This window comes from Streptomyces sp. NPDC020192, assembly GCF_044388685.1.
Classification (GTDB): domain Bacteria; phylum Actinomycetota; class Actinomycetes; order Streptomycetales; family Streptomycetaceae; genus Streptomyces.
This window is the reverse complement of the sequence record NZ_JBIRXG010000017.1, coordinates 1-56541: the sequence shown is the minus strand read 5'-3', so window position 1 is coordinate 56541 and position 56541 is coordinate 1. Positions and strand designations below refer to the sequence as shown.

54 protein-coding genes and 3 pseudogenes (1 of these 57 only partly in view) are annotated in these 56541 nt (G+C 70.5%); 30 read left to right on the top strand and 27 right to left on the bottom strand.

Annotated elements, in window-relative coordinates; translation table 11 throughout:
* From ACH47Z_RS29470 to ACH47Z_RS29460, 3 genes are all read left to right on the top strand, one after another.
* Positions 1–1808 carry the 3' portion of an ABC transporter ATP-binding protein gene (locus ACH47Z_RS29470; protein WP_399078939.1) on the top strand. The gene continues 10 nt to the left of window position 1, outside the view, so the window shows 1808 of its 1818 coding nt (coding positions 11–1818); its start codon lies beyond the left edge, outside the window; its stop codon occupies positions 1806–1808.
* A gap of 540 nt (positions 1809–2348) precedes the next feature.
* Positions 2349–2822 (top strand): DUF5709 domain-containing protein, encoded by a 474-nt coding sequence (locus ACH47Z_RS29465; RefSeq protein ID WP_399078937.1) that lies wholly within the window; start codon positions 2349–2351, stop codon positions 2820–2822.
* Between the two features lie 42 nt (positions 2823–2864).
* A complete protein-coding gene (locus tag ACH47Z_RS29460; RefSeq protein ID WP_399078935.1) occupies positions 2865–3128 on the top strand; it encodes a type B 50S ribosomal protein L31 in 264 nt (87 codons plus the stop codon).
* Between the two features lie 80 nt (positions 3129–3208).
* Here the strand turns inward: ACH47Z_RS29460 and ACH47Z_RS29455 are convergent, their stop codons facing one another.
* Entirely contained in the window at positions 3209–4003 is a 795-nt protein-coding gene (locus tag ACH47Z_RS29455; RefSeq protein WP_399078933.1) for a metal-dependent hydrolase, read from the bottom strand.
* Between the two features lie 145 nt (positions 4004–4148).
* Between ACH47Z_RS29455 and ACH47Z_RS29450 the strand changes: the two genes are divergently transcribed.
* Together ACH47Z_RS29450 and ACH47Z_RS29445 are read left to right on the top strand one after the other, a co-directional pair.
* Positions 4149–6662 carry a DEAD/DEAH box helicase gene (locus ACH47Z_RS29450; RefSeq protein ID WP_399078931.1) on the top strand — a complete coding sequence of 838 codons (2514 nt, stop codon included), beginning with the start codon at positions 4149–4151 and terminating at the stop codon, positions 6660–6662.
* A gap of 40 nt (positions 6663–6702) precedes the next feature.
* Positions 6703–7572: an acyl-CoA thioesterase gene (locus ACH47Z_RS29445; protein ID WP_399078928.1), complete on the top strand. Its 870-nt coding sequence runs from the start codon at positions 6703–6705 to the stop codon at positions 7570–7572.
* Positions 7573–8128: 556 nt separating this feature from the next.
* Here ACH47Z_RS29445 and ACH47Z_RS29440 read toward each other — a convergent pair.
* From ACH47Z_RS29440 to ACH47Z_RS29410, 7 genes and pseudogenes are all read right to left on the bottom strand, one after another.
* A pseudogene (locus ACH47Z_RS29440) lies at positions 8129–8965 on the bottom strand (DUF6397 family protein); the annotation flags it as partial.
* A 126-nt stretch (positions 8966–9091) separates the two neighbouring features.
* A complete protein-coding gene (locus tag ACH47Z_RS29435; protein ID WP_399078926.1) occupies positions 9092–9505 on the bottom strand; it encodes a roadblock/LC7 domain-containing protein in 414 nt (137 codons plus the stop codon).
* A gap of 162 nt (positions 9506–9667) precedes the next feature.
* Positions 9668–10270, bottom strand: coding sequence for a GTP-binding protein (locus ACH47Z_RS29430; protein WP_399078923.1), 603 nt, complete (start codon positions 10268–10270; stop codon positions 9668–9670).
* Between the two features lie 197 nt (positions 10271–10467).
* Entirely contained in the window at positions 10468–10881 is a 414-nt protein-coding gene (locus ACH47Z_RS29425) for a DUF742 domain-containing protein (protein ID WP_399078922.1), read from the bottom strand.
* Between the two features lie 18 nt (positions 10882–10899).
* Complete coding sequence (locus ACH47Z_RS29420) at positions 10900–11337, bottom strand: roadblock/LC7 domain-containing protein (RefSeq protein WP_399078920.1); 438 nt, start codon at positions 11335–11337, stop codon at positions 10900–10902.
* Entirely contained in the window at positions 11334–13898 is a 2565-nt protein-coding gene (locus ACH47Z_RS29415) for a nitrate- and nitrite sensing domain-containing protein (RefSeq protein WP_399078918.1), read from the bottom strand. The genes ACH47Z_RS29420 and ACH47Z_RS29415 overlap by 4 nt, the downstream gene beginning before the upstream one ends.
* Positions 13899–13946: 48 nt before the next feature.
* A complete protein-coding gene (locus ACH47Z_RS29410; protein WP_399078916.1) occupies positions 13947–14720 on the bottom strand; it encodes an MHYT domain-containing protein in 774 nt (257 codons plus the stop codon).
* Positions 14721–14870: 150 nt separating this feature from the next.
* Here ACH47Z_RS29410 and ACH47Z_RS29405 point away from each other — a divergent pair, with 150 nt between their 5' ends.
* Both ACH47Z_RS29405 and ACH47Z_RS29400 read left to right on the top strand, forming a co-directional pair.
* Positions 14871–15470 (top strand): class I SAM-dependent methyltransferase, encoded by a 600-nt coding sequence (locus tag ACH47Z_RS29405; protein WP_399078914.1) that lies wholly within the window; start codon positions 14871–14873, stop codon positions 15468–15470.
* A gap of 124 nt (positions 15471–15594) precedes the next feature.
* Positions 15595–15978, top strand: coding sequence for a VOC family protein (locus tag ACH47Z_RS29400; RefSeq protein ID WP_225102625.1), 384 nt, complete (start codon positions 15595–15597; stop codon positions 15976–15978).
* Between the two features lie 40 nt (positions 15979–16018).
* Here ACH47Z_RS29400 and ACH47Z_RS29395 read toward each other — a convergent pair.
* Both ACH47Z_RS29395 and ACH47Z_RS29390 read right to left on the bottom strand, forming a co-directional pair.
* Positions 16019–16893, bottom strand: a protein-coding gene (locus ACH47Z_RS29395) for an IS5 family transposase (RefSeq protein ID WP_399078911.1) whose coding sequence is annotated in 2 segments (ribosomal slippage) — positions 16019–16171 and positions 16174–16893 — 873 coding nt in all. Because the reading frame shifts where the segments join, the coding sequence is not laid out codon by codon here.
* Positions 16894–17042: 149 nt separating this feature from the next.
* Positions 17043–17948, bottom strand: a complete 906-nt coding sequence (locus ACH47Z_RS29390) for an oxygenase MpaB family protein (protein ID WP_399078910.1) — start codon at positions 17946–17948, stop codon at positions 17043–17045.
* Positions 17949–18259: 311 nt separating this feature from the next.
* Between ACH47Z_RS29390 and ACH47Z_RS29385 the strand changes: the two genes are divergently transcribed.
* Positions 18260–19138, top strand: a complete 879-nt coding sequence (locus tag ACH47Z_RS29385) for a hypothetical protein (RefSeq protein WP_399078908.1) — start codon at positions 18260–18262, stop codon at positions 19136–19138.
* Positions 19139–19307: 169 nt separating this feature from the next.
* On the opposite strand, the gene ACH47Z_RS29380 is transcribed toward ACH47Z_RS29385, so the two are convergent.
* The gene (locus tag ACH47Z_RS29380; protein ID WP_225098959.1) at positions 19308–19490 is read right to left on the bottom strand and encodes a hypothetical protein; all 183 of its coding nucleotides are present in this window, start codon (positions 19488–19490) and stop codon (positions 19308–19310) included.
* A gap of 376 nt (positions 19491–19866) precedes the next feature.
* On the opposite strand from ACH47Z_RS29380, the gene ACH47Z_RS29375 reads away from it, so the two are divergent.
* Together ACH47Z_RS29375 and ACH47Z_RS29370 are read left to right on the top strand one after the other, a co-directional pair.
* The gene (locus tag ACH47Z_RS29375; protein WP_399078905.1) at positions 19867–22737 is read left to right on the top strand and encodes an SNF2-related protein; all 2871 of its coding nucleotides are present in this window, start codon (positions 19867–19869) and stop codon (positions 22735–22737) included.
* Positions 22734–24020: an SWF or SNF family helicase gene (locus ACH47Z_RS29370; RefSeq protein ID WP_399078903.1), complete on the top strand. Its 1287-nt coding sequence runs from the start codon at positions 22734–22736 to the stop codon at positions 24018–24020. Before ACH47Z_RS29375 ends, ACH47Z_RS29370 begins: the two co-directional genes overlap by 4 nt.
* A 283-nt stretch (positions 24021–24303) precedes the next feature.
* Here ACH47Z_RS29370 and xylA read toward each other — a convergent pair whose 3' ends face one another.
* Positions 24304–25470 carry a xylose isomerase gene (gene xylA / locus ACH47Z_RS29365; protein WP_399078901.1) on the bottom strand — a complete coding sequence of 389 codons (1167 nt, stop codon included), beginning with the start codon at positions 25468–25470 and terminating at the stop codon, positions 24304–24306.
* 121 nt (positions 25471–25591) lie between these two features.
* Here xylA and xylB point away from each other — a divergent pair, with 121 nt between their 5' ends.
* From xylB to adh, 7 genes are all read left to right on the top strand, one after another.
* Positions 25592–27046, top strand: a complete 1455-nt coding sequence (gene xylB, locus ACH47Z_RS29360; protein ID WP_399078899.1) for a xylulokinase — start codon at positions 25592–25594, stop codon at positions 27044–27046.
* 34 nt (positions 27047–27080) lie between these two features.
* A complete protein-coding gene (locus ACH47Z_RS29355; RefSeq protein ID WP_399078897.1) occupies positions 27081–28289 on the top strand; it encodes an ROK family protein in 1209 nt (402 codons plus the stop codon).
* 269 nt (positions 28290–28558) lie between these two features.
* Positions 28559–30043 (top strand): APC family permease, encoded by a 1485-nt coding sequence (locus ACH47Z_RS29350; protein WP_399078895.1) that lies wholly within the window; start codon positions 28559–28561, stop codon positions 30041–30043.
* 92 nt (positions 30044–30135) lie between these two features.
* Complete coding sequence (locus ACH47Z_RS29345; protein ID WP_399078893.1) at positions 30136–31149, top strand: acetamidase/formamidase family protein; 1014 nt, start codon at positions 30136–30138, stop codon at positions 31147–31149.
* Between the two features lie 91 nt (positions 31150–31240).
* Positions 31241–31894 carry an N-acetylmuramoyl-L-alanine amidase gene (locus ACH47Z_RS29340; protein ID WP_399079211.1) on the top strand — a complete coding sequence of 218 codons (654 nt, stop codon included), beginning with the start codon at positions 31241–31243 and terminating at the stop codon, positions 31892–31894.
* Positions 31895–32047: 153 nt separating this feature from the next.
* The gene (locus ACH47Z_RS29335; protein WP_399078891.1) at positions 32048–33340 is read left to right on the top strand and encodes a GAF domain-containing protein; all 1293 of its coding nucleotides are present in this window, start codon (positions 32048–32050) and stop codon (positions 33338–33340) included.
* Between the two features lie 56 nt (positions 33341–33396).
* Positions 33397–34920, top strand: a complete 1524-nt coding sequence (gene adh / locus ACH47Z_RS29330; protein WP_399078889.1) for an aldehyde dehydrogenase — start codon at positions 33397–33399, stop codon at positions 34918–34920.
* 162 nt (positions 34921–35082) lie between these two features.
* Here the strand turns inward: adh and ACH47Z_RS29325 are convergent, their stop codons facing one another.
* From ACH47Z_RS29325 to ACH47Z_RS29315, 3 genes are all read right to left on the bottom strand, one after another.
* The gene (locus tag ACH47Z_RS29325) at positions 35083–36471 is read right to left on the bottom strand and encodes a tyrosine-type recombinase/integrase (RefSeq protein ID WP_399078887.1); all 1389 of its coding nucleotides are present in this window, start codon (positions 36469–36471) and stop codon (positions 35083–35085) included.
* On the bottom strand, positions 36468–36665 hold the full coding sequence (locus ACH47Z_RS29320; RefSeq protein ID WP_079161627.1) for an AlpA family transcriptional regulator: 198 nt from the start codon (positions 36663–36665) through the stop codon (positions 36468–36470). The genes ACH47Z_RS29325 and ACH47Z_RS29320 overlap by 4 nt, the downstream gene beginning before the upstream one ends.
* 444 nt (positions 36666–37109) lie before the next feature.
* Positions 37110–37415 (bottom strand): winged helix-turn-helix domain-containing protein, encoded by a 306-nt coding sequence (locus tag ACH47Z_RS29315; protein ID WP_399078884.1) that lies wholly within the window; start codon positions 37413–37415, stop codon positions 37110–37112.
* A 723-nt stretch (positions 37416–38138) separates the two neighbouring features.
* Between ACH47Z_RS29315 and cutA the strand changes: the two genes are divergently transcribed.
* A complete protein-coding gene (gene cutA / locus ACH47Z_RS29310; RefSeq protein ID WP_069782339.1) occupies positions 38139–38459 on the top strand; it encodes a divalent-cation tolerance protein CutA in 321 nt (106 codons plus the stop codon).
* A 75-nt stretch (positions 38460–38534) separates the two neighbouring features.
* Here the strand turns inward: cutA and ACH47Z_RS29305 are convergent, their stop codons facing one another.
* Positions 38535–39776, bottom strand: coding sequence for a helix-turn-helix transcriptional regulator (locus ACH47Z_RS29305; RefSeq protein WP_399078882.1), 1242 nt, complete (start codon positions 39774–39776; stop codon positions 38535–38537).
* Between the two features lie 131 nt (positions 39777–39907).
* Here ACH47Z_RS29305 and ACH47Z_RS29300 point away from each other — a divergent pair, with 131 nt between their 5' ends.
* A complete protein-coding gene (locus ACH47Z_RS29300) occupies positions 39908–40417 on the top strand; it encodes an ATP-binding protein (RefSeq protein WP_399078880.1) in 510 nt (169 codons plus the stop codon).
* 62 nt (positions 40418–40479) lie between these two features.
* On the opposite strand, the gene ACH47Z_RS29295 is transcribed toward ACH47Z_RS29300, so the two are convergent.
* The 9 genes and pseudogenes from ACH47Z_RS29295 to ACH47Z_RS29255 form a co-directional block, all read right to left on the bottom strand.
* Positions 40480–40980 (bottom strand): SAM-dependent methyltransferase, encoded by a 501-nt coding sequence (locus tag ACH47Z_RS29295; RefSeq protein ID WP_399078878.1) that lies wholly within the window; start codon positions 40978–40980, stop codon positions 40480–40482.
* Positions 40981–41052: 72 nt separating this feature from the next.
* Positions 41053–41196: pseudogene (locus ACH47Z_RS29290) on the bottom strand (Tat pathway signal protein); the annotation flags it as partial.
* Positions 41197–41385: 189 nt separating this feature from the next.
* Entirely contained in the window at positions 41386–42303 is a 918-nt protein-coding gene (locus ACH47Z_RS29285; protein WP_399078876.1) for a formylglycine-generating enzyme family protein, read from the bottom strand.
* 9 nt (positions 42304–42312) lie between these two features.
* Complete coding sequence (locus tag ACH47Z_RS29280; protein ID WP_399078874.1) at positions 42313–43134, bottom strand: aminotransferase class IV family protein; 822 nt, start codon at positions 43132–43134, stop codon at positions 42313–42315.
* A 416-nt stretch (positions 43135–43550) separates the two neighbouring features.
* Positions 43551–44045: a GNAT family N-acetyltransferase gene (locus ACH47Z_RS29275; protein ID WP_399079209.1), complete on the bottom strand. Its 495-nt coding sequence runs from the start codon at positions 44043–44045 to the stop codon at positions 43551–43553.
* A gap of 59 nt (positions 44046–44104) precedes the next feature.
* On the bottom strand, positions 44105–44779 hold the full coding sequence (locus tag ACH47Z_RS29270; RefSeq protein WP_399078872.1) for a DUF3631 domain-containing protein: 675 nt from the start codon (positions 44777–44779) through the stop codon (positions 44105–44107).
* A 14-nt stretch (positions 44780–44793) separates the two neighbouring features.
* Positions 44794–45285: a type II toxin-antitoxin system RelE/ParE family toxin gene (locus tag ACH47Z_RS29265; protein ID WP_399078870.1), complete on the bottom strand. Its 492-nt coding sequence runs from the start codon at positions 45283–45285 to the stop codon at positions 44794–44796.
* The gene (locus ACH47Z_RS29260; RefSeq protein ID WP_399078868.1) at positions 45282–45926 is read right to left on the bottom strand and encodes a DUF4913 domain-containing protein; all 645 of its coding nucleotides are present in this window, start codon (positions 45924–45926) and stop codon (positions 45282–45284) included. The genes ACH47Z_RS29265 and ACH47Z_RS29260 overlap by 4 nt, the downstream gene beginning before the upstream one ends.
* Before the next feature lie 171 nt (positions 45927–46097).
* Positions 46098–46853, bottom strand: a complete 756-nt coding sequence (locus ACH47Z_RS29255; RefSeq protein WP_399078866.1) for a DNA-methyltransferase — start codon at positions 46851–46853, stop codon at positions 46098–46100.
* A gap of 530 nt (positions 46854–47383) precedes the next feature.
* On the opposite strand from ACH47Z_RS29255, the gene ACH47Z_RS29250 reads away from it, so the two are divergent.
* The 3 genes from ACH47Z_RS29250 (at position 47384) to ACH47Z_RS29240 (ending at position 49637) form a co-directional block, all read left to right on the top strand.
* On the top strand, positions 47384–48493 hold the full coding sequence (locus ACH47Z_RS29250) for a C40 family peptidase (RefSeq protein ID WP_399078864.1): 1110 nt from the start codon (positions 47384–47386) through the stop codon (positions 48491–48493).
* A 140-nt stretch (positions 48494–48633) separates the two neighbouring features.
* Positions 48634–48951 carry a DUF6112 family protein gene (locus ACH47Z_RS29245; RefSeq protein WP_399079207.1) on the top strand — a complete coding sequence of 106 codons (318 nt, stop codon included), beginning with the start codon at positions 48634–48636 and terminating at the stop codon, positions 48949–48951.
* Positions 48951–49637, top strand: a complete 687-nt coding sequence (locus ACH47Z_RS29240; protein ID WP_399078862.1) for a hypothetical protein — start codon at positions 48951–48953, stop codon at positions 49635–49637. Before ACH47Z_RS29245 ends, ACH47Z_RS29240 begins: the two co-directional genes overlap by 1 nt.
* On the opposite strand, the gene ACH47Z_RS29235 is transcribed toward ACH47Z_RS29240, so the two are convergent.
* Positions 49627–50037: a hypothetical protein gene (locus ACH47Z_RS29235; RefSeq protein WP_399078860.1), complete on the bottom strand. Its 411-nt coding sequence runs from the start codon at positions 50035–50037 to the stop codon at positions 49627–49629. The two genes, ACH47Z_RS29240 and ACH47Z_RS29235, sit on opposite strands and share 11 nt — an antisense overlap.
* 11 nt (positions 50038–50048) lie before the next feature.
* Here ACH47Z_RS29235 and ACH47Z_RS29230 point away from each other — a divergent pair, with 11 nt between their 5' ends.
* The 3 genes from ACH47Z_RS29230 to ACH47Z_RS29220 all read left to right on the top strand — a co-directional run bounded on the left by ACH47Z_RS29230 (position 50049) and on the right by ACH47Z_RS29220 (position 51964).
* Positions 50049–50420 carry a hypothetical protein gene (locus ACH47Z_RS29230; RefSeq protein ID WP_399078858.1) on the top strand — a complete coding sequence of 124 codons (372 nt, stop codon included), beginning with the start codon at positions 50049–50051 and terminating at the stop codon, positions 50418–50420.
* Between the two features lie 134 nt (positions 50421–50554).
* Positions 50555–51055 carry a hypothetical protein gene (locus ACH47Z_RS29225; protein WP_399078856.1) on the top strand — a complete coding sequence of 167 codons (501 nt, stop codon included), beginning with the start codon at positions 50555–50557 and terminating at the stop codon, positions 51053–51055.
* A gap of 66 nt (positions 51056–51121) precedes the next feature.
* Positions 51122–51964 (top strand): hypothetical protein, encoded by an 843-nt coding sequence (locus ACH47Z_RS29220; protein WP_399078854.1) that lies wholly within the window; start codon positions 51122–51124, stop codon positions 51962–51964.
* 204 nt (positions 51965–52168) lie between these two features.
* On the opposite strand, the gene ACH47Z_RS29215 is transcribed toward ACH47Z_RS29220, so the two are convergent.
* On the bottom strand, positions 52169–52678 hold the full coding sequence (locus ACH47Z_RS29215) for an NUDIX domain-containing protein (RefSeq protein ID WP_399079205.1): 510 nt from the start codon (positions 52676–52678) through the stop codon (positions 52169–52171).
* A 143-nt stretch (positions 52679–52821) separates the two neighbouring features.
* On the opposite strand from ACH47Z_RS29215, the pseudogene ACH47Z_RS29210 reads away from it, so the two are divergent.
* The 5 genes and pseudogenes from ACH47Z_RS29210 to ACH47Z_RS29190 all read left to right on the top strand — a co-directional run.
* Positions 52822–53169: pseudogene (locus ACH47Z_RS29210) on the top strand (hypothetical protein); the annotation flags it as partial.
* On the top strand, positions 53166–54278 hold the full coding sequence (locus tag ACH47Z_RS29205; protein WP_399078852.1) for a DNA cytosine methyltransferase: 1113 nt from the start codon (positions 53166–53168) through the stop codon (positions 54276–54278). The pseudogene ACH47Z_RS29210 and the gene ACH47Z_RS29205, both read left to right, overlap by 4 nt.
* A 125-nt stretch (positions 54279–54403) precedes the next feature.
* Entirely contained in the window at positions 54404–55117 is a 714-nt protein-coding gene (locus ACH47Z_RS29200) for a DnaB-like helicase N-terminal domain-containing protein (protein ID WP_399078850.1), read from the top strand.
* The gene (locus ACH47Z_RS29195; protein ID WP_399078848.1) at positions 55023–55502 is read left to right on the top strand and encodes a DnaB-like helicase N-terminal domain-containing protein; all 480 of its coding nucleotides are present in this window, start codon (positions 55023–55025) and stop codon (positions 55500–55502) included. The genes ACH47Z_RS29200 and ACH47Z_RS29195 overlap by 95 nt, the downstream gene beginning before the upstream one ends.
* 242 nt (positions 55503–55744) lie before the next feature.
* Positions 55745–56485, top strand: coding sequence for a DUF317 domain-containing protein (locus ACH47Z_RS29190; protein WP_399079203.1), 741 nt, complete (start codon positions 55745–55747; stop codon positions 56483–56485).
* The last annotated feature ends 56 nt before the right edge of the window (positions 56486–56541 follow it).

Sequence of the window (56541 nt, the reverse complement as noted above, 5' to 3'; positions counted from 1 at the left end):
TTGCGCCACCGGCGTACGACCCGGCGGCCCCGACGACCGCCACCACCCTGCCCGTCGGCGCGGCCGCGACCGTGCGCGCCTACGTCACCGAGCTGTTCCGACGGCATCGGCGGGCCTTCCTGATGCTCATCGCGGTGAACACGGTGGCCGTGATCGCCTCCATGGTGGGCCCCTACCTGCTCGGCGGCCTGGTCGAGCGGGTCTCCGACCGGTCCCGTGGCCTTCAACTCGACCTGACCATCGGGCTGTTCATGCTTGCGCTGGCCGTGCAGGCCGTGTTCGTACGGCAGGTGCGGCTGCGGGGGGCGGTGCTCGGCGAGCGGATGCTGGCCGACCTGCGCGAGGACTTCCTCGTCCGGTCCGTCGGACTGCCGCCGGGCGTGCTGGAACGGGCGGGCACCGGCGACCTGCTCTCCCGGATCACGACCGACATCGACCGTCTGGCCAACGCGATGCGCGAGGCCGTGCCGCAGCTGGCGATCGGTGTCGTATGGGCGCTGCTGCTGCTCGGCGGGCTCGTCGTGACGGCTCCTCCGCTGGCGGCCGCCGTGCTGCTCGCGGTGCCGGTGCTGGTGGCCGGGTGCCGCTGGTACTTCAAGCGGGCGCCCTCCGGCTACCGCTCCGAGGCCGCCGGGTACGCCGCCGTGGCCGCCGCACTCGCCGAGACCGTGGACGCGGGCCACACCATCGAGGCGCACCGCCTGGGCGCCCGCCGCGTCACCCTGTCGGAGCGGCGGATCAGGGAGTGGACGGCCTGGGAGCGCTACACCCTGTGGCTGCGGTCGGTACTCTTCCCGGTCATCAACGCCGTCCACGTCACCGTGCTCGGCTCGGTCCTGATGGTCGGCGGCGTGTTCGTCCTGCACGGCTGGCTCGGCGTCGGCCAGCTGACCACCGGGGCCCTGATCGCGCAGATGCTCGTCGACCCGGTAAACCTGATCCTGCGCTGGTACGACGAGGTGCAGGTGGCCCAGGTGTCGCTGGCCCGTCTGGTCGGGGTGCGGGACATCGAACCGGACGCCGGGGACGCCTCGCTGGCCCCCGACGGGCGGGACGTGTCCGCCGAGCGGGTGCACTTCGGCTACCGCGAGGGCGTCGACGTGCTGCGCAAGGTCTCGCTGGAGGTCGCCCCGGGCACCCGGCTGGCCCTGGTCGGCCCCTCGGGCGCGGGCAAGTCCACGCTGGGCAGGCTGCTCGCCGGGATCTACGCACCCCGGGACGGCAGGATCACCCTGGGCGGCGCGGAGCTGTCCCGGATGCCGGCCGAACGCGTCCGCTCGCACGTCGCCCTCGTCAACCAGGAGCACCACGTCTTCGTCGGCTCCCTGCGCGACAACCTCCTGCTGGCCCTCCCCCACTCTCGGCTCCGCTCGAGCGGGGGGACCCCCATCGGTGCGCACGACGCCGAGCTGTGGGCGGCCCTGGGCGCGGTCGACGCGGACGGCTGGGCGCGGGCCCTGGACGACGGCCTGGACACCGAGGTCGGCTCCGGCGGTCTTGCCCTGACCCCGGCGCAGGCCCAGCAGATCGCGCTGGCCCGGCTGGTGCTGGCCGATCCGCACACGCTGGTCCTGGACGAGGCGACCTCGCTGCTCGACCCGCGCGCGGCACGCCATCTGGAACGCTCCCTGGCCCGCGTCCTGGACGGCCGCACCGTGGTCGCCATCGCCCACCGCCTGCACACCGCCCATGACGCCGACGTGATCGCCGTCGTGGAGAACGGCCGCATCAGCGAGCTGGGCAGCCATGACGAGCTGGTCACGGCGGACGGCGCGTACGCGGCCCTGTGGCGGTCCTGGCACGGGTGAGGATCCGCCGGGCCTCACGGTGACCGGTACGGCGGCGGATGATCTGTCGCCGGTGCCGGTCACCCCGGTCACGATGTTCGCGGCGGCCGACCCGGTGATGGCGCGGGCCAGGGGGACCACGGTGCCGCGGCTGTTCGGGATGCGCGGTACCGGGGTGCCTTCGACCGCCGTAATACGGGGCGGCCGTACCGTGGCCGACCGGCCCGGCGCGGGGGCCGCCACAGCCGGAGGGCAGGCCGGCCGGGTCTCGGCAGCCGGGCCCGCCCTGGGCACTGCCCCAGCCGAAACGAGACGCCGCCGGGTTCCGGCGACCCGCATCGCGGTGGGCCCTGCCGGGGTGCCGTACCCGTGCGCAGGCCATTGCCGGGGGCCGTGCCGTTGCGCGGTGCCGATCCGGGGTGGAAGGCTGGAGAGCGGCACCGGTTCGGGGAGCGCCGGCGGACCGTCCGGTTCGCGGTGTGTGACACCCGTGCCGCGCATGCCGGCGGCCCACCGCCCGTTGCGGTGGCATGCGGCCGTCCTCATCACCCGGAGGTACTCGTGGACAGCGCCGACAGCTGGGGGGACGACGTCTACCAGCCCGATTCCTCGGAGATCCGGGAGGACTCGGGGGTGCTCGACGTCGAGGACACACTGGACTTCGACGGCGTCGACGACCCGCTCGACCGAGGCTGGTCCCCTCCGGAGCGGCCGTGGGCGGTGGAACACACGGGTGTGACGGCGGCCGAGCGCCAGGCGGGCGAGACCCTGGACCAGCGGCTGGCCGAGGAACAGCCCGATCTCGACCTGCCCGGCGGCGGGGACGACATCGGCGACTGCGACGGCACCGACGGGGAACTCCTGGACAACGAGGTCGGCAACCTCCGCTCCGGTCGCCTGGTGGCCCCCGACGAGGGGGCACACGAGGACGACGAGGCCGCGCTGGTCGCCACCGACGTCGGCATCGACGGCGCCGCCGCCTCCGCCGAGGAGGCCGCGATGCACATCGTCGACGAGGACTCCCTGTCCGGCTGACCCGCCCGCCCCCGGCCCGACCGCCCCGCACGAGGAGCCGCCATGCAGCAGGACAAGCACCCCGACTACCACCCCGTGGTCTTCCGCGACCGCGCCGCCGGATACGCGTTCCTCACCCGGTCGACCGCGCAGAGTGAACAGACCATCGAGTGGGACGACGGCGAGAGCTACCCGGTGATCGACGTGGAGATCTCCTCGGAGAGCCACCCCTTCTACACGGGCAAGGCCCGCACGGTCGACACCGAGGGCCGCATCGCCCGCTTCGAGCGCCGGTACGGCGGAGCCGATTCGGGCGAGGCCCGCTGAGCGGAGGCGATCACTCGGCCCCTGCGGGCCGGAGCGGCGGGACGGACCACAGGGACCGCCCCGCCGCCGGAGCCGCCGGGTCAGATCACGTTGAGCGCGGCCGCGCAGCCCACGCCGCCGAGCAGCATGAACACGGGCATCAGCACCTTCAGCTCCACCCAGCTGCCGGCCCGGAACCGCATCGCCTTCGGCGGTCCCACCGGGTACCAGCGCCTGCGGCCCACCGGGATGGGCCACAGGACCGGGCAGCCGGACACGGTCAGCGCGTCCCCGAGGTCGTGCACCAGCGCGCCTAGCACGATCGGCAGGCCCAGCCACAGATACCGCTGGTCCGGCGCCGTGAACAGCCAGTCGGAGCCGTTGCCGGGCTTGTCCAGGATCCCCGCGAGGATCCACGCGCTGGTCGCCGCCAGCAGCCAGACCAGGACATCGCTGCTGGAACCCCGGGCCGCCCGCCACAGCAGACCCTCGATCGCCAGCACCATGTGCACGAAGAGGATCGCCAGCACCGCCCAGCGGCCGCCTGCGACCGCCGCTGCCGCGCAGCCTGCGCCGAGCAGCACCGCCCACAGCCAGGTGTGCGTCAGCGTGCGGTGGCCACCGTTGCGGCGAGGGTCGCCCTTCATCCTGGTCGCCTTGTAGACGGCGTAGGACAGCTTGTCCACGATCTCGCAGATCCAGTGGGAGATCGGACCGAAGGAGCGCGAGATGGTCGCCGCCTTGTGGTCGAGGTCCGGGGCGAGTGCCGCACCGGCGCAGATCAGCGCGCCGACGAGGACAACGGGCCAGGGCATCGGGTGCCCGGCCGCGGCGGCGGCCGCTCCGACGCCGAGCCAGGCCGCGGCCCCCGACAGTGAGTGTGCTGGTCCCATCATGGCCGCTTCCCGCCCCATTCCTCGTGTGCCGCTGTCCAGTTGACCCGGCACGCTGACCCTCCGTCGGCGACACAGCGTAGCTGCCATGATCTTCGTCCCCACAGCCGATTCCCCTCTCGGGGACGAGGCCAGGCAAGATGGGTGCGTGACCCTCATCGATCAGCTGCCGCCGACCGCCGACCCCGACGCCCTGTACGAAGCCTTCGAGTCGTGGGCGCAGGAGCGCGGCCTCACCCTCTATCCCCACCAGGAGGAGGCGTTGATCGAGGCGGTCTCCGGGGCGAACGTGATCGTCTCGACGCCCACCGGATCCGGCAAGAGCATGATCGCCGCGGGCGCGCACTTCGCCGCCCTGGCCCGGGACGAGGTCACCTTCTACACCGCCCCGATCAAGGCGCTGGTGTCGGAGAAGTTCTTCGAGCTGTGCAAGCTCTTCGGCACCGAGAACGTCGGCATGCTCACCGGCGACGCCTCCGTGAACGCCGACGCTCCCGTGATCTGCTGCACCGCCGAGGTGCTGGCCTCGATCGCGCTGCGCGACGGCAAGAACGCGGACGTCGGCCAGGTCGTCATGGACGAGTTCCACTTCTACGCGGAGGGCGACCGCGGCTGGGCCTGGCAGATCCCTCTGCTCGAGCTCCCTCAGGCGCAGTTCATCCTGATGTCGGCCACTTTGGGCGATGTGTCGTTCTTCGAGAAGGACCTCACGCGCCGCACCGGCCGCCCCACCTCGGTGGTCCGCTCGGCCACCCGCCCGGTCCCCCTCTCCTACGAGTACCAGCTCACCCCGCTCACCGAGACACTCACCGATCTGCTGGCGACCAGGCAGGCCCCCGTGTACATCGTCCACTTCACGCAGGCGCAGGCCGTGGAGCGGGCGCAGGCACTGATGAGCATCAACATGTGCTCGCGTGAGGAGAAGGACCAGATCGCCGAGCTGATCGGCAACTTCCGCTTCACCACCAAGTTCGGCCGCAACCTCTCCCGTTACGTCCGGCACGGCATCGGCGTCCACCACGCGGGCATGCTGCCCAAGTACCGCCGCCTCGTGGAGAAGCTCGCCCAGGCCGGTCTGCTGAAGGTCATCTGCGGCACGGACACGCTCGGCGTGGGCGTCAACGTGCCCATCCGTACGGTGCTGTTCACAGCGCTGACCAAGTACGACGGCAGCCGCGTGCGCACGCTGCGCGCCCGCGAGTTCCACCAGATCGCGGGCCGGGCCGGCCGGGCCGGCTTCGACACGGCCGGACTCGTCGTGGCGCAGGCGCCCGAGCACGTCATCGAGAACGAGAAGGCTCTGGCGAAGGCGGGCGACGACCCGAAGAAGCGCCGCAAGGTGGTGCGCAAGAAGGCGCCGGAGGGCTTCGTCGGCTGGACGGAGAACACCTTCGAGAAGCTGATCGCCTCCGAGCCCGAGCCGCTGACCTCGCGCTTCCGGGTCACGCACACGATGCTGCTGTCGGTGATCGCCCGCCCGGGCAACGCCTTCGAGGCGATGCGTCACCTCCTGGAGGACAACCACGAGCCGCGCAGGCAGCAGCTCCGGCACATCCGCCGGGCGATCGCGATCTACCGCTCGCTGCTCGACGGCGGGATCGTGGAGAAGCTCGACAAGCCCGACGCCGAGGGCCGGATCGTCCGGCTCACGGTCGACCTGCAGCAGGACTTCGCGCTCAACCAGCCGCTGTCCACGTTCGCGCTCGCCGCGTTCGAACTCCTCGACCCCGAGTCGCCGTCCTATGCCCTCGACATGGTGTCCGTGGTCGAGTCCACCCTGGACGATCCGCGGCAGATCCTCGTCGCCCAGCAGAACAAGGCGCGCGGCGAGGCCGTGGCCGCCATGAAGGCGGACGGCGTCGAGTACGAGGAGCGTATGGAGCGCCTCCAGGACGTCACGTACCCGAAACCGCTGGAAGAGCTGCTCTTCCACGCGTACAACACCTACCGCAAGAGCCACCCGTGGGTCGGCGACCACCCGCTCTCGCCGAAGTCCGTCATCCGGGACATGTACGAACGGGCGCTGTCCTTCACCGAGTTGGTGTCCTTCTACGAGCTGGCTCGCACCGAGGGCATCGTGCTGCGCTACCTCGCCAGCGCCTACAAGACCCTCGACCACACCATCCCGGACGACCTCAAGTCCGAGGACCTGCAGGATCTGATCGAGTGGCTCGGCGAGATGGTGCGCCAGGTGGACTCCAGCCTGCTGGACGAGTGGGAGCAGCTCGCGAACCCGGAGGAGATGACCGCCGAGGAGGCCCGGGAGAAGGCCGACGAGGTGAAGCCTGTCACCACCAACGCGCGCGCCTTCCGGGTGCTGGTCCGCAACGCCATGTTCCGCCGCGTGGAGCTGGCCGCCCTCGACCAGGTCGGCGAACTGGGCGAGCTGGACGCCGAGGCCGGCTGGGACGCCGAGGCCTGGGGCGAGGCGATGGACACGTACTGGGACGAGTACGAAGACCTCGGCACCGGCCCGGACGCCCGCGGCCCCAAGCTGCTGGTGATCAAGGAGGAGCCGGAGAACGGCCTCTGGCGCGTCCGCCAGATCTTCGACGACCCGAACGGCGACCACGACTGGGGCATCAGCGCGGAGATCGACCTCGCGGCCTCGGACGCCGAGGGCCGTGCGGTCGTCCGTGTCACCGATGTCGGCCAGCTGTGAGCCGTTTTCGACCTGGTGTGAGCCAAGGAGAGACCCACCGATGACGAACCCAGCCGAGAGACTGGTCGACCTGCTCGACCTGGAGCAGATCGAGGTCAACATCTTCCGCGGCCTCAGCCCGCAGGAGTCCTTGCAGCGGGTGTTCGGCGGCCAGGTGGCGGGCCAGGCGCTGGTCGCCGCCGGCCGCACCACGGACGGCGACCGCCCGGTGCACTCGCTGCACGCGTACTTCCTGCGCCCGGGCCGTCCCGGGGTGCCGATCGTGTACCAGGTGGAGCGGGTCCGCGACGGACGGTCGTTCACGACGCGCCGGGTCACGGCCGTACAGCAGGGCCGCACGATCTTCAATCTGACCGCCTCCTTTCACAAGCCTGAGGAAGGACCGTTCGAGCACCAGCTGCCGCCGGCCCGCGAGGTGCCGGACCCGGAGTCGCTGCCGACGGTCTCCGAGGAGATCCGCAAGCACCTGGGCGCGCTGCCCGAGCAGTTGCAGCGGATGGCACGCCGACAGCCCTTCGACATCCGGTACGTCGACCGGCTGCGCTGGAACGCCGAGGAGATCAAGGGGTCCGAGCCGCGCAGCGCCGTGTGGATGCGCGCGGTCGGACCGCTGGGAGACGACCCGCTGGTCCACACGTGCGCGCTGACCTACGCCAGCGACATGACCCTCCTGGACGCGGTCCGTATCCCGGTCGAACCCCTGTGGGGTCCGCGGAACTTCGACCTGGCTTCACTGGACCACGCCATGTGGTTCCACCGGCCGTTTCGCGCGGACGAGTGGTTCCTGTACGACCAGGAGTCGCCGATCGCGGTGGGCGGCCGGGGTCTGGCCCGGGGCCGCATCTACAACCTCGAAGGGCAACTGATCGTGTCCGTGGTGCAGGAGGGGCTGTTCCGCAAGCTGGGTTGACCCGCAGATCCGATCGCCACCGGCGGGCGCGGCCTGGCCCGTGGCGCATCTACAACCTGCAGGGGCGCCTGCTCGTCTCGGTCGTCCAGGCAGGTCTGTTCAGGGCCCTGTAGCGGGCCGGCGACCATGACTGCGACTGCGACTGCGACTGCGACTGCGACCAGGTTGCTCACATACGCGCGGGCCGTGGGCTTCTGCGGCGCAACCAGCCGCGCAGGCTGCGGTTCGCCGGGGCCCGGTCCTGCTCGGGCCGCCGGGCCCGGCGCGCCGGTGGCCTGGTCGACTGTCCCACCGGCCTGCCCTGCCACTCGGCCCCCCGGCTCGCCGCCTCACCATCCGGCCAGGGCGCACCGAACACCGGGCCTTCGTCAGGCTCAAGTGCCGAAGCCGACTGCTCACCGTCCGACTCAGGTGTGCGGAGCGCCGGCTCGGTCTTGGGCTCAGGCACCCCGGACGCAGGCTCTCCGTTCACCTCCGGCGCCCGCACAACAGGCGGTTCCTCCATCTCCGCCGCCTGTGCCGTCGGTTCCGTGAGCCGTGTGACCGTTCGGGCCAGGGGCGGAATGGGCCGCGCGACCGCACGTACCGGCGGCGCGGCGCGGCAGGTGGCCGGGCGCGGGGCGGGTGCGGTAGAGCGAGCCTCCTCGACGGCCTGGGCCAGCTCGCCGCGCAGCCAGTCGATCTCGTCCGCGTCCTGCGCGATGCCGATCCGTTCGGCGAGGTGTGCCGCGGGCGATCCCGGGGTGCCCTGGCCGGGTGGCGCGGGCCGGAAGCGGTTCAAGTAGGCCCGTTCGTATGGGTCCTTGACGACGTCGGCGATCTCGACGGGCGCGATGAAGGAGGCCACGGCTCCGGCTCGGGCCCACGGGGCCTCGGACTGCCGCAGCAGGAAACCGAGGTGACGTCCGCGCCAGTTGCGGGCACGCAGGTCCACTCCCGCCTCCAGTTGGCCACGCAGGGTCTCTGGCGTGCGCCCCTTGAGCAGGTGTGCGTGCTCGGCCTCCAGGGTGAAGTTCCGCAGGTCTTCGGCCAGATAGAGCCAGACCACGGCGCGGTATCGGTTCAGGTACCACGTCACGGGCACCAGCAACCCCAGACGGGCGAGGCGGGTGAACCGGCCGGCCGGGATCTCCATGAGCGCGGCGCCCTCGGTGGTGCCCACCACCCGGACACGCTCGCGCAGGGCTTCCGGGAAGTCGTCCTGCGCACGAAGGCGGTCGATCTCCGCGCGCTCGATCCGCCGGGCTCCTCTCCCGCCTTCGTCGGGCACGGTGCGGATGTACCCGAGATGCACGGCGAGGTCGAACTCGCTTCGTTTGAGACCCAGTTCCCGAGCGGCGTGGCTCGGGGTGCACGTGACGGGCCGGGGCGGGCTGAAGATGCTTGCCGACATGGTCGTAACTCCCCCGTGGAGTGGAGACTCACGCCCTGTGCGCGAGCCGTGTACACACCGTAGCCGGTTCTGCGCACCTCATGGCGAGCCTGTGGATAACTCCACGAAGGCAGGGAAACTCGCAGGTCAGAGTTCTGTGTTGGGGGATCGCTCGGGCTGTCTGGCGTCGACGCCGAGGTGTTCGCCGACGCGGTTGACGAGCAGGGTCATCTCGTAGGCGATCTGACCGATGTCGGCCTCCGCCGCGCTGAGCACGCACAGACAGCTGCCGGTGCCCGCGGCGGTCACGAACAGCACGGCGTCGTCGTACTCGATCATGGTCTGGCGCACCCTGCCCGCGCCGAAGTGGCGTCCCGAACCCTTGGCCAGGCTGTGCAGCCCCGACGACACGGCGGCCAGATGCTCGGCGTCCTCACGGCGTAGGCCCGTACTCGCGCCCGTGACCAGTCCGTCGTTCGACAGGACGAGGGCGTGCCTCACATGGTCCACCCGCTCGGTCAGATCGTCCAGGAGCCAGCCGAGTCCCTGGTTCTGCGCCATCTCCGTCTCCCCGTGCGATGGCTCCCCCTGACTGGAGGAACTCCCCGCCAGCCTTCCCCACGACCGGCGTCCGGGCAAGCCGGATGGACGCATGGCGCAGAAGATGACCGACAGGCAATGTCGGGCGTTCACCCCGGACGGCACACAAAGCGGCAACCCGCCTCAGCCGACCGAGTCCAGGAGCCGGGCGGTGTGCATCCGCCCGGCGTACTCGACGAGCCGGATCAGGACTTCCTTGCCGGAGTCCCGGTCGCGCGCGTCGCACAGCACCACGGGGGTGCCGCGGTCCAGGTCGAGGGCGCGGGAGACGTCGTGGGCGCCATAGGCGCGGGCGCCCGCGAAGCAGTTGACGGCCACCACGAACGGGATGCGCCGGTGCTCGAAGTAGTCGACGGCGGGGAAGCAGTCCTCCAGGCGCCGGGTGTCCGCGAGGACGACGGCGCCGAGGGCGCCCTGCGACAACTCGTCCCAGAGGAACCAGAAGCGGTCCTGCCCGGGAGTGCCGAAGAGGTAGAGGGACAGGCCGGAGCGGATCGTGATGCGCCCGAAGTCCATGGCGACGGTGGTGGTGACCTTCTGGTCCACTCCGTCGGTGTCGTCGACCAACTGCCCCGCCTGGCTGAGCAGTTCCTCGGTTCGCAGCGGCCGGATCTCGCTGACGGCCCCGACCAGGGTCGTCTTGCCGACGCCGAATCCGCCGGCGACCAGTATCTTCAGCGCCAGCGCGGCGGTGTCACCGGCGGCGTCGGAGTGCTCGGAGACCATGATCACTTCTCTCGGGAGGACCGGTCGCGACCGGCGTCCGCATGCTTCGGGCGTGAAGCCAGCATCATCACAAATGGGGCGCCCTGACGGGCGGTGGGACCGAAATACACCTGATGTGACCGACTCACGCACGGCCGGTGGCGCAATGCGCACGGATGGGGATGCCATGGGGCGCACGGCGTGCTCCACGCGGTCATCTACAGCGCTCGCAATCCATCGATGACCTCGCGCAGGATCCGCTCGTCAGGCAGCTGAGCCGGGGGCACGGGACGGCTGACGGTCACACAACCGACTTCCAGGAGGTCCCCGAGCAGCACCCTGACCACGCCGACGGGGAGGTCCGCGTCCGCGGCGAGTTCGGCGACGGATTGTGTCTCCGTGCGGCACAGCCGGATCAGAGTCCGGTGTTCTGGGCCGAGCGCGGTGTCGTCGTCGAGCGCCGGGGCCGCGGGGACGAGGGTGACGAGGGCGATCAGGTCGAAGCGCACTCCGGTGGGCCCCGGCTGGGTGCGTCCGCCGGTCATGGCGTACGGCCGGACCAGGGGCCCGGCCTCGCCGTCGTACCACTGGCTGCCCGGCTCCCGCGGGCCGTCCATCGGGTTCTCGGTCATCGGTACCGGCTTTCCGGCTCATCCGGCGGCGGGCGGCTGTGCTGTGACGCGGGCTGGTGTGTAGAGGTGCTCGCCGACCCGCTTGACCAGGCGCGCCATCTCGTAGGCGACCAGTCCGATGTCGGCGATGACGGCGGTGAGTACGGCGAGGCAGGAACCGTCGCCCGCGGCGGCCACGAAGAGAAACGCGTCGTCCATCTCGACCATGGTCTGCCGCACGCCGCCCGCTCCGAAGTGCCGTCCCGCGCCCTTGGCGAGGCTGTTGAAGCCGGAGGCGACGGCGGCGAGATGCTCGGCGTCCTCGCGTGCGAGGCCGGTGGAGGCGCCGACGGCCAGCCCGTCGTTGGAGAGCACGACGGCGTGCCGTACCTCGCTCACCCGCATCACCAGGTCGTCGAGCAGCCAGTCCAGATCGCCGGATCGCTGGCCGGTCCTCGTGTTGGGGTCCTGGATCATGCCGGGTCTCCTTCGCTGCTGTCACTGGCCGTTTCGGGTTCCGGGGTGGCACCGTGGCCGGGCTGCCTGCCGCCGCCGCGTGCCCAGCCGTCGCGGTAGGCCGTCATGCGGTCCCGCACCAGTTCGGGGGTGCGCCGGTCGTCGTCACGCGCGCGTGGAGGTGCCGGCTCTTCGGGGCGTTGCTGCCGGAGCTGGGGGGCGAGGCTGGCCTGGCGCACACGGCGCGGGAGGTCGTCGGAGGGCTCGGCGTCGTGCGGCGGGCGGTGCGGCCGCAAGGGGGTGACTCCGGGAGGCGGGGTTGCGTCGGCGATGCCGCCTCGTACCGGTTCCTCGGCCTGGTCGTGGCGGCCGACCTCGTCGGCCGTGCCGTACGGGCCGGGAGCGGTGGCCGCGAGGGCGGGGCGGTCCGGCCGCGCGGTGACGGCCTCCTGATGCCGGCTCGCAGCGGGCACGTGCGCGTACGCGCGTTGCTGCTCGTCGTGGGCCTGTTCGTACCGCCGGGACGCGGTGTCGGCCGAGCCGTTGTGGAGCAGGGCCGTGGGCAGCAGGACGACGGCGGTCGTGCCGCCGTACGGGGAGGTCCGCAGGTGCACCTTGACGTCGTGCCGGGAGGCGAGCCGGCTGACCACGAAGAGTCCGAGCCGGTCGCTGTCGAACAGGTCGAGCGCTTCGGACTGTTCGATGCGCCGGTTGGCCTCGGCGAGGGTATCGGCGCCCATGCCCAGACCCCGGTCCTCGATCTCCAGGGCGTATCCGTTGCCGACGGGCTCGCCGGTGACGCGCACGCGCGTGTGGGGTGGTGAGAACTGGGCGGCGTTCTCCACGAGTTCGGCGAGCAGGTGCGTGAGGTCGGCGACGGCCGCGCCGATGACGCGGGCTTCGGGGAACTGGCGCACCTCCACGCGCGCGTAGTCCTCGACTTCGGATACGGCGGCCCGTACGACGTTCGTGAGCGACACGGGCATGCGCCAGGCCCGGCCGGGTGCCGCCCCCGAGAGGATGATCAGGCTCTCGGCGTGGCGCCGCATCCGGGTGGTGAGGTGGTCCAGGCGGAACAAGTCGCCGAGCTCGTCGGGATCGTCGGAGCGGCGCTCCATGCTGTCGAGCAGGCTGAGCTGGCGGTGGACCAGTACCTGGCTGCGGCGGGCCAGGTTGACGAAGACTCCGGAGATGCCGCTGGCGAGTTCGGCGCGTTCCACAGCGGCGCGCAGGGCCGCCCGGTGGACGGTGGTCAGGGCTTCCGAGACCTGGCCCGTCTCGTCCTCGGCCGGTGGTCCCGCGGGTGCCTCCGCCTGGATGTCGAGTTCCTCGCCCGCGCGCAGTCTGTGCATCGCTTCCGGTAGTTTGCGGCGGGCGATCTCCAGGGCGTCGTTGCGCAGGCTCACAAGCTCGACCACGAGCCCTCGTCCGATGCGGACGGAGATGACCAGCGAGGCGGCGACAGCGGCCAGGCCGAGGAGTACGGCGGCGCCGGCGGGGCTGAGCAGTCCGCGCGTGACCGGGTCGGCGCGGCCCGCGACGGTCCGGCCCGTGTCCGTCGCGATGGTTTGCATTCCGTCCTGCACGCGCGCGTGGGCGGCGTTCCAGGCGGCCTGCGGTGCCGTGCCGGCCGGCTTGGCGCCCGGCCCGACGGCGAGGATCTTGTCCTCGGCGCTGCCGAGGGCGGCGTATGAGTCGCTGTCAGCCAGGTCCCGCCAGGCGGCACGCTGGGCGGCGGGCAGATCGGCGACGGCCGTGTCAGTGAGGGCGCGGCGCGCGGCGACGGCGGCGCCGAACAGCCGTAGCCGCTCGCCCTGGAGACGGTCGGTGGTCCGACCGCCGTCCAGCAAGGTGTCCTCCTGGGCCAGCGTCTCGGCGGCCCGCGAGAATTCGAGCAGTACGCGCGCGTCGGAGCCGACGTCCGCCTGCTGGATGCCGGTGAGGGCACCGTCCACGGCGAAGGCGGCCCCGATGGTCTTCGTGTACTGCGCGTACACCGTGTTCCAGCCGGCCTTGTGGTCGAGAACGGCCGTACGCAGCGCGCGCAGACGCTCGGCGCCGGTGACGAAGGCCTCGAGGCGGCCGGAGACCCCGGCGGGCAGTTCCTCGCTGTCGGCGACGGTGCTGTTGCCGCCGAGCCGCAGCGCGGCGACGGCCCGGTCGGTGCGGGCGGCCAGGCCCTGGAGGTCGCTGCCGTCGTCCGTGCCCGGCGCGGTGGCGTGGCGCACGACCGCGGTGCGCTCGGTCTGCAGGGCGGCGACGGCCGCGGCCAGCGGGGCGCGCAGCTCGGCGTCGACCCGCTGGGACTGGCGCAGCCTGGCGACGTCTTGGGCGGTGGTCACGGTGGCATAGGCCCACAGGGCGAGCAGGGAGACGACGGGCACCATCAGCAGGCTCACCACCTTGGCGCGCACGGTGCGAGGGCGCAGGTTCCGGCGATTCACGCGCGTGCGTGCGTTGTCCGGCGAGGTGCCGAGGAGGCGGTCGGTGACCTCGTCGGCGGGCGGTCCGGCGTGCGCGCGGCGGCCGCGCGGGGGGCGTGCCGGGGCGCCGGTTTTCGGGGCGGTACGGGGTGGGCGCATGGCCTCCTCGCTCGGGACGTGGGTCGGGGCGCTCGAGCCGGGATCCCGCTAGCGGGCGGCGGTCTCGACGGGCCGCTGGGCGGAGGCGGACGCCTCGCGCTCGTCGGCTGTGGGCGAGAGGGCGACGAAGGCCGAGGTGATGAAGAGATAGGACCCGAGGCCGACGGCGAGGGGGAAGATGAACTGCATCGCCGTGGCCCCGGGCAAGGCCTCGCCGGAGGGGTTCACACGCACGCTCACCGCGAACATCCCGGTGTAGTGCATGCTGCTGACGGCCGCCCCCATGAGGAGGGAGGCGACGGTGACCGCGAGGGGCGACTTGATGTTGAGGGCGGCCCACAGGGCCGCGGTCGCCGCCACGACGGCGATCAGCACCGACAGTCCGACGAGGACGGGGTCGTACCGGACGTCTCCGTGCAGCCGGACCGCCGCCATGCCCAGGTAGTGCATGCTGGCGACGCCCAGCCCGGTGGTGAGTCCGCCGAGCAGGAGCGCCCGGTTGCGGTCGCGGCTGTAGCCGACGGCGAAGACGCCGGCGCAGACGACGACCATGGCGACGAGGAGGCTGAGGATGGTCAGCGGTACGTCGTAGCGGATGTCGGTGCCACTGACGCGGAAGCCGAGCATGGCCACGAAGTGCATGGTCCAGATGCCGGTCCCGATCGCGGAGGCCGCGGTGACGAGCCAGTTGCGGCGCGAGCGGCCGGTGGTGGCGAGCGCGCGGACGGTGCAGCGCAGTCCGAGTGCCGCGCCGATACAGGCCATCACGTACGACAGCGCGGGGGTCAGCCAGCCGAAGGCGGCGTGGTCCAGGTGTCCCATGGCCAAAGGACGCTAGGGGGCACAGGCGCACACAGGGGGCGCATTTCGAAACGTGCTGGAATATGACAGGCGGATGCGACGGAGCGATCGGGTCCGGTCCGAACATGTGCGCCTACGTATCCCCCTTGACGGTGAGGAATCATGCGGAACATGAGCGACGACCACACGCATGTGCAGGAGTTCTTCGGTGCCCGGGCCGCCGACTGGGACAGTCGGTTTCCCGACGACGGCCCCGCCTACGCGGCCGCCGTGGCCGAGCTGGGGCTGCGGCCGGGTGACCGTGTGCTGGACGCGGGCTGCGGCACCGGGCGAGCCCTGCCGCCGCTCCGGGCCGCCGTGGGCCCCTCCGGGGTGGTATTGGGCGCCGACCTGACGCCGGAGATGCTCGAGGCGGCGGTACAGGCGGGTCGGGACCGGGACGGGCGGCTACTGCTCACGGACGTCGGCGCGCTGCCACTGCGGTCGCAGGCCCTGGACGCCGTGTTCGCGGCCGGTCTGATCGCCCATCTGCCGCACCCGGTGGACAACCTGCGGGAGCTGGGGCGCGTGGTGCGGCCGGGCGGCACGCTCGCGTTGTTCCACCCCATCGGCCGTGCGGCCCTCGCGGCCCGGCAGGGCCGCCGGATCACCCCGGACGATCTGCGCGCCGAGGCCAACCTCGGCCCGCTGCTGGCCCGTTCGGGGTGGCGCATGACGTCGTACGTCGACGAGGACGCACGCTTCCTCGCGCTCGCGACGCGCGAGAACTGAGCGACATGTCGACTTGGAGATCTAGAGCGTGTATCGAAAGTACTGCCATGGGCTTGAGCTGTGTGCATGAAGGCTGAGCGCAACTCGGTGGCGTCTGGGGCGGAAGTGGGGAAGGCTCGCGCGCATGGTTTCGATATTGCAGAACGTGGCGATTGACTGTGCGGACGCCTACGAGCTGGCCCGGTTCTGGAGCAGAGTGACTGGCCGTCCACTGCATCCGGAGGACAAACCGGGAAACCGGGAGACTCAGGTGCTGCTGGCGGAGGGTCCAGTGCTGTACTTCAACCAGGTGCCCGAGTCCAAGAAGATCAAGAACCGGATCCATCTGTGTTTGCGCCCTGAGACATCGCGTGAGCAGGAGGTGGAACGGCTGCTCGGCCTCGGTGCCACCCTGATCTCCGATCTCCGGAATCCCGATGGGACTGGCTGGGCAGTCCTTGCTGACCCCGAAGGGAACGAATTCTGCGTTCTTCGCAGCGAGTCCGACCGAGCTGCGATGGGTTCCTGACGCCCACGCGCCAGCCTGGCCGGTTTGCTGTGACCGCTGGTCACAGCCACTCGTTGATGGCCGCTACGAAGACGGTCGCCTCGTAGCGGACTGCAAGCTCGTACCTTGTGGCCACGGCGCGGTGCCTTTTGAGGCGATTAATGCCGCACTCGACCGCGTGGCGGGCCTTGTAATCCTCCGGGTCAAACTTCCCTACGGACGGCCGCCGCGGGAACCAAGCTTCTTACGGTTGCGGGCTTGGTCTGCCTTGTCCGGGATGGTGCAGCCGATTCCCCGGCAGCGCAGATAGGCGCGGTTCTCGCGGGAGGCGTATGCCTTGTCGGCCCGCACGCGGTCCGGGCGGACGCGTGGTCGGCCCGGCCCGGTGCGGGGCACGTGGACTTTCTCCAGTATGGGTTTGAACTGCGGCGAGTCGCCGCGCTGTCCTGCCGTGACCACGATCGACATGGGCTTCTGGCCTTGTTCAACGGCCAGGTGCAGCTTGGTGGTGAACCCGCCGCGCGACCGTCCCAATCCGTGATCGCGGGGCTCGTCGAAGATGCCGCCCGGTGGTTCCTGCTGCAGATCACCCTCCTTGCGGGCCCCGGCCGCATGCTGATGGGCGCGGCGCACCGTGGAGTCGACGCTCAGGTCCCACGTGATAGCACCCTTCGCGTCGGCCAGGGACTGGAGGCGGGTGAGGACCCGGTGCCAGATGCCGTTCCGCTGCCAGCGACGGAACAAGTCGTAGATCCGGCCCCACGGTCCGTACTGGGCGGGGACGTCCCGCCACGGAACACCGGTCCGTACCCGGAACCGTATGCCGTCGATCAACTGCCGCCAAGGCCAGACGGGCGGCCGCCCCGCCTTCGTCCCTTTCGGCAACAACGGCTCCAGCGCCGCCCACTGCTCGTCCGTGAGATCTCCCCGGCCCATGAACCGTAATCATTCACAGCTCAAGATCCACTTTCGATACACGGCCTAGGGCGCGGTGCCGCGACGGCGGCCCCTTCCGGCGTCGTGTCCTCCCCATCGCGCGTGCCACGAGCCGGGCCCGGGTCGCCCGGCTGCGCGATGCCCTCGCCTCAGTCGACTGCTTCGGTCGCTGAGTTGTCCAGATGCCGTACCGGGCAGCCGCGCAGTCCGGGGACCGGGCGGGTGCCCAGGCGGTCGACGCGGTAGCCGTTCGGGTAGCCCTTGATCTCCCGGTTCTGGCGGGCGAAGTGCGGCTCGCGGCGCGGCGGCAGCAGCCGGACGAGCCGGCCACGCGCGCGTACGGCGCGGCGCACGAGCGCGGTGGTGGCGGCGCCGGGTCGCGTGTAGCGGAACGCGCGCAGCAGCGGCTCGTCGAGCAGGGCGAGTGTCGCCGTGCGCAGCACCGGTGCCAGCGGCCGCGGATACCAGGACGCCATCAGGTCGAGGGTGGCGTCGGACACCCGCCGGGCCTGCTCGTCCCAGCCGAAGTGGTCCCGCTCGTAGGCGTCGAGGAGTGCCTCGAACTCCTCGTAGGTCTCGGGGATGTCCGGAATGCCCATGTGCCGGCCCAGGGTGCGGTAGTACTCGGCGGCGGCGACGATCTCGTGCCGGGACAGCCGCCGCCATCCGTAGGCGTCGATCCAACGTCTGGGCACCACGACGAAGGTGCTCAGCACGTAGCGCATGTCGTCGTCGCCGATGTCGTAGCTGCGGTGCATCTGGTTGATGCGGCGGATCGCGGTGCGGCCCTCGTCGGCGGTGAAGCCGTGCTCCACGATGGTGTCGAGGAGCAGCACGGTGTCGTCGTACCGCTTCTGCGTGCGCTCGGTCAGCTCCGCCGTCTCGGCGAGCAGCCGGCCGATGCTCGGCACGGCATAGGTGCGGTACAGGGCCAGTTCAAGAGCGCGCGTGTAGTCCCAGGGGAACTCGAACGCCGTACTCAGCCGGTAGATCTCCACCGCGTCCGCCACCGGATCCAGCCGGCGGATCCGGCCGAGCCGTTCGAACCGCTCCACCCTGCCGTCCCCTCTCTTCGAAGAAAGCCCAACTCTACGGTGAGTGATGTCGGATGAGCTATCGGCGACGGCGGTCCCGGTGGCTCGATCAGGCGGCGGGAGAGGCGCACACAATGTGTTCGAGGCGGTGACGGCGGCGGCCCGTGCTCTCCCTGACCGCCCACAGGCCGTGGAACGCCTTGCGTCCATCATGGTCGTTTCGCCCCCGTCCAGGCGGAAACCTGCAGCTCCGCGTGGTGTGGGGAGTCGTGACAACGGCCTTCCGCTCGCACTAGGGTGCGCGCCGTTGGGCGAACCACTGGGAGGCAGGGATGGCCGGAACGGACGACGAGGCCGTCGCCGCCGCGGACGATGCGCTGTACGTGCTGACGGCGGTACTGCTGACGCCGGCGCAGTTTCCGAGCGTTCTGGGCGACGACTATCCGGAGGCGTGCGCCGCGCTGGGCCTCGCACCCCGCGCCGACGGGTACGGCCTGGTGCTGGGCCAGGACGGCGACGGCGCCCGCTGGACGGTCGTCATCGACGACGTCTCGCTGGTCGCCGTGGCGATCGCGTCCTGGGACTGCGGCATGGAGTACGAACTGTCGCCGGACGAGCGCGCGGTCGTGACCGCCCTGCCCGGCTGGCCGCTGGCGGTCGCCGTCGCGGCCCCCGGCGTCCCCGCACCGCACGACCCCGCTCCCGAGGTGGCGGACGGGCCCCCGCTGAGCCCTCCGGACACCAGCACCTGGGGGCCGGCCCAGCGCCGTCTGGGCGCCGACGAGATAGCTCTGCAGTGGGCGGCATGGCGGGAACAGATCAACGACGAGGAGTTCTCCACACCGGGCCGGCCGGCCAGGACCACGGAACCCTCGCCGCAGGGCAAGGAGGCCGAGGAGACCGCCGAGTACTCACCGGAGGACGGAAGCGTGCCGCACGGCGGCCACCGCGGGGTCCGGCGGGTGCTCGCGGAGGCGCGCGCCTACGTCGACTCGCCGCCGCCGCTCGGCCGGGTCCGCTCGTCGTTCGCCCCGGGTGACGCCCGGACACTGCGCGCCGACGGCCCAGGCTGGTCGATCGTGGCCCGCACCGACGACATCGCGTTCGTCCTGCTCGACGACGAGCCCGGGGAGGTCCTGCCGGTGGGCCGGGGCCCCGAGCTGCCGGGCCTGCTGGAGGCGCTCGACAAGATGGCCGTCCGGCCCAGCTGAGGTCCGGCGGCCCTGCGCCGCACACCGCTCGCCCGTACCGCCGGGAGCCGCGCTTGTGGGACAGCGCGGCCCCGAGGGCCGGCAGCGCCCCTGCGGGCGTCTGTGCGAGCGTCTCCCGCCGTCGGGCACCCGTGCGAGCCGGTGCCGTGGGCCGTCCGCCGCCGTCGCCTCAGCGGCCGAGTTCCTTGCGCGTCACCCTGCGGAGCCTGCGCCGCTGTGAGGGGTCCAGCGCCAGATACGCGGCCACCGGGACTCCGACCACGATCAGGAAGGCCACCCACCAGGGCAGCCATATCAGCAGGATCAGCCCGACCGCCACACCTCCTGCGGCGATCTTCGCGTTCTTGGACATCAGCGTCGCCTCCTTCGCGGCCACTGCCGCTCTCTGCTCAGAAAACGGCCCCGCGCTCCCAGCGGTTCCGGACCCCGACCCTGAGACATCCCCGAGGCCCGCCCCTAATGGTCCCGCCCTGGCCCTGCTCGCAGTATCGCTCCACCATGAGCCCGTTGTCGGTCGGCCGCACGATGCAATTTTCGTCTGCCTCCAGTGTCCGTATCCATGCTTGTACATCCATGCGTCCGCATCCGTGGCACGCCCGACGGTCATCGATCGAACAGATTGTGAAGTGGCCCGGATCACGACCTCGGCATGACGGGGCCGTCCTCGGTGTGCTGTACCCTCGGCCACTCCGAGCTGGGTAGTCAAATTTGAGGAGTGTGCCAGAGCTGTGCCCACCATCCCCACGGCGCCGCCCTCGGAACTGTCCGAACTGGCCCGCTGCTGCGTCGTGTTCCTGCCCTCCGACCCGGCTCGCGCGGGCCGGTTCGCCTTCTGGCGCTGGGACGGTGAAGCCCCGCCCGCCGTTACCGACGGCTCCGCGGCAGAGCTGGACATCGTGCTGCCCGCAGAGGACGGCGGCGTCGAACAGGCCCGTACGCCCGCGCTCCTGCTGCCCGCGCCCAGTGCGCTGTCGGTGCTCACGCGCACGCGTGCGCTGCCGGAAGGGCACCGATCGGCCCGCTTCTGGAGCGCCGCCTGCGAACTGGCCCTGCATTTCCTCGCGCGCGGGCTGTTTCTGCCGGGTCTCTCCCCGGGCGATCACGACGCCTGGCGGGTGGGCCCGCTGTCCGCGCGGGACGCGGAGTTGGTGCGCGAACTCGCCGCCGCCATGCCGCCGGAGGCCCACGCGGTGCCGCTCACGGGCGAAGAGCCACCCCGGCTGCCCGCCCCGGAGCGGCTGCTGCGCGCCTTCCTGGACGCGCTCGCCGACGCACTGCCACGCTCTCCCGCGGCCCCCTTGGTGACCGGCGGCCCAGCGTACGCGGCGCCCGAGCCGCAGCAGCTACCCGAGCTGCGGGCATGGGCGGACGACATCGCCGCCGGTCACGACGCGGGCGTACGACTGTCGCTGCGCATCGAGGCCCCCGGTCTCGAGGACGCCACCGAGCCGGACGACGGGCGCGTCGGGTTCCGCGCGGTGCTGCAAGTGCACGACCCGAGCGGGGCTGCGAACGTCCTGGACGCCGCGAGCCTGTGGACCGGCGCCGGACACGCCCACGAGCCGTTCGGTGCACGCGCGCGTGCCGACGCTCTTCTCGCGCTGCGCCGCGCGGTCCGTGCCTGGCCGCCGTTGACGCCTCTGCTCTCCGCCGCCGTACCGGATGCTGTGGGTCTCGCCGACGACGAGATCGCCGAACTGCTGGGCGAGGGCTCCCGGGCGCTGGCCTCGGCGGGGGTCGACGTGCACTGGCCGAAGGAGCTGTCACGCGGCCTCACCCTGCATGCGACGATCGGGCCGCTGGACGCCGAGGCGGCTGTTCCTGGAGATGCCCCGGCTCCGTCGGCGTTCGTGTCGGCGGACACGACGGTCGCGTTCTCGTGGGGGTTCGCGCTGGGTGGGCGGGAGCTGTCCCGGGCCGAGCTGGACCGGCTCGCGGAGGCCAAGCGTCCCCTGGTGCGGCTGCACGACGGGTGGGTCCTGGTCGACCCACGGCAGGCGGACCGCACCCGTACCCGGCAGGACCGTTCCGTCACGCCCGTCGACGCGCTGGCAGCCGCTCTGACGGGTTCGACGGAGGTCGACGGACAGCGGGTCGGCGTGCGTTCGACGGGCTGGCTGGAACGGCTGCGGGAGCGGCTGACGGACACCGAACCGGTGCGTGTCGTCGGGCCGCCGCCGGGCCTGGCGGCCACGCTGCGGGACTACCAGCTTCGCGGTCTCGACTGGCTGGTCCGCATGACGTCCCTCGGTCTGGGCTGCTGTCTGGCCGACGACATGGGTCTCGGCAAGACGGTCACGCTGATCGCCCTGCATCTGCACCGGCAGACGGACGCCTCGGCTGCCGGTCCCACGCTCGTCGTCTGCCCGGCCTCACTGCTCGGCAACTGGCAGCGCGAGATCGAGCGGTTCGCTCCGGGCGTGCCGGTGCGCAGGTTCCACGGGCCCGGGCGCGATCTCGGCTCCGTCGCGGCCGGGGAGTTCGTGCTCACCACGTACGGCACGATGCGGCTGGACGCCGAGCGGCTGGCCGGGGTGTCCTGGGGCCTGGTTGTGGCCGACGAGGCGCAGCATGTGAAGAACCCCTACTCGGCGACGGCGCGGGCGCTGCGTTCCCTCGGAGCACGCGCGCGTGTGGCGCTCACCGGTACCCCGGTGGAGAACAACCTCACGGAGCTGTGGGCGATCCTCGACTGGACGACCCCCGGTCTGCTCGGCCACCTCGGTGCCTTCCGCGCGCGGTACGCGCAGCCGGTCGAGGGCGGCCTCGACCCGGCCGCCGCGGGGCGCCTCTCGAAGCTCGTGCGGCCCTTCCTGCTGCGGCGGCGCAAGTCGGACCCCGGTATCGCCCCCGAGCTGCCCCCGAAGACCGAGAGCGACCGTCCGGTGGCCCTGACGCCCGAACAGGCGGGACTGTACGAGGCGTTGGTCCGCGAAACCCTGGACCGGATCGCGGCTGCCGGTGCCATGGCCCGCCGGGGCCTGATCGTACAGTTGCTGACCGGACTGAAGCAGATCTGCAATCACCCGGCGCAGTTCCTCAAGGAGGACGATCCGCGGCTCGCCGGCCGCTCGGGAAAGCTGGAGCTGCTGGACGAACTGCTCGGCACGATCCTCGCGGAGGGGTCGGGCGTGCTCGTCTTCACGCAGTACGTGCGCATGGCCCGCCTGCTCGAACGCCATCTGACGGCCCGCGGCATACCCTCGCTGCTGCTGCACGGCGGGACCCCGGTCACCGCGCGCGAGGCGATGGTACGGCGCTTCCAGGACGGTGAAGTGCCGGTGTTCCTGCTGTCCTTGAAGGCCGCCGGGACAGGCCTGAACCTCACCCGGGCCGAGCATGTGGTGCACTACGACCGCTGGTGGAACCCGGCGGTCGAGGCGCAGGCGACCGACCGTGCCTACCGCATCGGGCAGACCCGACCGGTGCAGGTGCACCGGCTCATCGCCGAGGGCACGCTGGAAGACCGGATCGCGGACATGCTCGTGCGCAAACGAGAGTTGGCCGACGCGGTGCTCACCACCGGTGAGACAGCGCTGACGGAATTGACGGACGCGGAACTGGCCACGCTGGTGGAACTGCGCGGGGAGGCGCGATGAACCCCTACGACGACGAGCACACGCGCGTGGCTGGGCGCACGTTCGCCGCGCAACCGCCCGCGCACGGGCGTGAATTCGCGCGAAGCTGGTGGGGGCGCGCTTGGCTGCGGGCTCTGGAGGACGCGGCCCTGGACCGCGCGGCGGTCAAGGCGGGACGCCGCCTCGCGCGCGCGGGTGGCGTGGGCGCGATGACCGTACGCCCGGGCCGGGTCACCGCCGTCGTACGGGAGCCCGGAGGTGCGGCCCACCGGGCCGATGTCCTGGTACCGGAACTGTCGGAGGAGGAGTGGGCGCGGTTCCTGGACGCGGCCGTGGAGCAGTCCGGACACATGGCGGCGCTGCTCGACCGGGAGCTTCCGCCGCACCTGGTCGAGGACGCCGCGGTGAGCGGGATCGAGTTGCTGCCGGGCCTCGGGGATCTGGAGCCCGCGTGCGACTGCGGAACGTGGGACCACTGCGGGCACACTGCTGCACTGTGCCACCAGGTGGCACGCCTGCTGGACGAAGATCCTTTTCTGCTCCTGCTGCTGCGCGGACGGGAGAGGGATGTGTTTCTGGCGGAACTGCAGGTGCGCAGTACCGCACCCCGGGCCGACGTCACCACGCCCGAACCCGAGGGCGTGGACGCGGCGGAGGCGTGGGCGGCCGGGGACATCCTGCCGCCGCTGCCCGAACTGCCCGGACTCCCCCAGTCACCCGGTACGCCACCGTCCCTCGACATCGGTACGGCGGCGGCACCGGGGATCGATCCTGTGGCGCTGCGGCACCTGGCGGGCCGCAGCGCCGTGGAGGCGCACCGACTGCTCGCCGAGATCCTCCGCGGCGACGCGTACGTCGGCTCCGCCGCGGCAGGGGCGATCGCCGCGACAGTCGCGCAGGACGCCGTACGCCTTGCCTGTGAAGCGCCCACCGGAGCCGTCACCGAGCGGCTCGCCGAAGGGTCGGGGCGCGGCCGCGAAGGGTTGACGGCCGCTGTCCGGGCCTGGCGCGCCGGGGGTGCGGCGGCCCTGGCCGTGCTCGACGCGGAGGTGCCGGTGGAAGGCGCGGCGCTCGCACGCGCACGCGTGGCGCTGGACATGGCCTGGGAGGAGGACGAGGAGCCGACGTTCGAGCGGAGCGGCAACCGGTGGACCGTCCCCGGCGAAGGCGTTCAGCTGCGGCTGGACGCCGACGGCCGTTGGTGGCCGTATCGCGACGAGGATGGCCGCTGGATCCCGGCGGGCGGGCCGGACGACGACCCGGCCGCCGCGTTGGCCGTGGCTCGGGCGGGCACGGAGACGTAGGTCGGCAATGGTTTCTGACCTGCCATCACCGCCCTGCCCCCTCCGGCACCGCCACCCGGCTGCCCGACCAGCAGGACCGCGCCGAGGCGCCGTACACGTACATGGCGGGCACGGCGTTTCCGTACGCCCCTGACGGTCTCGGTGGTGGCCGCGGGCCGTGGCCGGGCTTCCTGCCGGTCGGCTCCGCAAGAACTCGACCAGAGGAAGGGAGAGCGGCTCACTGTCCGGCCGCTCTCCCCGGACCCTCGCTTGCCCCGACAGGAGCACGCGCGCGTGTGGCCGTTCAGCCACGCGCCCCGAGCAGGTGGTCCATCGCCAGCTGGTCGAGCCGCTCGAAGGCCATGCCGCGTGCGGCCGTCGCCTCCACGTCGAAGTCCTCGAAGGCCGTACGGTCGGCGAGCAGGGCCTGCAGGCCGTCGGCAGCGGTCGGCTGCGCCAGCTGGTCCAGGCGGGAGGCACGCAGCGCCTCCTGGACCTCAGGGTCGGCCCGGAAGGCTGCCGAACGCTCCTTCAGGATGAGGTAGTTGCGCATGCAGCCTGCTGCCGACGCCCACACTCCGTCGAGGTCCTCGGTCCGCGGCGGCTTGAAGTCGAAGTGCCGGGGGCCCGCGTAGCCGGCGCTCTCCAGCAGGTCGACCAGCCAGAACGCCGCCCGCAGGTCGCCGGCGCCGAACCGCAGGTCCTGGTCGTACTTGATGCCGGACTGGCCGTTGAGGTCGATGTGGAACAGCTTGCCCGCCCACAGGGCCTGCGCGATGCCGTGCGGGAAGTTCAGGCCGGCCATCTGCTCGTGCCCGACCTCCGGGTTGACGCCGTACAGCTCGGGGCGCTCCAGGCGCTCGATGAAGGCCAGCGCGTGGCCGACGGTGGGCAGCAGGATGTCGCCGCGGGGCTCGTTGGGCTTGGGCTCGATGGCGAAGCGGATGTCGTAGCCCTGCGAGGTGACGTACTCGCCGAGGAGGTCGAAGGCCTCCTTCATGCGGTCCAGGGCCGCGCGCACGTCCTTGGCTGCACCGGACTCGGCACCCTCGCGCCCGCCCCAGGCGACGTAGGTCTTCGCGCCCAGCTCGACCGCGAGGTCGATGTTGCGGATGGTCTTACGCAGCGCGTAGCGGCGCACGTCCCGGTCGTTGGCGGTGAACGCGCCGTCCTTGAAGACGGGGTGCGTGAAGAGGTTGGTGGTGGCCATCGGGACGCTCATGCCGGTCGCGTCCAGGGCCTGCCGGAACCGCTTGATGTGCGACTCGCGCTCGGTGTCCGAGGCGCCGAAGGGGATCAGGTCGTCGTCGTGGAAGGTCACCCCGTAGGCGCCCAGCTCGGCCAGGCGCTGGACCGTCTCGACCGGGTCGAGGGCGCGGCGGGTGGCGTCGCCGAACGGGTCCCTTCCCTGCCAGCCGACGGTCCACAGGCCGAAGGTGAACCTGTCCTCGGGGGTGGGCTGGAAGCTCATGCCGCGGCTCCTTGCTGCGTTGCGACTATTTCGTCATGGCCGTTTACAAATTAGTATGCCCGCGCACCGCTGGGAAGAGACAAGATGCAGATACCGCACATCCGCGGAAGAGGAGAGCCCGATGTCAGCAGCCGAGGGTCCGCTCGTCGTCGGCGTGGACACATCCACCCAGTCCACGAAGGCGCTGGTCGTCGACGCGTCGACCGGGCAGGTGGTGGCGAGCGGCCAGGCGCCGCACACCGTGTCCTCGGGCGCGGGCCGGGAGAGTGATCCGCGTCAGTGGTGGGACGCGCTGTGCGAGGCGTTGCGCCAGTGCGGTGACGCGGCGCACGAGGCGGCGGCGGTGTCGATCGGTGGCCAGCAGCACGGCCTGGTCACCCTGGACGAGCGCGGCGAGCCGGTGCGTCCGGCGCTGCTGTGGAACGACGTCCGCTCGGCGCCGCAGGCCCGTCGGCTGGTGGAGGAACTGGGCGGGCCGAAGGCCTGGGCGGAGCGCACCGGCAGCGTGCCCGGCGCGTCGTTCACCGTCACGAAGTGGGCCTGGCTGACCGAGCACGAGCCGGAGGCGGTCCGCGCGACGAAGGCGGTACGGCTCCCGCACGACTACCTCACCGAGCGGCTGACCGGGCAGGGCACGACCGACCGCGGCGACGCCTCGGGCACCGGCTGGTGGGCGTCCGGGACGGAAGCCTACGACGAGGAGACCCTCGCGCACGTCGGGCTCGACCCGGCGCTGCTGCCTCGGGTGGTGCGACCGGGCGAGGTGGCCGGCACCGTGCGTGACCGCCATGACCTGCCGTTCTCCAAGGGCACGCTGGTCGCCCCGGGCACCGGTGACAACGCGGCGGCGGCGCTCGGACTCGGCCTGCGGCCGGGCACTGCGGTGCTCAGCCTCGGCACGTCCGGCACGGTGTACGCCGTCTCCAGGCACCGCCCGGCCGATCCGACCGGCACGGTGGCGGGGTTCGCCGACGCGCACGGGGACTGGCTGCCGCTGGCCTGCACCCTGAACTGCACGCTCGCGGTGGACCGCGTCGCGGCGCTGCTGGGCCTGGACCGCGAGGCGGTGGAGCCGGGCGGCTCGGTGACCCTGCTGCCGTACCTGGACGGCGAGCGCACCCCGAACCTGCCGCACGCCTCCGGGCTGCTGCACGGCCTGCGCCACGACACGACCGGCGGCCAGCTGCTCCAGGCCGCGTACGACGGTGCCGTGCACGCGCTGCTCGGCGCCCTCGAACTGGTCCTGGACGAGGACGCGGACCGCGGCAGCCCGCTGCTGCTGATCGGCGGCGGGGCCCGGGGGACGGCCTGGCAGCAGACGGTACGGCGGCTGTCGGGACGGCCCGTCCAGGTGCCCGAGGCCCGGGAACTGGTCGCCCTCGGGGCCGCCGCTCAGGCCGCGGGCCTGCTGACCGGCGAGGACCCGGCCGCGGTGGCGCGCCGCTGGAACACGGCCGCCGGCCCGGTGCTGGAGGCGGTGGAGCGGGACGAGGCGACGTTGGAGCGGATCACCGGGGTACTCTCCGACGCGGCCCTGCTGCTGGAGCGGGGGACGGACACCGGGCCGCACGCGTGATGCCGGGCGGCGGACAGCGAGGATTGACGCAGGCATGACCGCACCGCTGCACGAGGCGCGTCCGCCGGGCGCCGGACGCGCCCTGCCGGACACCCAGCAGGGCATGCGCCGTCGCAATCTGGCCCGTGTGATGCACGCGGTCAGCGCCGAGGGCTCACTGTCCCGGGCCGCGGTCGCCTCGCGCATCGGGCTGACCCGAGCGGCCGTGTCAACGCTGGTGGACGAGCTGATCCGCTGGGGTCTGCTGGAGGAGCTGGGTCCGGAGCGGCCGGGCCGGGTGGGCCGGCCCGGGTCGGCTCTCGCGGTGAGCGGCCGCGGTCCGGCGGGGATCGGGGCCGAGATCGGCGTCGACCATCTCGCGGTGTGCGCGGTCGACCTGCGGGGCACGGTGCGTGCCCGGGCCGAGCGACGCGGGACGAACCGGGGCCGGGCGCCGCAGGCAGTGGCGGCGGAGCTGACGACGCTGGTGCGCCGGGTCGTCGCGGAGGCGGAGCGGGAGGCACTGTGGCCCGCCGGGCTCGCGGTCGCCGTCCCCGGACTGGTGGCCCGGGACGGCCGTACGGTCGTGCGCGCCCCGAACCTCGACTGGCACGACACCGACGTCGGCGCCCTGCTGCCCGGCGAGTGGCCGCTGACCGTGGGCAACGAGGCCAACTACGGTGCCCTGGCGGAGCTGTGGCTCAGTGAGGACACCCCGCGCGACTTCCTGCATGTGTCGGCCGAGATCGGCATCGGTGCCGCGGTGGTCGTGGACGGCGGACTGCTGCGCGGCACCCGGGGCTTCGCGGGCGAGCTGGGCCATGTGCCCGTACGGCCGGACGGCCCGCCCTGCCCGTGCGGCGGCCGCGGTTGCCTGGAGCAGTACGCCGGCGAGGAGGCGGTGCTGCGCGCGGCGGGGCTGGAGCCGCGCGGGGACAGGGTGGGCCTGCTCGCGGGGCGCGCCGAGAAGGGCGACGAGAGCGTACGGGCGGCCCTGCGGGACGCCGGCGCGGCGCTCGGCATCGCGCTGACCGGGGCGGTTAACCTGCTCGACCCCGAGACGGTGGTCCTGGGCGGCGCCCTGGCCGGCCTGTCCCCCTGGCTGCTGCCGTCCCTGGAGACGGAGCTGACAAGCCGTACGGCGGGCCCGCCCTGCCCGGTGTCCGTGTCCCGGCTGGGTCCGCAGGGCCCTCTGCTGGGGGCGGCGCACTCGGTCGTCCGGTCCGTGCTGGACGATCCGGCGGTGGTGGCGGAGCGGTCCTGACGGTCCTGGCGGGCGCCGACGGGCCCGACTCGCCCGGCACTGACCCGGCCCATGCCCCGGAGTCACCCGATCGGGTGGCCGAGTTATCCACAGGCGGCGGGCTGTCCACGGATCCACCGCTCGCCCTTCTTCCCAACCGGCCCGCGCCGTACCGTGATTCACGCGAGGCACTGCCGACGGACCCGTCGTGGACCAACGGAGTGCCAGCGAGATGACGGCATTTCACACACGTCGGGTGGCAGTGGGCTGACACGTATCGGGGGACGGGCATGCACGGGGAGACGAGCGGGGCGCTGCGGCGCGACGCGATCGGGTTGCGCGAAGTGCTGTTCCAGAGCGTCACGGCGATGGCGCCGGCCGCCGCGGTGGCCGCGTCGATCCCGTCCGGTGCCGCGTTCGCGGGCGGCAGCCTGCCGCTGGCGGTGCTGATCGCGCTGGTGGCCTGCCTGTTCACCGCGTCGTGCGTGGCCGAGCTGGCCCGGGAGTTACCAGCGGCGGGCTCGGTGACCACGTACGCGGCACGCGGGCTGCACCCGGCGGTGGGCTTCCTCGTCGGCTGGGGCTACGTCTTCGTGGAGATGCTGGTTCCGCCGCTGCTGCTGTTGCAGCTGGGCTTCACGGCGGCCGGCACACTGCACGAGGAGTGGTCCTCGTATCCGGCCGGCCTGTGGTGGCCCTGGTCGCTGGCGGGTGCCGTCGTGATCGCCGTCGCCGGTTACCTCGGCATCCGGGCGTCGGCCCGCTTCGGGACCGTCCTCGGAGTCTTCGAGATCCTCGTCTTCCTGGTCTTCGCGATCCTGCTCATCGGCAAGGCGGGCAGCACCAACACCCTGTCGGTGTTCGGCACTTCGCACACCGCCGACGGTCACGCCGGGTTCAGCGGCGTGTTCGCCGGATCCGTCTACACGGTGCTGGCGTTCGCCGGGTTCGAGGCGGCGGCGCCGCTCGCCGAGGAAACGCGCGACCCCCGGCGGACGATGCACCGCGCGGTGCTCGGAGCGGCTCTGGGGATCGGCCTGTTCTATGTGATCACGACCTATGCGATGACCGTCTACTACGGCCCGGACCGCTTCGCCAAGTTCGGCGCGTCGGGCGGGGCGTCGTGGGAGGGCGTCGCCCGGGCCTCGTTCGGCCTGTTCTGGGTGCTGGTGTTCCTGGCGGTGATCAACTCCACGATCGCCAACGCCAACGCGTGCGCCAACGTCTCGACCCGCACGGCGTTCGCCCTGGCCCGGATCCGCGTCCTGCCCGGACTGCTCGCCACGCTGCATCCCCGGCGCCGCTCCCCCGTGGCCGGTATCGCGGTGCAGACCGTCGTGGCGGTCGGCGCGGTACTGGGGCTCGGTTTCGCCTACGACCCCGTGACCGCGTTCCTCTTCCTGGCCACCGTGATCGTCACGGTCGTCGTCGGGGTCTACATCGTCGTGAACCTCGCCTGCGCGGGCTATTTCCTGCGGGCCGGCCGGGGCACCGTCAGGCCGGTGCGGCATCTGCTGTTCCCGGTGCTGGGCATCGCGGCGTTCGTCCCGGCCCTGCTGACGGCCGCCGGCCTGCCGGTCTTCGACTTCGTGACCGCGCTCACGGCCCCTGTGTCCTACGCCGGTCCCGTCGTCGGCGTCTGGATGGCGGCGGGCGTGGTGGTGCTGCTCCTGCTGATACGGCGTCATCCCGACCGAATAGCCGAGACCGCGCGGGTGCACCTCGACCCGTACGACCCTGCCGATCACCGGCAGGACGGGGCCGTGCCCAGCTGACCCGCCACCGGGCCGCCGCGCTCCCCCCAACCGGCCGAAGCCCCCTCGGCTCCTCGACCCATGCCCCCCTGCCAGAAGGGACCATCGTCACGATGACCGACCCCCGGATCCTCACCGTGCGCCCGGAACCGGACCAATACGCCTGGACGTTCGGCGGAGCGGCGCCCGTCGCGCGGATCACGCCCGGCACGGTGCTCGACCTGTTCACGGAGGACTGCTTCGCAGGCCGGGTCCGCTCCGAGAAGGACCTCGTCTCCGAGGTCTGCGAGTTCCCGTTCCTCAATCCGCAGACCGGCCCCTTCCACATCGAGGGCGCGGAGCCCGGCGACACCGTGGCCGTGCACTTCGTGTCGATCGAACCGGCCCGCGACTGGGCGGCCTCGACGACGGTCCCGCTGTTCGGCGCGCTCACCTCCACCCACACCACGGCCACGCTCCAGCCTCCGCTGGCGGAGCGGGTCTGGATCTGGCAGCTGGACCGTGAGCGGCGCACCGCACTGTTCCAGGCGCGGGACAGTGACATCGAGGTCGAGCTGCCCCTTGACCCGATGCACGGGACGGTGGGCGTGGCTCCCGCCAATCTGGAGGTGCGCTCGGCCCTGGTCCCGGACGCGCACGGCGGGAACATGGACACGCCCGAGATGCGGGCCGGCGTCACCTGCTACCTGGGGGTCAACGTCGAGGGCGCGCTGCTCAGCCTCGGCGACGGGCACGCCCGGCAGGGTGAGGGCGAGACCTGCGGGGTGGCCGTGGAGTGCGCCATGAACACCGTCGTGATCGTGGACCTGCTCAAGGACGTCGCCACCCCGTGGCCCCGGCTGGAGTCCGACACCCACATCATCTCGACCGGCTCGGCCCGCCCGTTGGAGGACGCGTTCCGGATATCGCAGCTCGACCTGGTGCGCTGGCTGGTCCGCGACTACGGATTCAGTGAGCCGGACGCGTACCAATTCGCAACCCAGGCGGTCGAATCACCGTTGGCCAACGTGTGCGACACGAACTACACGTGCGTGGCCAAGCTCCGTAAGGAGTGGCTGCCCGCGCGCGAGACGTACCAGGGCGTGCACGCGCGGCTGAGGGAGACCGCGCGAGCCCTGCGCGGCTGACACCGGCGCCCCGCCCGTCCGACACCTCCCCTTTCTTCCCTCCGCCCTCCGCTCTTCCCTCCGCGACTCCTGAAAGGCCCCGACGATGGACATGGATCCGGCCGGCCCGGCACAGCCGGACGAACCGGCACGACCGACACCCCCGGCCCGCCCGGCGACCTCGCGCCTCAGCCGGCGTCGGCTCCTGAAGGGCGCGGCACTCGCCGCCGTCCCCTATGCGCTGCTCCCGGATCCGCGGGCCGGCGCACAGACCGGGTCCGTGGACTATCCGCCCGCCGAGTGGCAGCCGGCGAGCAGTTCCAACTACACCTCGTCCGACCGTCCCGGCAGTTATGCGATCGACCGTGTGATCATCCACGTCACGCAGGAGACGTACGCCAACACGCTGGCGATCTTCGCCAATCCGCAGAAGAAGGTGTCCGCGCACTACCTGGTCCGGTCGGCGGACGGGCACGTCGCCCAGTGCGTGCACGAGGCCGACATCGCCTGGCACGCGGGCAACTGGGACTACAACACCCGCAGCATCGGCATCGAGCACGAGGGATGGGTGGACCAGCCGTCCTATTTCACCGACGCCCTCTACGAGCAGTCCGCCAGACTGACCGCGGCGACCTGCGACAAGTACGGCATCCCCAAGGACCGGGAGCACATCATCGGCCACTACCAGGTGCCGGGCACCGACCACACCGACCCGGGGCCGAACTGGGACTGGGTGCGCTACATCCGGCTGGTCAACTTCGCCTAGCGGACGGGAGAGGAGGTAGGGGGACACGGCGTCGAAGACCGGAGGGCCGCCGAAGCCGAGCCAACCAGCGCCCAAGAGGTTGTCCGCACGAACACTGCGAGTGACGATGGTCCCAGCCGCATCACCGTCCTTTCACCGTCCGGGGAGGCCGAGTTGACCGATCCGTGGGTGGCCCTGGAACCGGGGGCTGACCCCGCCGAGCGGGTCCGTGTGCTGCGCCGGGCGCACGAGACGTTCACCACCGTGGGTACGGTGCCCCGGCCGGTGCGGTCGGTGGTGGCGGAGTCGTGGCGGCGCAGCGCCCGGGCCGGTGTCGGGCCGGACGGCACCGCCAGCGTGGAGCTGACCGGCGGCGATCTCGGCGCCTACCGCACGGAGCACCCGCTGGCCAGGGTGATGCCGCTGTTCCGGGAACTGATGGGCACGTTCGCCGCCGACGGCGAGCATCTGCTGGCGGTGTGCGACGCACACGGCAGGCTGCTGTGGGTCGAGGGGCACCGGGCGACGAGGCGCCGGGCTGACGGGATGAACTTCGTGCCGGGGGCGCGCTGGTCGGAGACGGCGGTCGGCACCAACGCGCCGGGCACCGCGGTCGCCGTGGACCGGCCGGTGCAGGTGTTCGCCACGGAGCACTTCATACGGCGGGTGCAGCCGTGGACCTGCGCGGCCGCGCCGGTGCACGATCCACGCACCGGGCGGGTGCTCGGCGCCGTCGACATCACCGGTGGTGACGGGCTGGCGCATCCGCACAGCCTCGGGTTCGTACAGGCGGTGGCACGGGCCGCCGAGGCCCAGCTCGCGCTGCTCGCACCACCGCGGAGCACCGCGGACACGCCGATGCTCGGCGCGCTGGGCCGGGACGAGGCCGAACTCGTCGTGGACGGCCGACGAACCCGGCTCAGCCGCCGGCACAGCGAGATCATCGTCCTGCTCGCCCGGCATCCCGAGGGGCTGAGCGGCGACGAGCTGCTGTGCGCGCTGTACGCGGACGAGTCGGTGACCCCGGTGACCCTGCGGGCCGAACTGGCCCGGCTGCGCAGGCTGTTGGGGCCGGGGCTGCTTGCCTCACGGCCGTACCGGCTGACGGCCGCGGTCGAGTCGGACGTCACCGTGGTGGAGCGGCGACTGGAGGCGGGGGCGCTCACGGCGGCGGCGAAGGCGTACTCCGGCCCGTTGCTGCCCGGTTCGCAGGCGCCGGCGATCGTACGGCTGCGGGAGCGGCTCGCGGACGGGCTGCGCACGGCGCTGGTCGCGCACCGCGACCCCGACCTGCTGGCGGACTGGGCGCACGCGCCCTGGGGCGAGGACGACGTGGCGGTGTGGCGGGCGCTCGCGGCGGTGCGCCCCACAGCTGCGGTACGGGCTCGGCTCGCGGCGCTGGAGGAAGAACTGACGACACCGGGGCGGACCGGCGGTGCAACGTACTTGCAACGTCCGCCCGCCTAGCCTCACGCGGAAAGCTGCCCAACGGCGGGCAGCGCTGCACCGGGAGGCAGACCAGCATGACTCGTTACGCGGCGCCGGGCACCGAAGGCGCGATCGTCTCCTACCAGGCGCGCTACGACCACTTCATCGGCGGGGAGTACGTGCCGCCGGTCCGCGGGCAGTACTTCGAGAATCCGTCGCCGGTCAACGGACAGCCGTTCACCGAGATCGCGCGCGGCACCGCAGAGGACGTCGAGCGGGCGCTGGACGCGGCGCACGAGGCCGCGCCCGCGTGGGGCCGTACTCCGGCGGCGGAGCGCAGTGACATCCTGCTGAAGATCGCCGACCGTATGGCGGCCCACCTGGAGCCGCTGGCGGTGGCCGAGAGCTGGGAGAACGGCAAGCCGGTCCGGGAGACGCTGGCGGCCGACATCCCGCTGGCGATCGACCACTTCCGGTACTTCGCGGGGGCGATCCGGGCGCAGGAGGGGTCGCTCAGCGAGATCGACGACGACACGGTGGCATACCACTTCCACGAGCCGCTCGGAGTGGTCGCGCAGATCATCCCGTGGAACTTCCCGATCCTGATGGCGGCCTGGAAGCTGGCGCCGGCGCTCGCCGCGGGCAACGCGGTCGTCCTCAAGCCGGCCGAGCAGACCCCGGCCTCCATCCACTACTGGGTCGGCCTGATTGCGGACCTGCTGCCGCCGGGCGTGCTGAACATCGTCAACGGCTTCGGTGTCGAGGCCGGCAAGCCGCTGGCGTCCAGTCCGCGGGTGGCGAAGGTGGCGTTCACCGGGGAGACCACGACCGGGCGGCTGATCATGCAGTACGCCTCGGAGAACATCAAGCCGGTCACCCTCGAACTCGGCGGCAAGTCGCCGAACATCTTCTTCGACGACGTCTGGGCGCACGATGACGACTTCCGAGACAAGGCGCTCGAGGGCTTCACCATGTTCGCGCTCAACCAGGGCGAGGTCTGCACCTGCCCGTCCCGGGCGCTGATCCAGCGTGGCCACTACGCGGACTTCCTCGATGCGGCGGTCGCCCGCACCCGGCAGATCAAGCCGGGCCACCCGCTCGACACCAACACGATGATCGGCGCCCAGGCCTCCAACGACCAGTTGGAGAAGATCCTCTCCTACCTGGACATCGGCCGGCAGGAGGGCGCGAAGGTCCTCACGGGCGGGGAGCGCGTCGAGTACGACGGCGAGCTGAAGGGCGGTTACTACGTCCAGCCGACCATCTTCGAGGGCGACAACCGCATGCGGATCTTCCAGGAGGAGATCTTCGGCCCGGTCGTCTCGGTGGCCTCCTTCGACGACTTCGACGACGCCATCAAGATCGCGAACGACACGCTGTACGGGCTCGGCGCGGGTGTGTGGACGCGGGACACCAACACCGCCTACCGCGCGGGCCGCGCGATCCAGGCGGGCCGTGTATGGACCAACTGCTACCACGCCTACCCGGCGCACGCGGCGTTCGGCGGCTACAAGCAGTCCGGGATCGGCCGCGAGACGCACAAGATGATGCTGGAGCACTACCAGCAGACCAAGAATCTTTTGGTGTCGTACTCGCCGAAGAAGCTCGGCTTCTTCTAGACGCACGAGAAAAGGCGCCTGACCTGGTCTTTTGCCGGTCAGGCGCCTTCGACGGAGCCTGCTCAGAGCGGGGCCCGGTTTACGTTGTAACTCCCAGTTCCTCCCACCGCTATCCCGCTCCTGACCAGTGCTTCCGGACCAGTCACGGACCAAAGCCCCCGGTTACCCAGCAGGTGCCGCGTCCTGGCTGACGCGGTCCCACTCCTGCATGGACTGCTCGATGAGGCGGTTGGCCTGCTCCCGGACGCCGTCCAGGAACTTGGCGTAGTGACGGAAGAGGACCTCGATGCTCTGGCCCGCGCGGCGAGCGCATTCGGCTGGGTCCACACCTGAGTACAGCCAGAACGAGATCCCAGCGTGCCGGAGATCGTAGGGCCGCTTGGCCAGGCCGGAAGCGAGCTCCGTGCGGGTGAGAACGTACTTCCGTGCCCGCGCCCACGTCGTGCCATACGCAGCTGCATCCACGTAGTTGCCGGCCTGGTTCCGAAACAGCCGACCGTCAGGCGCCACGCCGAACCGTGCGATGTGTGCATGGAGGATCCGCACGAACTGCGGCGGGATGGGCACGGGCCGCGTGGCTGTAGCCGCACGACGCTTAAGCGAGTGCACCTCATGCACCGCGCCGTCGTCCGTCCACTCCTTGCCTGCGGTCACGATCCCGCCCGACAGATTGAGCAGCCCCCACCCGGTCTCGGGGAGATGGCACTGCTCGAGACGGAGGTGAATGACCTCGGCCGGCCGCATCGCGGCGTAGTACATGCAACCGAAGAACGCCTCCAGGTGAGGGCCTCGCCCACGCTGCTGAGCAACCGCGGCGAGTAGCCGGGCGACCTGGGCTGGATTGGGAACGGAAGCGGGGTCTACCTCCTCGTTGGCTGCCGGAGCGCTCCACCTGAGCCCGTTGAGCGGGTTCTTCGAGAAGTACCCTTTTTCTACTGCGGTGTTGAGGACCTCGTTGAAGGCGGCTCTCTTGCGCCGCGCCGTCTTGGCTGCAGCCGCCTTACCGTCCAGCTTGCGACACAGTGCGTCCAGCGCCCGTCGCAGCACATCGGCTTCCGCGAGAGCGCTAACAGGCAGGGAGTTCCGCTTAATCCACTCCAGGGCCTTCCGCCACTCCTCAGTCGGCTCATGTGCCCACGCCTTCTCGTTGAACGCCCACGAGTAGAGGGCGCGGCGCAGCACCCGCGGCTCCGGGTAGAACGCGCCAGGGTGCACCAGGGCAGGCGTGATGGTGGCGAACGCGTCGGCCAGGGTACGGCGGGTGTTTCCCGGCGTACGGTCCCATCGTTGGTCAAGGTATTCGTGGGCAAGGTCGTACCACGTCGTCCTCTGCTTGATAGCTCGCAGCTCGGACGCTGGCAAACCCGTATGCGTATCGAAAGGCTCGCCGTCGCGCGCTGCCGTCATCAGCTTTGCGCGTCTGCTGTCAGCGAGCCCGACGGTCATGAATGACTCTGATTTTTCTCGCCCGTCTACCGTCCACCGGACCATAAACGGCTTGCGCCGATCGGGGCGCTCACGTATGTCCCAGAAGCGGACATTGTAACTCATCGCCAAGTATCAGAATCTCTTTCGCACATATCCCACCAGGCATCCAGGTCAGCGCGGCGACAACGGAGTTCACCATTGGGCAGCTTGATCATGTGGGGCGCTTGCCCGCGAGCGCGCATTCGATAGAACGCCGACGGACTCATACGGATCTCCGCCAGGACCTCGGCGAGCTTCAGCGCCGGTGGACGAGCCATGAAATATCACCTTCGAATCGGGAGGCTTCATGCTGGAAATCCAGACCCACATCGGTGCGCGACACTGATCTCCGATTCTGCACGAGCACACATCGTGGTGTGGACGACAAGACGCAGCTAAGTAGCATCGGGAGATACAGTGAGGGATTTCCTTACGACATAAAGGTGAAGCCACCCGGAAGATCTTGCATAACGAGCAGCGATAGCCGTGGGCATGAAGGCGCGGTCATTGATGTAGCAGCAGGTGGCGAGCCGCCCTAGTACCTCCTTGGAATACGACGGCACTGCCAACTGCGTCCGCCCCGGCTCCACCGCCAAGCACAGCCGAGTGCGAACACCATCAATGCTCTGCACGATCCCCGGTTTCGGTAACCGGGGATCGTCTGCTACGTATCGCCCTGCACGACGAGAGTGCCGGGCCCTCGCACTCCGACTCAGGGCGGGTCAGGAAGCCAATCGGTAGGACCGCAGTGCAGGGGGCACACCGTCAGCGATGAGCACCAGCAGCCCGTCGTCGGTGAGACGGTCGAGGTTTCGGGCTGCGACTCGCTCGGAGACGCCAACAGCTCGGGCGACTTGACGAGTCGTGGCACCGGGGCGCCCTGCGATGTGTGCGAGGACTTCGCGATCACGACGGTAGCCGCTTTGCAACAGATCCTCACCGAACAGCCCCGCCGCACACACGCAGAGGCACAGCGCTGTGGACAGGGAGTCGTAATCCTCCGACTGCTGGGCGGTCCACGCGTTCATGGCACCGAGCGCCAAGAGGACGGGGGCAGTGAAGCGAGCGGATCGGATAGTGAGGTTCGACAGGTGTGCTCCTTGGGCCGGGGCCTCTGTGAGAAAGGCCGGGCAGCATGGGGACCGGCTGCCGGCACGGCCGACCTGCCTACAAGTCGCCCCGGAAGCCCAACCCCTCGCTGACCTGGTGTTTTCCAGGACGTTGTACGTTGACATGGACTCGGGGCAGGTTCCAGTCCCTTGGGACTTTTTCCCGTCTGCCGAGGGCGAATCTACGTCCACAAACCGGTGAGGCCATCAGTTATGCCCCTCTAACCTGCCGGGAGCCGGGGGCTGGCGTCCTGGGCTCGGGAGCCAAGCGCCACCTCGTCGATCAGGGCCTAGTCGATACCGACTGGCCCGGTGATCCTGATGTTCACCGCGGTCCTGGATGACAGCGTTTGAAATGGAGAGTGGGCTCAGGTGCGGGCGCTCGCACCGACGCAGCCTTCGAAAGCTCTTGCCTAGGCGGTTCGCGACGGCGTCACGCGCAGGATCACCCAAAGGGATATCACGGACACTTGGAGCCTGTGGGACGCGCTCCAGAAGAATGACCGCACAACGAGAGGAGTATCCGCATGGCGTCGAGAGGGACGCCATGGGTTCGCTCTTTTCCCGGCTATCATCCGCCCTGCGACCATCCACCATCCGACTGGGTAGGGTCGAGTTACACCGAGTGGGAGAGATAGCTGCATGGCCAGTAATGTCGTGATTGTGCAGACGACAAGCGATGACGAAGACCAGGCGAAGGCGCTGGCCCGGGGCGCCGTCGAGAGCAAGCTGGCAGCGGGCGTTCACATCGATGCGCCAATCACCGCCTTCTACTGGTGGAAGGGCAAGGTCGAGGCAGCGCAGGAGTGGCGGATCTCGTACATGACTACGACGGACCGTCTCCCGGCACTGGAGGCATGGGTGCACGAGAAGCATCCGTACGACGTCCCCCAGTGGATCACGCTGCCCGTGACCGGTGGGTCGGAGGCGTACCTGTCCTGGGTTGTCGAGGAGACGGCATAGGACAGAGAAGCGACGGGCTGGCAGTACGACGGCGTTCTCGTGTTTTGGGTTTGTCCGCGTACCTCGCGAAGGAGCTCAGGATGCGAACTGCAGCAGGTGAAGTGCGAGTTCCTGCTCACTGTCGGGAAGTGATGCTGCGATAGTCGCTGCCCGCTCCTTGCCCATCGTGTTGGGCTTGGCCTGTGCTGCCGCAGCGAATTGACGTGACACGTAGACGCCTTGGTCGACGTCGCCCCCACGCAGTAGGGCCGAAGCGAGATCACCCAGAACCACGACGCCCCCGCCCGGTAGTTCCTCTCCGAGGCGGTCGACTGCAGTGTCAGCTGTGGGCGTGAGTTCGGGACGCTTCAACTGGCCATATACGGAGAGGGCCAACGAGTCCATGCGGTACGGGGTCACGAACCGGACCCACGCATGCTCGCTGGTGTGATCCGCGAAGTCGTAGGCGAAGCGCGCTCGGTCCAACGCTCGGAGTGCTCCTGTCTCGTCGCCGGCTGCCGCAGCCTCTTCCGCCTGCCTTCCGAGGACCCAGGCGGCAGCAGTGGCATTGCCGTAGCCCCGCACGTCGCTGGCAGCTTGGGAAAGGAGCTCCAACCTCGCCTTCGGCGTCGAGGCGCCGTAGCTGGCGTATGTCAGGGCCAAGGCTCGAAGTGGAGGATGCCCGGCGGTCGCCGCGCACTGCGCGGTTACCTTGTAGTAGGCGTCAGCTTTGTCGTGCTCGCCCAGGTCCCAGGCCACCCAACCGGCCAGAGCGGCGGTTTCTCCGGCAGCGATGGTGAGAGCCCGTTCGTGTTCGCTGGCACGAGGCAAGGCGGCGGTGATCGCGTCAAGATGCGACTCGACTGTGCTTTGCAGTCGCCGGGCGCTGAGATTGAGTTCCTGGACGTGCAGTTCAGCGGCCCGGTCGATGAGGGCAGCGGCGGTGGACGAATCGATCTTGGAACCCTTGTTGAGGGCGAAGGCGAGGCGCCCCCAAGGTTCGGCAGCCGCGCTCACACCGATAGCGGCGCCACCCAGCAGCGTGCGACGCTTCACGGCGTCCTGGCCCTCCCCTGTACTGGCGTGCCTCTTCCTCTTCCGAGCACGGGCCGCCTTAGCCTCCCGCTGTAGCTCCTCAAAGGGGACACCGCAGGCCACCGCAATGTGGCCGATTGTATGATTAGTAGGAATGTTCTCGAAGTTCTCATAGCGGCTGATCTCTCGGCGGGTCATCGTGTCCCGGCCGGAGACAGCGTTAATCGCGTCTGCCTGCTCCTCCTGCGTCCGCCCTGCATCCTGCCGAAGCCGGAGGAGCAGGTCGGCGAACGGATCTGACATGAGTGTGACCTCTGTTGGTGGGCGGAATCCAATCATGGCGTCAATTCCCCCTCCAGTTTCCCCCCTTGACAGATTTTTCCCCCTCTGGATTCCCCTGGTCAACGGTGTCGCAGCGCGGTGCGATAGCCCCCATGAGCAGGCTCCAAGAGGCGACCCCGCCCGGCGGGGACATCCGTAACTTCACGGCCACAGCAGGCGCGTCATGCGTGAGGACAGTTCGGGAGGACCGACGCAGCGCATCTGCAAGGGCCGACATACCGGCGGCACAACATGCCTGTCAGGCGGCTTTTCTCCCTGATCTCACGAAAGTTGGGGAGATGCGGCAGACAACCAGGGTCTTCCTGCGGCGGTGCCGTGTTCCGAAGTCGGTGGCGGGGTTCGCCGTGCTGGCCGTCTCGGAGCTGGTCACCAACGCCGTGGTTCACGGTGAGGGCGAAGTCTTGCTCCGGATCACGGTGGCCCTTGACTTGGTGCGTGTCTCGGTAGCGGATCACAACCCGGCCCCAGCTGTACTCAAGGAAGCCGGACCCGACGGTGAATCCGGTCGCGGGATCCGGCTTGTCCATGCGACCTCAGACGCGTGGGAGAGCAGCGGCGAGGAGACGTGGTGTGAGTTCGGATATGCGAGGGCTGAGGCTTGAATCAGACCTTCATCTCGCCCTCATCCATGGGAATGACGAGCGGCGCAGCTCAGTCACTCCCGCTACATAGAGCGCTCCGAGGGCCGCTCGCTTGCTTTCGCCCAGTAGTTCGGTTCAAGCATCTCGCCAGGCCATGCCGGTTGACGGATCGGGCCCCGAGGCCCCATCTGTACGAAGTACGGGGCCAGGTCGATCACGGGCGTCCCGTTTACGGCGTCGAGATCGGTGACCAGGAGGTCCCGACCTTCGACCTTGAGCAACCGCGGGTAGCTGATCGCCAATTGGTTCGGGCGCCGGTGGTTGCGGTGGACGAACGTACCGGTCGCCGGCCAGTTCTGATTTTCCCGTGGACTGCGTGCGTGGAGCTGGACGTCTTCGGGTCGCGCCAGGTGGAAGCGCCACGTAACCGTCAGGTGGGAGAACTCCTCGATTCCCTGGAGCGTTTCGAGGGGGTACGCCTCGTTGAGTCGGATGATCGACTCGATCCCGCCCTGGTAGTCATCCTGAACGCAGGTGTGGCCGCCAACGACTGTTGCGATCGATTCGACCTCGTACGTCGTCACCGGTACTGGTTCCTCTCCCTTGGAGGCGCGGTTCCACGAGCTGCCGTAGGGGGCCCCGAGCCCGTGTTGCGATCACCCTATGGCCCACAGCATGTTCGGTGCCCGGTGGTCCAGTTCGGTGACGTGGCGACCGCCGCGTTGCCGGACAGGCGAGAGGTCGCTCTGAATGCGGACGATGACGCCACAGACACGACCGGACTGGACACCTGTCGTGGCCACGCTCGGTCGAAAGCCTCTCGTGACGCCGCCGAGAACGGCCGCGGCCTGGTGCTCGTGCAATCGCTCGCCCAAGAGGGACGAGAAGCCTATGGGGTTGAGGACGCCCTCGTCATCACATGGTGCGAGCTGAGATTGGCGTTTTACGGCCGCCAATGCCGGTTGGACTGGCCGGTCACGATGCCCGAATTACGCTGGCATGGCGCAGCGGAATCCGGTGTCGTTGTCCTTCATCGAGGCAGCGGCAGTGTTCATCAAGGACGGCGCAGCCCGTTCGATCGGGGACGTGAACGCCGAGCCTTTCAGGTGGTACCGCCCGTTGCCGGGCTCCTCTTCGGTGGAGCACCACTCCCAGACGTTGCCGCACATGTCGAAGATGCCGAATGGGCTGACGCCGGACTGGTAGCGGGACACGGAGGTCGTCGCGTCGATGCCGGCCTCGGCCGTGTTCGCCTTCGCGGCCGTAGCCTCGTTGCCCCAGGGGTAGATGCGCCCGCGCGGTCCGCGAGCCGCCTTCTCCCACTGCCGAGCGGTCGGCAGAGCTTTGCCTGTCCAGCGGGCGTATGCGGTCGCATCGTGCCACGTCACCCAGACCACGGGGTGGGTGGCCAGGGCGGCGGGGCAGCGGCCGTCGGGCCAGTGCTGGGGTGGCCGGTGCTTGGTGGCCTGCACGAACTTCGCGTAGTCCTCGTTGGTCGTCGGGTAGACGTCGATGAAGAACGGCTCCAGCCACACCGAGCGGTTGTCGGGGCCGGAAAGGTAGATACCCTCTTCGACGAGGGCCATGACCTTCCCGTCGATCGGGTGCCGGCGGGTGCTCGGGTCCTTTCGCAGCAGTTCCTCGGCGCGCTCATCATGCTCAGCAGCGGCACGTTCGGTCAGGAGCGCGGCGAACCGCTGCTGGACGTCGGGCTTGGCTTGGGCCAGGAGCGTATCCAGGGCTGCCTGGTTGTCGAGTTCGAGTTCGATGGTCTCCGCCCGGCTCTTCCAGCGGGGGATCTGGCGGGGGTTGACGCCCACCAGCTCAGCGAATTCCTTCTGTGTTTTCCGCATGGCCCTGCGCAGCAGCTCGGCTTCACGGCCGGTCCACCTGGTCACCCCCGCCATGGTCCTGCCTTACAGGGTCTCGCCGGGGATCGACAGGTATGCCTCCTGGAGCCGCGTCAAGACGGGATGCTCGACGGGGAACTCGGTGTCATCGATCGCGGCCAAGGGGCGGACGCCGATCGAGGTGTTCGTGGCGAAGGCCGCAGCCATACCTTTCGCCTGTTCCAACGTAACAGTGGCGGTGCGGTGTTCGACTTGCTGCTGGAGCAGGGCCATGGTGACGCCGGGCAGTACGGGGGCGTCGGGCCACACCACGGTGCCCTCCTGGTCGACGAAGGCCACGTTCCAGGTACCGCCCTCGGAGACGAAGCCGTCGCGGCCGACGAACAAGGCGTCGTCGAAGTCCGCTCGCTGTGCCGCGCCTCGGGTGTGCAGTGCGCCGAAGAGGCCGACGTGCTTCACCTGGGGGAGGTCTCGCTCGTAGAGCACGCTCTGGGCGCGCAGCGGAACCGGCGGCAGGGCCCCGGCTCCGCGCACGGACACGAGAACGTGCGGTTCATTGGCGTCGGCCGGGTGGCCCATCTCGACCTTCGGGTCGTAAATGGTGACACGCACGACACAGGGGTGATTCTGCCCCTGCAGGGCCTGGCGGACGTACTCGCACACGCGGTCGGTGTCCAGAGCCGCGTGCCACACGATCTTGCAGTCCCGCGCGAGGCGTTCCATGTGCAGCGTCAGACCGCGGATGGTGCCATCGGAGTCGACACGCATGGACGTGAAGTGGCCGACGTTTGTGAGCGCCAGGGGAAGCAGGTCGTCTACGGATACGGGCTTTCCATCGACGTTGCAGATGGCCGGCGGGGATGCGGGTGCCCGAGGCGGTGTCGACATACAGCTGCCCGGTCAGCAGATGCCGGCAGAGCTTGGCGCCCTGGGTGATGGCGAGGAGCGCCGCAATGTCGGGCGCGGGCAGGTCCGGTACGTCGCGTGGAATGTTGTTGCGGGCAGCGGCTTCGATGGGCTCCAGCGCCGTGACGGCCTCGGCCTGCCGCTCGTCGCGGTCGCGGGCCGCGTCCTCCAGCAGGTCGACGGTCCGGTCGATGCGCTCGAAAAGCGCTTGGTCGACGGGGTATCCACCGGAGGAGAGGCTGTTGAGCTGGGACCGGTAGAAAGTCACTGTCAGCTCGGCCTGGACGAGGGACCGGTGCGCGTCGGCCAAGTGCGCATGCTGTTCGTCCAGCAGGTCGCGGTCGCGGTGCTGCCACAGCCGGTCGATGCTGTGGCCCACGGCCGCCTCGATGCGGAGATCAAGCTGGGTCAGAGCCTTCTCCACCGGGACGTTGCGGGGCATGAGTTCCTTGGAGTGTCAGGAGGGACGAGATGCGGGGCGGCCCTGCACCGAGGGGCAGGCGCACGTCGAGGTGCGATCCGTGCCGGATGTGATGCACGAGGCCGAGGCGGTCAAGGAGGCGGAGCATCGGCTCGTTCGACGCCTCGGTGTAGGCGCTGAGGGTGTGGGCGCCCAGGGTGTGGGCGTGCTCGGCTGCGTGCCGGGCGAGGAGGGTTCCGATGCCGCGGCGATGCCAGGTGTCGGCGACCTGGAGGCCGAGGTCGAAGACGCCTGCTTCCCGGCTGAGAGGGCCGGCCGAGACGAGGGCGATCGGCTTGCCGTCGCCGCCGAGCCCCAGCCAGCTCTCGGTGTGAGACAGCAGCCGGCCGAGGACAGGGTGCGGCAGGTGTGTTCGGCCCCAGCGGCGCAGCAGGCTCGCGGGCGAGCAGCGCTGGTGGAACGCGTCGAGCAGGCCGAGGTCATCGGCCGTGACGGGGCGAATCGCCGCTAGGAAAGGGTGCGTCAGCAGGATCAGGTGGGAGGAGCGGCGAGCAGGTCGCTGCGGCGATAGCCCCTGGAGCGGCTGCCGTCAGTGGTGCGAGGCTTGCGGGGCCGGACGCCATGGGGAGCCAGCAGCCGGGCGAGGCGGTGGGGGGTGATGTCGGCATACGGCTGCTGTCCCTCGCCTTCGCCGGGCAGATCACGCAGGTGCGCGACCAGATCGGCGGTCGCGACGTGCTCCGCGCCCGCCAGGGCGTCGAAGACCTGAAGGCAGGCGTGGACGATGCTCTTCGGCCTGTCCGGGCGGGACACCACGTCCTCCTCGGGTACAGGCGGCTCGAAGTCGTCGAGGTCAGGCTCGTACCCCCACTCCACGTCCGGCTCGAAGTCCGGCTCAGGGTCCGGCTCGAAATCGGGCTCGTACTCGGGCTCCTGCTCGGGCTCCAGCCCAGCTGCGCAGCAGCAGGACATGGACAGCCATGCGCTCAGCTCGGCGCCGGCCGCCATGCGGTCGATGAGAAGCTCGGTGAGCTGGTCGAGCTGCTCGGTGGCGCTGACGCCGTCCGGACGGTCATCCGCCGCCATGGCGGCGAGCTTGCGGTCGAGATCCTGGATCTCGATGAACACGTCGAGGATGGCGCGGTGATACGGGTTCTCGACGACCGGGGCCGGCGCCAGTACAGCGGCGGCAACCTGGTCGATCAAGGAGGGGAACTGCGTCAACGAATAGGGCCCTTCAGGGTCGGTGAGGTGGCGGGTCGGGGAAGGCCGGGCATCGCGTACGACGGCGGTGCCGGCTTGGGGATCGGCTGCTGCCGCGTGCCCAGCTGCGGGGAGCGGGTACGCGCGGCGTGGGTGCGGGCGCTGACCGGGCGCCGGGTGATGCCGAGGCGGGCGCGGGCGGTGTCGTACACGTCGTGCGCCTCCCGCGGGCGCACCGCCACGACGTGAATCTCGGTGCGGTACGCGGAGGTGGCGGGAGCGGGCCGCTGAGCGTAGACGATGCGCCACGCGTTGCGGTGGTCGACGTAGATCTTCCGGCAGCCGGTGAGATCGCGGGTGAGCTTGCCCCCGGACAGGCGGGCGCAGACGACATCCTGGATCTGGGCGAGTGCCAGGTCGCGGATGTCGGAGGGGGCCGCCAACAGATCGTTCAGCGCTCGGGGATCGAAGGACAGGCCGAAGACCGGCGGTATCTCGGGGCCGCTCACGCGGCAGCCCGGTCCGGCTCGTCGTTCTGCTTCGGCCCCTCGGCGGACGTCGAGGTACGAGCGGAGGTCCGGGGGCCGGGGAGCAGGCGGTGGGCGGGCCGGTCGGGATCCGTCATACACGCGGACAACGGTCCGCCGGGCGCCCTCACGGCGGCCATGGCGTGGGTGAGGAAGTCCCGGTGCCAGACGAACAGACCGGCCAGCCCGGCTTCGGGGTCTTTGTGCTGCTGATAGGCCAGCCACAGGGCGTGGAGCCAGGCGACGACGTCGTCGTGCTCCTGCCACCGCTCGCACCACGGTGCGGCGGTGGTGACCTCCGCCCCGTAGATCCGTATGAGGAAGTCGTCCACCCAGTCGGAGAGGGCATCGAGTTCGTCTTCGTACTCCTCGCCATCCAGCTCCATGATCGGGCGGGGTTCCGGCGGGGCGCCCTGCGGCGGCATGCCAGCGAATCCCGGGATACCGAAGGCACCGAACTGTGAAGCAGGCGGTGCCGCCGCAAGGCTGTCCAGCTGCCGCGCCTGCTCTGCGGACTGGTCGAGCAGTTTACGGACGCTCGCCTCAATGCTGTCCAGGTCGGATTCCGGGATCCGGACCGGTTCCAGATTCCCGTCCTCCGGAGGGTTGATGGGTTCAGGCACGAGAAGGGGCCTCCTTGAAGCCGCAGCCGATGGGCGTGAATTGCGGCTCCAAACCATCCGGAGAATCCCCGGTTTCGGTAACCGGGACTGTGGTGCTATACCTCCCGTGCGCGGCACGGCGAAGACGCACATGCGGCACACCGGAGACCGTGCCGCGCCATGGGGAGGGCGTCAGGAGGTGAGCGTCACATCGTCCTGGGTCAGGGTCTGCTGCAGGGTTTCGGTCAGCCGGTCGGCAGCGATCTCGGCGTAATGCTTGGTCTTCTCGACGCCGATGAAGTCCCGCCCCTCCAGCAGCGCGGCCACACCGGTGGAGCCCGATCCGCAGGTGAAGTCGAGCACCGTGCCGCCCGGCGGAGAGATCTGCACCAGCTCACGCATCACCGAGACCGGCTTCTGCGTGATGTGCTGGCGGTTCTTGCCCGAGGGCTGGGAGGCGCTGTAGAGGCCGGGCAAGTAGATCGAGTTGCGGGAGGCGTCGATCGGGCCGTTGGAGGCCCACACGATGAACTCACACGACTGCTTGAAGCGACCCTTCTGTGGCCTGGCCTGCGGCTTGTGCCAAGCGAGGACGCCGCGCCACAGCCAGCCGGCGGCCTGGATCGCGTCCGTGGTGATCGGCAGCTGACGCCAGTCGGTGAACAACAACGCGGTCCCGCCGACCTTGGTGAGCCGGTGCGCCTCGGTCATGATCTGGGTCAGCCAGAAGCCGTAGGAGCGCTGGTCCATGTTCTCGCCGGTGAAGTCCGGCAGCTCGTGCCCGGCGTCGGCGGAGGTGTACTTCTGCTTCGCGCTGCGGGTGGTGCGCTCCTTCGCCGTCCGCCCGCCCGAGTTGTACGGCGGGTCGGTGATGACGGAGTCGACGCAGTTGTCCGGCAGCGTGGACAGCACGTTCAGGGCGTCGCCCTGATGCAGGGAAAAAGGCAAAGAGGAATCCCAATTCGGGTGGGGTGAGATGAGGGAGAGGTGCTCCGGCTCGCCGGGGAGCCCCTGCAGGACCGAATACGGGCAGAAGGGCACCGTGGTCCCGCACAGCAGGGGGTGCGAGGGGGAGGAGTCAAAACTGTAGGGCACGATCCCCGGTTGAGCGCTATCGCCGCCGAAATCCCGGGAATCAAGCCTTGATCAGACACGATTTCGGCAACCGGGGATCCGCCCTTACTGTTTTGGAACTGCCCGGGGAACAACGCCGACGGCACATCCCCACCCCTGCCCTCACGGAGGTATCCCCGTGTCCTGTCCCTTCTGACCCGACGCCCGCCGCCGGTGCGAGCTGCAACTCGCACCTGTGCTCCCGGGCCCCCGATCTGCCCACCCCCGGCCGCCGCATCCTTTCCACAACCGCGCATGCACGGCCGGGACTTCACTTCCAAGGACTTCGTTGTGACTTCGCTCCACCCTCCCCTGCCCGCACCCCGGCCGCCGGGCCATAGCCGCCTGCCGGGAGGCCGGCCGGATTGAAGGGCATAGCCGCCGGCATCGGCGTCGTCGTCCTCTCCCCCCTCCTCCTGGCCGGGACCGCCATGCTGATGGCGTCCTCCAGCCAGGCCGCGACCACCACCGCGTCCAGCAGCTGCACCTTGACCGGCATCGACACCGACGAGGTGACCAAACAGGTCACCAAGATCCTCGACGGTGCCGACGCCAGGCACGTCCGCATCAAGGGCCTGGACCTGCCCGCCGAGCAGATCCCCAGCGCCCAGACCATCGTGGCCAACGGCATCAGCCTCAACGTCCCCGCGAAGGGGCAGATCATCGCGCTCGCCACGGCGATGCAGGAGTCCCGGCTCCGTAACCTCGGCTTCGGCGACCGCGACAGCCTGGGCCTGTTCCAGCAGCGTCCGTCCCAGGGCTGGGGAACCGCCCAGCAGATCCGCGACCCGGTCTACGCCAGCGAGCAGTTCTACAAGCACTTGCTCGCGATCCACGGCTGGCAGCAGATGCAGGTCACCCAAGCCGCGCAGGCCGTCCAGCAATCCGGCTACCCCGACGCCTACGCCCAGTGGGAAGACCTCGCCACCGCACTGCAGAAGGCCATCGCCGCCACGTTCCCGGACGCCGGCCAGGCCAAGCCGGCCACCAAGTCCACGACCAGCACAGGAGGATGCGCGCCGGACGGCACGTCCTGGGGACCGATCCCGGAAGGAAGCGTCCCCAAGGGCTACACGATCCCCAAGGACGCCGACCCCAAGGCACGCACAGCCATCGAATGGGCGATGCACCAGCTCGGCACGCTCTACCAGTGGGGCGGATCCTGCACCGCCGCGCACGGCCCCGACCCGATGGGCCGCTGCGACTGCTCCAGCCTGATGCAGCAGGCGTACAAACACGCCGGCATCAGCCTGACCCGTACCACGTACACGCAGGTCAGTGAAGGCAAAGCCGTCTCGCCGAACGCCCTGAAGCCCGGTGACCTGATCTTCAGCCGCGGCACGGCCGCACGGCCCGAACACGTCGGCATGTACATCGGCTCGGGCCTGGTCATCGAGGCCCCGCGCACCACCAAGCCCGTCCGGATCACGCCACTCGCGGACTGGGACATCCTCGCCGCCCGCCGCGTCGTCTGACGCCGCACCCCGCCCGCACGGCTTCGGGCGGGCCTGGCCGCGGCCCTCTCTCGCGCCCCGCGCGCCCCTTCCCCCTCTCTCTTCTTTTCCTTCCCTCCCCGCTGGCCCTCACCCGGCCTGCGCCTGCAAGGAGCCCCGTCATACCCCTGTCTCTCGCAGACCGCGCCGCGGTCTACCTCGCCTACGATCCGGGCATCTCGCCCCAGGGCGGGGGCCTGCCTGGCCTGTCCGTCCTGAAGAACGTCGTCAACAGCATCAACCTCTTCGGCATCGTCGCCGTCGTCGGCGCACTCGCCGTCTCCCTCGGCGTGTGGGCCTGGGGCCACCACACCGGTGGCCACCAGGCCGAGGCCAACGGGAAGAAGGGCGCGGTCGTCGCGGCCGGCGCCGCCCTCGGCCTCGGTGCCGCCAACGGCATCGTCACGTCCTTCTCGTCCCTGGGGTCGCAGGTCCACTGATGCAGAAGCGATTCCCCTCCCTGTCCGGGTACGGCGTCACCTGGTCGGTGAACAAGCGCGTCGGACTCTTCGCGCTCGTGATCACCGGGCTACTCGCCGTCGCCGCCACCACCGCGTACTTCACGGGCCGGGGCGAACACGGCCAGGACCAGAACCAGAGCGCGCCGTCCCCGGCGAGCAGCGCCTCGCCCTCCGAGGCCGCACCGACGCCGTCGGCGGGGTCGGGATCGGTTCCCGCTCCCCCGCAGATCGCCGAACCCGTCGCCTACGCCAAGGCCGCCGCCGCCATGCTGTGGTCCTACGACACCCGAGACACCAGCCGCGACCAGCAGCTCGCAGGCATGCGCGCATGGATGAGCAAGGAGCCCAAGTACGCCGACTGGGCCTCGGTCTCCGGCCAAGTCCCGGATCCGCTGCTGTGGTCACGGATGGCCGACCAGGACCAGCACGCCACCGCGAAGATCACCGAAGGCCACTACCCAGGCGCCTTCAAGCAGGCGCTCGCCGAGGACCCGTCGGCGATCACCCAGGCATACATCTACGTCGTCACCGTCAACGGCACGCAGCACATCGTCTGGAAGAAGGGCGGCGGCGGAGCCGAGGACCGCGCCGTGACCCTCGCCGTGCAGTGCCGGCCCAGCCACGACTGCACCCTCGCCGCCATCGCCCCCAGCGTCACGCAGTGACCCACCCCGCCGACATGTAAGGCTCGGCGCCGACTTCGGCGCCCTGCACACCAGCTTCACCAAGCTGAAGGCCGAGCCGGGCAGCGAACTGCTTGCGCAACTCGCCCCGAAGATCGTGCAGATCCACGAACTGATCGGCCGCACCCTTCAACGGCTGGCCGTGCTCGACGGCAGCCAGTACACCGCCGTACCTGGCAGCCGCTCCTCCCTGGAAACCCTCAGCTCCGCCGTTGCCACGGCCTCGCTCGCCGCCACCGACCTGGCGAACGCGGTGGCCGAAAACCCGCTGGAGGGCGCCCCGTTCACCAGCGGCCCGCCGCTCGACGACGATGCGGTGCGCAGGGCCCGGCATGCCGAGGCCGCGCCCCGGCTGGCCGAAGCCCTGGCCGATGCCGCCCACGATCTCGACCTGTGCACGACCTCCTGCCTCTACACCGCCTCCGGCATCATCCGCAACCTCACGGAGCACCCGGAGCACCGACCCCCGCCCAGCGCACGGCCCTGGAATCGATCGCCCAGGGTGGCGCCCGCCTCTCCCGGTCACTGCGCGGCGGCCGGGAGAGCGTGCAGGCCGGTGACGGCAGCACCATCCACGCCAAGCCCTTCCACGTGCTCGCCGAGAACAAGCTGATCCGTGTGCAGGGGACCTCCCTGCTCGTTCGGGACGTCACGATCACCACCGCCGGACGACTGGCCCTGGCCACCCAGAAGCCCGGCCGCGCGCCGACGACGGCACCGGGCAAGGCGGCCACCGCCGTCGCAACGGGTGCCCGACGCCGGTGAACGGCTTCGCTGCCCTGGCCGGCGCCCTCGGCCAGCCCCCCGCCCCGCCGGCGGCCACCGTCCCGATGGCCCGTCCCACCGGGTCCCGCTGATCATCCCCGCCTGCCGACCGATTCCCCTCCGGAGCCCGCCTTTTGCGCACCTGCGAGCCGTCCGACTTCGACGACATGACGCTGGAGGAAGCGCTCGACGCTGTCCGCGCAGACGTGCGCGACCATCCGATCACCGCTGACCCCACCGGCCTGTTCACCGTGATGCGGCACATCGACCTGCTGTGTCACCTCACCGCCCGCGCGGCCGGTGAGGCCGCGATGTGCCTCTCGCTCCACCACTTCGAGGGCACCTTCCAGAACCTGGCCGACACTCTGAGCCAGACCGCCATCCACCTCGGCCGCGCCACCGCTCACTACACCCAAGCCGTGGGCCCCGTCGTCACCCTGAACAAACCCGGCACACAGGCCACAATCCAGAGGCAATTCCATGCGATCGACGCCCACAGCCGCCTACGCCTGCACCTTGACGATGCCGCCCGCGCCCTGTCGGCCGCCCAGTCCAGCCTGACCGCGCCCCGTACCGCCAGTGGGCGGACCGCACCTGCACCGCCGCCCGGCCAGCGGGCCAGGCGCATCCGCTGACTCACCCCACTCTGTTTGAAGACCTTCCACTGATGACAACACCGCCCGACGACGCCCTGCTGTTCGATGTCGACGTGTCCGCGCCGCCGACCCCCGTGGGGCGGCTCCTGGCCCTCGCTGACCTCTACACCCAGCACAACGACAAGGTCGATCTCCTGCTCTTCGGCCGAGCAGCAGATCCCGACCCGAGCGACTACGCAGCTTCGGCCCGACCGGCTGGAGCGCGAGACCCTCGCCGCCATCAAAGCGATCCAGGACCAACGCCTGCGCGCCAGCGACACGGTGACCGACGCCGTCGTACGACTGAAGCAGCTCGCCTACCTCAGCGGCGGCGCCACCCGCTACCTCACCGCGGCCCAGCAGACCCTTCCCCCGGCCGACACGGCAAACGAGCACCTCGACCCCCGTCGTGGGATGGGCCAGTACGCGCGGCTGGCCCGTGAACTCACCGCCCTGGCACCCCGGGAGGCCGTCGAGTGCGCCGCACGCATCGCCGGCGAGATGCGTCGACGGCGTCCTGCCACTACCGCCGCCGCTCCCGTTGACGAGCTTGACCCTGAGCAGCGCAGTGTCCTGCTCGAGGTCGCCTGCGGCCACATCGCCGTCGCCAGGGACCTCGGCCGGCAGCACGTCTACTTCCGCTACACGTTCGTGGGAGTCGAAGAGCTGCGTCGACTGGATGCCAAGGACCTCATCGCACGCGAGCCCGCGTCCGCACCGCTCTCCTTTCGCGGTGGTCTGCCGCGCGACCGCGTACGCCTGACCGCCCGCGGCATCGCCACCCTGGGCGCACTCATCGAACCGCCCCCCACCCTCAGGTTTCCGCCGGCGGCCCGTCCGGTGCCGACCGCAGCCAGCCGGCCGGCAGCAGGGCCATCCGTCTCGACCGGTCGATCGGCCACCCGGTAACCGCTCCGGCGCACCGCCACCCGCCCGTTTCCGGCGCTCTGCTCACCGTCCGCACCAGGCTGCCAGCCTCCGCCAGCCGAACCCGGAAAGCCGCCGCCCTCTTCCCGGAGCCCTCTCATTACCTCGTCCGTCCCCCAACCCGCGACCGGCACTGCGCTGCAGCACCCATCGGAACGACCGGCGCCTTCGTCCCCCTGACCCAGCTCATGAACTCCGTTCCTGCGCAGAAGCCGGGGCAGCACGACAAGCGAGATATCGATCGAAAATCGCCTGGCTATCAGGAGTGAAAGTCCACTGCTGCAGAGCCCGCCGCAGCTCGGACTCAGTCAGCCACCCGTGCCAGGCCACCTCTTCCGGATCAGGGGCGACGATCTCCGGAAGCACGGCATCACAGACCGCAACCCAATGAGGGCTGAGCCCGCCCCTGTTGAGGAACTTGAACCGAAGGCACACCGTCGCCTGCACTCCCATCTCCTCACTGACCTCGCGGGCAGCTGCCTGCACATAGGACTCGCCGACTCCCGCAGCACCCCCGACCCCAAGTTCGTAGTGACCCGCGAAACGGGACAGGTGCTCGGCTCGCCGATGGACGAGAAAACGGTCCCGCCTATCGCGGCACACCACCACGCCAACCCGGTGCAGCCAGCCCTCCCGAACGGCGTCCCGCCGACTGACTACCCCCAGCACACGGTCCTGCGCGTCAACACGTTCCACGAGTTCATCCACGCCGCACACGATCGCAGGCACCACTGACACCCGCCCGGAATGACCGGACCGTCACACAGTCAGCGCCCCCCTCAGACCTGCCTCACCCCACCGACCGAAGGATCACGACCCTGTCTCAATTCTCAATAACTTGCCCGTTCCATGGAAATGCGCAGTGGCGGAATATCCGTGACACGAGTCCGGACGAGTGGCAGGGCGTCGTGGAATTCGGCGCCGCCGTCCGTCAGGGCAATGCCCGCGCGAACGCGAGCGGCAACCGGCTCCTCGGGCAGGCATTTCTGCACCGTTCCAGGGCACCGCTGGGCGAAGCTCCGATCGACCATGTCACCGCAGCCGAATGGGCCGCCCGTCAGAGCGAGTTGACTGACACTCCTGATGCGCCGGAGCTGGAGCAGGGTGTGGTGGACGGCTCTTCTCCCTGGGCCTGCCGGAGCAGCGAACCGGAGTTCACGCAGGACGACTTCGGGCTGGCCAGTTGATACTCGACCTCTTCGCGGGGCCTGGGGGATGGAGTCAGGCCCTGACCGTGCTCGGCGTGCGGGACGTGGGCCTGGAATGGGGCGAGTGGGCGTGCAAAACCCGGGCAGCGGCAGGGCAGTTGACGATCCGCACCGATGTCGCCGCCTATCCCCTCTGGCCGTTCCTCGGCAGGATCACCGGGCTGATCGCGAGCCCGCCGTGCCAGGCATGGTCGGTGGCGGGCAAACGCCTCGGGCTCGTCGACCAGCCTCTGGTCCACCAGGCCGTCGCCGATCTCGCTCAAGGGCTGGACACCCGCGCCGAGTTGCTCGCCGCCTGCCGTGACGAGCGCTCCCTGCTCGCCGCCGAACCCATGCGCTACCTGCACGCCCTCAACCGGCACGGCCAGCCGGAGTGGGTCGCGATGGAAGAGGTCCCCGACGTGCTGCCCCTGTGGCGCCAGTACGCAGCGATCCTGCGGACCTGGGGGTATTCGGTCTGGACGGGGGTTTTGAACGCGGCCGACTACGGGGTGCCGCAGACGAGGAGGCGGGCGATCCTGCTCGCCTCGCGCACGCGAACCGCCGAGCCGCCGCCGCCCACACACGCCAAATTCGGCGAGCCCGACTCGCTGTTCGGTCCGGGCCGCGCCCGCTGGGTGTCCATGGCCGAGGCCCTGGGCTGGGGCGCCACCGACCGTCCCGTACCCACCGTCTGTGCCGGAGGCGGACCCGGCGGCGGGCCCGAGCCCTTCCCCTCCGGCTCCCGCAAGACCCTGAGCGACGCCCGCGACCGCGGCACCTGGAAACCGCACCCGCCCGCAAACCCGGCCGCCACTGTGGCGGATGGCCGGGCGGAGAAGGCCGTCCACGCTGAAAACCCCACTGCCCGAGCGACGCCCGCGGTGTGGCGCTGGACCCTGCGCAACAACAACCAGGCCAACGCCACCATCCGCGCGATCGACGAGCCGGCCGGGACCCTGTTCTTCGGCCACCGGGCCAACGAGTGCGTGTGGCAGGCCGAGCCGGTCGCCCCCACGCCACCGGGCACCGACCCGGCCCCGGATCCGATCCGGATCACCGCCGCCGAGGCCGGCGTCCTGCAGACCTTCCCCGCCGACTATCCCTAGCAAGGCAACAAGGGCCAGATCTTCAGCCAGGTTGGCAATGCGGTCCCGCCCCGGCTCGCAGCCCACCTGCTGGCACCGCACCTCGGCAAGTCCCTCACCCCCGACGACTTCACCCTGGCCGCCTAATGCCCCATTCCCCCTCCGACGACAACGACGACCTGGACGGCCTGTCGCCACCCCCACCCGTGCACTACGCCGAACAATCCCTGCTCGGCGCCCTCCTGCTGGACCCCCACCGCCTCGACGAGATCGGCCCGCTGGATCCGGACCACTTCTCCAACCACACGCACGGCGAGCTGTTCCGCGGCATGCGCACGGTGCCGGCTCCCGATGCCGAGCAGCACCGCACGAGTCCGGCCTGGCTGAACACCGTCCTGGACGCGGCCCGCCCTCACGCCCGCGGGCTGACCGCCTCCTACCTGCACGCCCTCATCCAGGTTTGCCCCTGGCCCCAGCACGCGGCCACGTACGCCCGGATGATCCGCGCCGACCACGCCCGCCGCAGCCTGCGCAGTCACGCCGAACGCCTGGCCCAGACCGCGACGGACACCACCCTGCCCCACCGGGCGAAGGCCACCGTCCAGCAGGCCGAAGCCCTCGCCCGGTTCCTGGACGACCTCTCCGGCCGCTTCGCCTCGCACCCTGCTGCCGCCGGCACCAGCCCCAGACACGAGCGAGGAAGTCCTCGACGAGGAACGCCTCCTGATCGCCACCGCGACCGCGTACCCCGCCGAGACCCGTCAGATGCGCTGGCTCGTTTCCGAAGACTTCGCCCTCCCCCTGCACGCGGCGCTGTGGCAGTGCCTCACCGCGCTCACGCACCGCGGCGACCCAGTTGACCCGATCACCGTGCTCTGGGAAGCCCAGCACCGCGGCCTGCTCGCACACGGCATCGCCCCCGCAGACCTGCTGACCCTGCTCTCCACGCCGGCCGGCTCCCCCGAACACTGGGGCGCGAAGGTCCTGCAACGCGCTCTGCTCACCCGCGCGCAGACCGTCGCCGCCAGCATCACAGCCCTCACCGACGACCCGGCCAACAGCCCCCACCAGCTGATCACCGGCAGCCGACGGGCTCTGGCCGACCTCACCGCACTGCGCGCCCGCTGGCACCAAGCCACCAGCCCACCAGCACCGCGTACCGGCCGCCCGGCCCGAACCCCGGCTGCCCCTCGGGCCGGGCCGCCACCGCGGACCGCCCCAACCCCTGCCCGAGCCACCCGCTAGACCCTCCGGTCCGGGCCGACCTCCGCGCGTCGGCCCGGACCGGTGAAACGAGCTCCTTATGCCCGACACCCCGCCCGACGTGCACGTTCGTCTCGCCCTGCACCCTCAGCACCCCAGCGCCGTCGTCGCCACCCTCACCGGCAGCACGCTGCACACCGCCCGCGCCACCCTCACCTCGGAAGGCTTCCGGCCGCAGAACCAGGGACGACAACACCACCGTCGCCACCCACGAATCGCTCACCCTGCGCGTCCTCTTCGACCACGAAACCCACGCCCGGGACGCTCAGTGGACCATCACTGCCTACGAGACACCAGTCAACGACCGCATGTGGCACCTGACCATCACGCCCGCCACCCCCCAACCCATTCTGGATACCCTGCTCACGGTCCTCAGCCACGGAGATGCCTGGAAGACCGCGCTCGGAACCCCGGTCACCGACAAGACCGTCGCCCAGGCCACCAGCCCTCTCACCGACGCAGGATGGACACCCGCCGTGGGACGGACGTCGACTGAGCTGGCAGCCACAGCACGGCGACGTGGGTGTGCACTTCGACGCCTTCGCCACCAACGCACCCCCCAGCCCCTCGACACCTGGACCATCTGGTCCGGCCCCAGCATCAACCAGCCCACCTGGGCCATCCGCGCTTCCGTCTACACACCGGCGGGCCTCCTCGCCGAAGAACTCGCACACGGCACCGGAACCCGCGCCGCCGAAGTCCCGGCACACCACGGTGCGCCCCGCCGCCGCGCCAGCCGACCTGCAACGCCAGGCCAGCCGACCGCACTGACCGGCGAACACAGCCATGGCTCAAGCAGGCACGGGGATATCGCAGAGCCGCCCCACGATGCGTCCGCACAGGCTTGCGCTGCACTGAACGCCGGTGCGCTGCCCAGCTCCTACAGCCCGGCGGGTTGGGAACTGGAAGCCGCGCTGGTGCCTTTAAGAGTGCGGAACGTGAGCTCTTGTCCGTTTCGTGGTTGAGGTTGGGGAAGGGCTGCTGGTCGCGGGCGGTGGATGCTCCTCATGCGTCGGGGCGG

Coding starts and splice junctions, on each gene's coding strand:
- ACH47Z_RS29445 (WP_399078928.1), top strand. CDS start 6,703: ATGACGAACCCAGCCGAGAGACTGGTCGACCTGCTCGACCTGGAGCAG.
- ACH47Z_RS29315 (WP_399078884.1), bottom strand. CDS start 37,415: ATGAACGCGTGGACCGCCCAGCAGTCGGAGGATTACGACTCCCTGTCC.
- ACH47Z_RS29195 (WP_399078848.1), top strand. CDS start 55,023: ATGCGCTGGCTCGTTTCCGAAGACTTCGCCCTCCCCCTGCACGCGGCG.
- ACH47Z_RS29410 (WP_399078916.1), bottom strand. CDS start 14,720: ATGGGACACCTGGACCACGCCGCCTTCGGCTGGCTGACCCCCGCGCTG.
- ACH47Z_RS29280 (WP_399078874.1), bottom strand. CDS start 43,134: ATGTCGACACCGCCTCGGGCACCCGCATCCCCGCCGGCCATCTGCAAC.
- xylA (WP_399078901.1), bottom strand. CDS start 25,470: ATGAGCTTCCAGCCCACCCCCGAGGACAGGTTCACCTTCGGCCTGTGG.
- ACH47Z_RS29345 (WP_399078893.1), top strand. CDS start 30,136: ATGACCGACCCCCGGATCCTCACCGTGCGCCCGGAACCGGACCAATAC.
- ACH47Z_RS29370 (WP_399078903.1), top strand. CDS start 22,734: ATGAACCCCTACGACGACGAGCACACGCGCGTGGCTGGGCGCACGTTC.
- ACH47Z_RS29435 (WP_399078926.1), bottom strand. CDS start 9,505: ATGGCGCAGAACCAGGGACTCGGCTGGCTCCTGGACGATCTGACCGAG.
- ACH47Z_RS29405 (WP_399078914.1), top strand. CDS start 14,871: ATGAGCGACGACCACACGCATGTGCAGGAGTTCTTCGGTGCCCGGGCC.
- ACH47Z_RS29400 (WP_225102625.1), top strand. CDS start 15,595: ATGGTTTCGATATTGCAGAACGTGGCGATTGACTGTGCGGACGCCTAC.
- cutA (WP_069782339.1), top strand. CDS start 38,139: ATGGCCAGTAATGTCGTGATTGTGCAGACGACAAGCGATGACGAAGAC.
- ACH47Z_RS29340 (WP_399079211.1), top strand. CDS start 31,241: ATGGATCCGGCCGGCCCGGCACAGCCGGACGAACCGGCACGACCGACA.
- ACH47Z_RS29220 (WP_399078854.1), top strand. CDS start 51,122: ATGTCGACGTGTCCGCGCCGCCGACCCCCGTGGGGCGGCTCCTGGCCC.
- ACH47Z_RS29320 (WP_079161627.1), bottom strand. CDS start 36,665: ATGGCTCGTCCACCGGCGCTGAAGCTCGCCGAGGTCCTGGCGGAGATC.
- xylB (WP_399078899.1), top strand. CDS start 25,592: ATGTCAGCAGCCGAGGGTCCGCTCGTCGTCGGCGTGGACACATCCACC.
- ACH47Z_RS29460 (WP_399078935.1), top strand. CDS start 2,865: ATGCAGCAGGACAAGCACCCCGACTACCACCCCGTGGTCTTCCGCGAC.
- ACH47Z_RS29420 (WP_399078920.1), bottom strand. CDS start 11,337: ATGATCCAGGACCCCAACACGAGGACCGGCCAGCGATCCGGCGATCTG.
- ACH47Z_RS29325 (WP_399078887.1), bottom strand. CDS start 36,471: ATGAGTTACAATGTCCGCTTCTGGGACATACGTGAGCGCCCCGATCGG.
- ACH47Z_RS29455 (WP_399078933.1), bottom strand. CDS start 4,003: ATGATGGGACCAGCACACTCACTGTCGGGGGCCGCGGCCTGGCTCGGC.
- ACH47Z_RS29425 (WP_399078922.1), bottom strand. CDS start 10,881: ATGACCGAGAACCCGATGGACGGCCCGCGGGAGCCGGGCAGCCAGTGG.
- ACH47Z_RS29415 (WP_399078918.1), bottom strand. CDS start 13,898: ATGCGCCCACCCCGTACCGCCCCGAAAACCGGCGCCCCGGCACGCCCC.
- ACH47Z_RS29305 (WP_399078882.1), bottom strand. CDS start 39,776: ATGTCAGATCCGTTCGCCGACCTGCTCCTCCGGCTTCGGCAGGATGCA.
- ACH47Z_RS29350 (WP_399078895.1), top strand. CDS start 28,559: ATGCACGGGGAGACGAGCGGGGCGCTGCGGCGCGACGCGATCGGGTTG.
- ACH47Z_RS29385 (WP_399078908.1), top strand. CDS start 18,260: ATGGCCGGAACGGACGACGAGGCCGTCGCCGCCGCGGACGATGCGCTG.
- ACH47Z_RS29200 (WP_399078850.1), top strand. CDS start 54,404: ATGCCCCATTCCCCCTCCGACGACAACGACGACCTGGACGGCCTGTCG.
- ACH47Z_RS29240 (WP_399078862.1), top strand. CDS start 48,951: ATGCAGAAGCGATTCCCCTCCCTGTCCGGGTACGGCGTCACCTGGTCG.
- ACH47Z_RS29285 (WP_399078876.1), bottom strand. CDS start 42,303: ATGGCGGGGGTGACCAGGTGGACCGGCCGTGAAGCCGAGCTGCTGCGC.
- ACH47Z_RS29430 (WP_399078923.1), bottom strand. CDS start 10,270: ATGGTCTCCGAGCACTCCGACGCCGCCGGTGACACCGCCGCGCTGGCG.
- adh (WP_399078889.1), top strand. CDS start 33,397: ATGACTCGTTACGCGGCGCCGGGCACCGAAGGCGCGATCGTCTCCTAC.
- ACH47Z_RS29355 (WP_399078897.1), top strand. CDS start 27,081: ATGACCGCACCGCTGCACGAGGCGCGTCCGCCGGGCGCCGGACGCGCC.
- ACH47Z_RS29300 (WP_399078880.1), top strand. CDS start 39,908: ATGAGCAGGCTCCAAGAGGCGACCCCGCCCGGCGGGGACATCCGTAAC.
- ACH47Z_RS29380 (WP_225098959.1), bottom strand. CDS start 19,490: ATGTCCAAGAACGCGAAGATCGCCGCAGGAGGTGTGGCGGTCGGGCTG.